This is a genomic window from Blautia sp. AF19-1, from assembly GCF_003479155.1.
Classification (GTDB): domain Bacteria; phylum Bacillota; class Clostridia; order Lachnospirales; family Lachnospiraceae; genus Fusicatenibacter; species Fusicatenibacter saccharivorans.
In genome coordinates this window covers 1-55521 of the sequence record NZ_QUGQ01000021.1, presented here as the reverse complement: position 1 = coordinate 55521, position 55521 = coordinate 1, and the positions used below count along the sequence as shown (strand labels likewise).

At 48.6% G+C, this 55521-nt stretch carries 63 protein-coding genes and 5 pseudogenes (1 of these 68 only partly in view); 54 read left to right on the top strand and 14 right to left on the bottom strand.

Annotated elements, in window-relative coordinates; translation table 11 throughout:
- The 4 genes from DWX26_RS13540 to rpsI form a co-directional block, all read left to right on the top strand.
- Nucleotides 1-628, top strand: the 3' portion of a protein-coding gene (locus DWX26_RS13540) for an energy-coupling factor transporter transmembrane component T family protein (protein WP_118594635.1). The gene continues 173 nt to the left of window position 1, outside the view; 628 of the gene's 801 nt are visible here — the last part of the coding sequence; its start codon lies off the left edge, out of view; it ends in the stop codon at nucleotides 626-628.
- A 24-nt stretch (nucleotides 629-652) separates the two neighbouring features.
- A complete protein-coding gene (truA, locus tag DWX26_RS13535) occupies nucleotides 653-1405 on the top strand; it encodes a tRNA pseudouridine(38-40) synthase TruA (protein WP_055265739.1) in 753 nt (250 codons plus the stop codon).
- A 214-nt stretch (nucleotides 1406-1619) separates the two neighbouring features.
- Nucleotides 1620-2048 (top strand): 50S ribosomal protein L13, encoded by a 429-nt coding sequence (gene rplM, locus DWX26_RS13530; protein ID WP_055219851.1) that lies wholly within the window; start codon nucleotides 1620-1622, stop codon nucleotides 2046-2048.
- A 17-nt stretch (nucleotides 2049-2065) separates the two neighbouring features.
- Nucleotides 2066-2458 carry a 30S ribosomal protein S9 gene (rpsI, locus tag DWX26_RS13525; RefSeq protein ID WP_117509622.1) on the top strand — a complete coding sequence of 131 codons (393 nt, stop codon included), beginning with the start codon at nucleotides 2066-2068 and terminating at the stop codon, nucleotides 2456-2458.
- Between the two features lie 103 nt (nucleotides 2459-2561).
- Here rpsI and DWX26_RS13520 read toward each other — a convergent pair whose 3' ends face one another.
- The 6 genes from DWX26_RS13520 to DWX26_RS13490 all read right to left on the bottom strand — a co-directional run bounded on the left by DWX26_RS13520 (nucleotide 2562) and on the right by DWX26_RS13490 (nucleotide 8830).
- Nucleotides 2562-4208 carry a recombinase family protein gene (locus tag DWX26_RS13520; RefSeq protein WP_199572093.1) on the bottom strand — a complete coding sequence of 549 codons (1647 nt, stop codon included), beginning with the start codon at nucleotides 4206-4208 and terminating at the stop codon, nucleotides 2562-2564.
- An 80-nt stretch (nucleotides 4209-4288) separates the two neighbouring features.
- A complete protein-coding gene (locus DWX26_RS13515) occupies nucleotides 4289-4591 on the bottom strand; it encodes a hypothetical protein (RefSeq protein WP_033121834.1) in 303 nt (100 codons plus the stop codon).
- An 18-nt stretch (nucleotides 4592-4609) separates the two neighbouring features.
- The gene (locus tag DWX26_RS13510; protein ID WP_033121833.1) at nucleotides 4610-5899 is read right to left on the bottom strand and encodes a plasmid recombination protein; all 1290 of its coding nucleotides are present in this window, start codon (nucleotides 5897-5899) and stop codon (nucleotides 4610-4612) included.
- A 346-nt stretch (nucleotides 5900-6245) separates the two neighbouring features.
- The gene (locus DWX26_RS13505; RefSeq protein WP_055228675.1) at nucleotides 6246-6461 is read right to left on the bottom strand and encodes a hypothetical protein; all 216 of its coding nucleotides are present in this window, start codon (nucleotides 6459-6461) and stop codon (nucleotides 6246-6248) included.
- Nucleotides 6462-6861: 400 nt separating this feature from the next.
- Complete coding sequence (locus DWX26_RS13495; RefSeq protein WP_117347204.1) at nucleotides 6862-8208, bottom strand: DNA primase family protein; 1347 nt, start codon at nucleotides 8206-8208, stop codon at nucleotides 6862-6864.
- 1 nt (nucleotide 8209) lies between these two features.
- Nucleotides 8210-8830 (bottom strand): CHC2 zinc finger domain-containing protein, encoded by a 621-nt coding sequence (locus DWX26_RS13490; protein ID WP_033121509.1) that lies wholly within the window; start codon nucleotides 8828-8830, stop codon nucleotides 8210-8212.
- Between the two features lie 222 nt (nucleotides 8831-9052).
- Between DWX26_RS13490 and DWX26_RS13485 the strand changes: the two genes are divergently transcribed.
- The 7 genes from DWX26_RS13485 to DWX26_RS13455 all read left to right on the top strand — a co-directional run bounded on the left by DWX26_RS13485 (nucleotide 9053) and on the right by DWX26_RS13455 (nucleotide 17004).
- Nucleotides 9053-10156 carry a DUF6076 domain-containing protein gene (locus DWX26_RS13485; protein WP_118601615.1) on the top strand — a complete coding sequence of 368 codons (1104 nt, stop codon included), beginning with the start codon at nucleotides 9053-9055 and terminating at the stop codon, nucleotides 10154-10156.
- Between the two features lie 25 nt (nucleotides 10157-10181).
- Complete coding sequence (locus tag DWX26_RS13480) at nucleotides 10182-11126, top strand: DUF3658 domain-containing protein (protein WP_118601614.1); 945 nt, start codon at nucleotides 10182-10184, stop codon at nucleotides 11124-11126.
- 64 nt (nucleotides 11127-11190) lie between these two features.
- Nucleotides 11191-12378, top strand: a complete 1188-nt coding sequence (locus tag DWX26_RS13475; protein ID WP_118601613.1) for a hypothetical protein — start codon at nucleotides 11191-11193, stop codon at nucleotides 12376-12378.
- Nucleotides 12379-12455: 77 nt separating this feature from the next.
- Nucleotides 12456-13223, top strand: a complete 768-nt coding sequence (locus tag DWX26_RS13470; protein WP_033121505.1) for an ABC transporter ATP-binding protein — start codon at nucleotides 12456-12458, stop codon at nucleotides 13221-13223.
- Nucleotides 13213-15285 carry an ABC transporter permease gene (locus DWX26_RS13465; protein ID WP_055228677.1) on the top strand — a complete coding sequence of 691 codons (2073 nt, stop codon included), beginning with the start codon at nucleotides 13213-13215 and terminating at the stop codon, nucleotides 15283-15285. The genes DWX26_RS13470 and DWX26_RS13465 overlap by 11 nt, the downstream gene beginning before the upstream one ends.
- A 19-nt stretch (nucleotides 15286-15304) precedes the next feature.
- Nucleotides 15305-15982 (top strand): response regulator transcription factor, encoded by a 678-nt coding sequence (locus DWX26_RS13460; protein WP_055228678.1) that lies wholly within the window; start codon nucleotides 15305-15307, stop codon nucleotides 15980-15982.
- Entirely contained in the window at nucleotides 15979-17004 is a 1026-nt protein-coding gene (locus DWX26_RS13455) for a sensor histidine kinase (protein WP_055228679.1), read from the top strand. Before DWX26_RS13460 ends, DWX26_RS13455 begins: the two co-directional genes overlap by 4 nt.
- Before the next feature lie 49 nt (nucleotides 17005-17053).
- Here DWX26_RS13455 and DWX26_RS13450 read toward each other — a convergent pair whose 3' ends face one another.
- Nucleotides 17054-17302 (bottom strand): DUF6061 family protein, encoded by a 249-nt coding sequence (locus tag DWX26_RS13450; RefSeq protein WP_033121501.1) that lies wholly within the window; start codon nucleotides 17300-17302, stop codon nucleotides 17054-17056.
- A gap of 489 nt (nucleotides 17303-17791) precedes the next feature.
- Here DWX26_RS13450 and DWX26_RS13445 point away from each other — a divergent pair.
- From DWX26_RS13445 to mobQ (DWX26_RS13390), 12 genes and pseudogenes are all read left to right on the top strand, one after another.
- A pseudogene (locus DWX26_RS13445) lies at nucleotides 17792-18070 on the top strand (ParB/RepB/Spo0J family partition protein); the annotation flags it as partial.
- Nucleotides 18071-18082: 12 nt separating this feature from the next.
- Nucleotides 18083-18373 (top strand): annotated as a pseudogene (locus tag DWX26_RS13440) (DUF5720 family protein).
- A 66-nt stretch (nucleotides 18374-18439) separates the two neighbouring features.
- Entirely contained in the window at nucleotides 18440-19300 is an 861-nt protein-coding gene (locus DWX26_RS13435) for a DUF6017 domain-containing protein (RefSeq protein ID WP_118601612.1), read from the top strand.
- An 80-nt stretch (nucleotides 19301-19380) separates the two neighbouring features.
- Nucleotides 19381-19662 (top strand): DUF5720 family protein, encoded by a 282-nt coding sequence (locus DWX26_RS13430; RefSeq protein ID WP_243030680.1) that lies wholly within the window; start codon nucleotides 19381-19383, stop codon nucleotides 19660-19662.
- Nucleotides 19663-19760: 98 nt separating this feature from the next.
- Nucleotides 19761-20261, top strand: coding sequence for a PcfB family protein (locus DWX26_RS13425; RefSeq protein WP_118601611.1), 501 nt, complete (start codon nucleotides 19761-19763; stop codon nucleotides 20259-20261).
- Nucleotides 20258-20560, top strand: a pseudogene (locus DWX26_RS13420) (recombinase); the annotation flags it as partial. The gene DWX26_RS13425 and the pseudogene DWX26_RS13420, both read left to right, overlap by 4 nt.
- A gap of 56 nt (nucleotides 20561-20616) precedes the next feature.
- Nucleotides 20617-22467, top strand: a complete 1851-nt coding sequence (locus DWX26_RS13415) for a recombinase family protein (protein ID WP_330410145.1) — start codon at nucleotides 20617-20619, stop codon at nucleotides 22465-22467.
- A gap of 79 nt (nucleotides 22468-22546) precedes the next feature.
- Complete coding sequence (locus DWX26_RS13410; RefSeq protein ID WP_006060444.1) at nucleotides 22547-22738, top strand: transposon-encoded TnpW family protein; 192 nt, start codon at nucleotides 22547-22549, stop codon at nucleotides 22736-22738.
- A 133-nt stretch (nucleotides 22739-22871) separates the two neighbouring features.
- Complete coding sequence (locus DWX26_RS13405) at nucleotides 22872-23168, top strand: hypothetical protein (protein ID WP_008982217.1); 297 nt, start codon at nucleotides 22872-22874, stop codon at nucleotides 23166-23168.
- 79 nt (nucleotides 23169-23247) lie between these two features.
- A complete protein-coding gene (locus DWX26_RS13400) occupies nucleotides 23248-24186 on the top strand; it encodes a serine hydrolase (RefSeq protein ID WP_008982218.1) in 939 nt (312 codons plus the stop codon).
- A 150-nt stretch (nucleotides 24187-24336) separates the two neighbouring features.
- Nucleotides 24337-24630: a DUF3847 domain-containing protein gene (locus tag DWX26_RS13395; RefSeq protein ID WP_008982219.1), complete on the top strand. Its 294-nt coding sequence runs from the start codon at nucleotides 24337-24339 to the stop codon at nucleotides 24628-24630.
- Between the two features lie 233 nt (nucleotides 24631-24863).
- Nucleotides 24864-26372: a MobQ family relaxase gene (gene mobQ, locus DWX26_RS13390; protein ID WP_008982220.1), complete on the top strand. Its 1509-nt coding sequence runs from the start codon at nucleotides 24864-24866 to the stop codon at nucleotides 26370-26372.
- A 65-nt stretch (nucleotides 26373-26437) separates the two neighbouring features.
- Here the strand turns inward: mobQ (DWX26_RS13390) and DWX26_RS13385 are convergent, their stop codons facing one another.
- A complete protein-coding gene (locus DWX26_RS13385; protein ID WP_020989420.1) occupies nucleotides 26438-26839 on the bottom strand; it encodes a hypothetical protein in 402 nt (133 codons plus the stop codon).
- Nucleotides 26840-26931: 92 nt separating this feature from the next.
- On the opposite strand from DWX26_RS13385, the gene DWX26_RS13380 reads away from it, so the two are divergent.
- The 5 genes and pseudogenes from DWX26_RS13380 to DWX26_RS13360 all read left to right on the top strand — a co-directional run bounded on the left by DWX26_RS13380 (nucleotide 26932) and on the right by DWX26_RS13360 (nucleotide 32314).
- On the top strand, nucleotides 26932-28833 hold the full coding sequence (locus DWX26_RS13380) for an AAA family ATPase (protein WP_008982222.1): 1902 nt from the start codon (nucleotides 26932-26934) through the stop codon (nucleotides 28831-28833).
- 85 nt (nucleotides 28834-28918) lie between these two features.
- A pseudogene (locus DWX26_RS17280) lies at nucleotides 28919-29647 on the top strand (type IV secretory system conjugative DNA transfer family protein); the annotation flags it as partial.
- A 90-nt stretch (nucleotides 29648-29737) separates the two neighbouring features.
- Nucleotides 29738-31618 (top strand): recombinase family protein, encoded by a 1881-nt coding sequence (locus DWX26_RS13370; RefSeq protein WP_112091025.1) that lies wholly within the window; start codon nucleotides 29738-29740, stop codon nucleotides 31616-31618.
- A gap of 26 nt (nucleotides 31619-31644) precedes the next feature.
- Complete coding sequence (locus tag DWX26_RS13365; protein ID WP_112091024.1) at nucleotides 31645-31998, top strand: TnpV protein; 354 nt, start codon at nucleotides 31645-31647, stop codon at nucleotides 31996-31998.
- Nucleotides 31999-32014: 16 nt separating this feature from the next.
- Entirely contained in the window at nucleotides 32015-32314 is a 300-nt protein-coding gene (locus tag DWX26_RS13360) for a hypothetical protein (protein WP_112091023.1), read from the top strand.
- Between the two features lie 27 nt (nucleotides 32315-32341).
- On the opposite strand, the gene DWX26_RS13355 is transcribed toward DWX26_RS13360, so the two are convergent.
- Nucleotides 32342-32710, bottom strand: a complete 369-nt coding sequence (locus DWX26_RS13355) for a helix-turn-helix transcriptional regulator (RefSeq protein ID WP_118601609.1) — start codon at nucleotides 32708-32710, stop codon at nucleotides 32342-32344.
- A 235-nt stretch (nucleotides 32711-32945) separates the two neighbouring features.
- On the opposite strand from DWX26_RS13355, the gene DWX26_RS13345 reads away from it, so the two are divergent.
- The 10 genes from DWX26_RS13345 to mobQ (DWX26_RS13300) all read left to right on the top strand — a co-directional run bounded on the left by DWX26_RS13345 (nucleotide 32946) and on the right by mobQ (DWX26_RS13300) (nucleotide 40322).
- Nucleotides 32946-33494, top strand: a complete 549-nt coding sequence (locus DWX26_RS13345; protein WP_118601608.1) for an RNA polymerase sigma factor — start codon at nucleotides 32946-32948, stop codon at nucleotides 33492-33494.
- Nucleotides 33491-34264: a hypothetical protein gene (locus DWX26_RS13340; RefSeq protein ID WP_112091019.1), complete on the top strand. Its 774-nt coding sequence runs from the start codon at nucleotides 33491-33493 to the stop codon at nucleotides 34262-34264. The genes DWX26_RS13345 and DWX26_RS13340 overlap by 4 nt, the downstream gene beginning before the upstream one ends.
- A complete protein-coding gene (locus tag DWX26_RS13335) occupies nucleotides 34249-35124 on the top strand; it encodes an ABC transporter ATP-binding protein (protein ID WP_118601607.1) in 876 nt (291 codons plus the stop codon). Before DWX26_RS13340 ends, DWX26_RS13335 begins: the two co-directional genes overlap by 16 nt.
- Nucleotides 35117-36223, top strand: coding sequence for a hypothetical protein (locus DWX26_RS13330; RefSeq protein WP_118601606.1), 1107 nt, complete (start codon nucleotides 35117-35119; stop codon nucleotides 36221-36223). Before DWX26_RS13335 ends, DWX26_RS13330 begins: the two co-directional genes overlap by 8 nt.
- A gap of 5 nt (nucleotides 36224-36228) precedes the next feature.
- Nucleotides 36229-36402, top strand: coding sequence for a cysteine-rich KTR domain-containing protein (locus tag DWX26_RS13325; protein ID WP_081026450.1), 174 nt, complete (start codon nucleotides 36229-36231; stop codon nucleotides 36400-36402).
- 526 nt (nucleotides 36403-36928) lie between these two features.
- The gene (locus DWX26_RS13320; protein ID WP_112091016.1) at nucleotides 36929-37342 is read left to right on the top strand and encodes an RNA polymerase sigma factor; all 414 of its coding nucleotides are present in this window, start codon (nucleotides 36929-36931) and stop codon (nucleotides 37340-37342) included.
- Nucleotides 37343-37445: 103 nt separating this feature from the next.
- On the top strand, nucleotides 37446-37898 hold the full coding sequence (locus tag DWX26_RS13315) for an RNA polymerase subunit sigma-24 (RefSeq protein WP_112091015.1): 453 nt from the start codon (nucleotides 37446-37448) through the stop codon (nucleotides 37896-37898).
- A 10-nt stretch (nucleotides 37899-37908) separates the two neighbouring features.
- Entirely contained in the window at nucleotides 37909-38370 is a 462-nt protein-coding gene (locus DWX26_RS13310; RefSeq protein WP_009296689.1) for an RNA polymerase sigma factor, read from the top strand.
- 28 nt (nucleotides 38371-38398) lie between these two features.
- A complete protein-coding gene (locus DWX26_RS13305; RefSeq protein WP_112091014.1) occupies nucleotides 38399-38689 on the top strand; it encodes a DUF3847 domain-containing protein in 291 nt (96 codons plus the stop codon).
- A 187-nt stretch (nucleotides 38690-38876) separates the two neighbouring features.
- Nucleotides 38877-40322, top strand: a complete 1446-nt coding sequence (gene mobQ, locus DWX26_RS13300; RefSeq protein ID WP_118601605.1) for a MobQ family relaxase — start codon at nucleotides 38877-38879, stop codon at nucleotides 40320-40322.
- A gap of 77 nt (nucleotides 40323-40399) precedes the next feature.
- On the opposite strand, the gene DWX26_RS13295 is transcribed toward mobQ (DWX26_RS13300), so the two are convergent.
- On the bottom strand, nucleotides 40400-40690 hold the full coding sequence (locus DWX26_RS13295) for a type II toxin-antitoxin system YafQ family toxin (protein ID WP_002596328.1): 291 nt from the start codon (nucleotides 40688-40690) through the stop codon (nucleotides 40400-40402).
- A complete protein-coding gene (locus DWX26_RS13290) occupies nucleotides 40687-40965 on the bottom strand; it encodes a type II toxin-antitoxin system RelB/DinJ family antitoxin (protein WP_005924829.1) in 279 nt (92 codons plus the stop codon). Before DWX26_RS13290 ends, DWX26_RS13295 begins: the two co-directional genes overlap by 4 nt.
- 126 nt (nucleotides 40966-41091) lie before the next feature.
- Here DWX26_RS13290 and DWX26_RS13285 point away from each other — a divergent pair, with 126 nt between their 5' ends.
- The 9 genes and pseudogenes from DWX26_RS13285 to DWX26_RS17275 all read left to right on the top strand — a co-directional run bounded on the left by DWX26_RS13285 (nucleotide 41092) and on the right by DWX26_RS17275 (nucleotide 45532).
- A complete protein-coding gene (locus tag DWX26_RS13285) occupies nucleotides 41092-41490 on the top strand; it encodes a cysteine-rich VLP domain-containing protein (RefSeq protein ID WP_118601604.1) in 399 nt (132 codons plus the stop codon).
- A gap of 113 nt (nucleotides 41491-41603) precedes the next feature.
- A complete protein-coding gene (locus DWX26_RS13280; RefSeq protein WP_118601603.1) occupies nucleotides 41604-42338 on the top strand; it encodes a phage replisome organizer N-terminal domain-containing protein in 735 nt (244 codons plus the stop codon).
- Complete coding sequence (locus tag DWX26_RS13275) at nucleotides 42335-43198, top strand: ATP-binding protein (protein ID WP_118601602.1); 864 nt, start codon at nucleotides 42335-42337, stop codon at nucleotides 43196-43198. The genes DWX26_RS13280 and DWX26_RS13275 overlap by 4 nt, the downstream gene beginning before the upstream one ends.
- Nucleotides 43199-43262: 64 nt before the next feature.
- Complete coding sequence (locus DWX26_RS13270) at nucleotides 43263-43436, top strand: transposon-encoded TnpW family protein (RefSeq protein ID WP_425459037.1); 174 nt, start codon at nucleotides 43263-43265, stop codon at nucleotides 43434-43436.
- A gap of 35 nt (nucleotides 43437-43471) precedes the next feature.
- On the top strand, nucleotides 43472-43879 hold the full coding sequence (locus DWX26_RS13265) for a hypothetical protein (protein ID WP_442857769.1): 408 nt from the start codon (nucleotides 43472-43474) through the stop codon (nucleotides 43877-43879).
- Nucleotides 43880-43954: 75 nt separating this feature from the next.
- Nucleotides 43955-44545, top strand: a pseudogene (locus DWX26_RS13260) (VirD4-like conjugal transfer protein, CD1115 family); the annotation flags it as partial.
- Between the two features lie 97 nt (nucleotides 44546-44642).
- Nucleotides 44643-45020, top strand: a complete 378-nt coding sequence (locus DWX26_RS13255) for a TnpV protein (RefSeq protein WP_055219871.1) — start codon at nucleotides 44643-44645, stop codon at nucleotides 45018-45020.
- 14 nt (nucleotides 45021-45034) lie between these two features.
- Nucleotides 45035-45217 (top strand): hypothetical protein, encoded by a 183-nt coding sequence (locus tag DWX26_RS13250; protein WP_055219873.1) that lies wholly within the window; start codon nucleotides 45035-45037, stop codon nucleotides 45215-45217.
- Between the two features lie 12 nt (nucleotides 45218-45229).
- Nucleotides 45230-45532, top strand: coding sequence for a hypothetical protein (locus DWX26_RS17275; protein WP_055219875.1), 303 nt, complete (start codon nucleotides 45230-45232; stop codon nucleotides 45530-45532).
- Nucleotides 45533-45612: 80 nt separating this feature from the next.
- On the opposite strand, the gene DWX26_RS13240 is transcribed toward DWX26_RS17275, so the two are convergent.
- Nucleotides 45613-46461, bottom strand: a complete 849-nt coding sequence (locus DWX26_RS13240; RefSeq protein ID WP_055266762.1) for a helix-turn-helix domain-containing protein — start codon at nucleotides 46459-46461, stop codon at nucleotides 45613-45615.
- A gap of 175 nt (nucleotides 46462-46636) precedes the next feature.
- On the opposite strand from DWX26_RS13240, the gene DWX26_RS17270 reads away from it, so the two are divergent.
- The 7 genes from DWX26_RS17270 (at nucleotide 46637) to DWX26_RS13205 (ending at nucleotide 53291) form a co-directional block, all read left to right on the top strand.
- A complete protein-coding gene (locus DWX26_RS17270; RefSeq protein ID WP_226906287.1) occupies nucleotides 46637-47116 on the top strand; it encodes a hypothetical protein in 480 nt (159 codons plus the stop codon).
- Nucleotides 47100-47405, top strand: coding sequence for a hypothetical protein (locus DWX26_RS13230; RefSeq protein WP_055222220.1), 306 nt, complete (start codon nucleotides 47100-47102; stop codon nucleotides 47403-47405). The genes DWX26_RS17270 and DWX26_RS13230 overlap by 17 nt, the downstream gene beginning before the upstream one ends.
- A 474-nt stretch (nucleotides 47406-47879) precedes the next feature.
- Nucleotides 47880-49124, top strand: a complete 1245-nt coding sequence (locus tag DWX26_RS13225) for a hypothetical protein (RefSeq protein ID WP_055266764.1) — start codon at nucleotides 47880-47882, stop codon at nucleotides 49122-49124.
- Complete coding sequence (locus DWX26_RS13220) at nucleotides 49121-49825, top strand: CHC2 zinc finger domain-containing protein (protein ID WP_055266766.1); 705 nt, start codon at nucleotides 49121-49123, stop codon at nucleotides 49823-49825. The genes DWX26_RS13225 and DWX26_RS13220 overlap by 4 nt, the downstream gene beginning before the upstream one ends.
- Nucleotides 49785-51143: a virulence-associated E family protein gene (locus tag DWX26_RS13215; RefSeq protein WP_055221981.1), complete on the top strand. Its 1359-nt coding sequence runs from the start codon at nucleotides 49785-49787 to the stop codon at nucleotides 51141-51143. The genes DWX26_RS13220 and DWX26_RS13215 overlap by 41 nt, the downstream gene beginning before the upstream one ends.
- Nucleotides 51144-51410: 267 nt before the next feature.
- Entirely contained in the window at nucleotides 51411-51578 is a 168-nt protein-coding gene (locus tag DWX26_RS16930) for a hypothetical protein (protein ID WP_164468434.1), read from the top strand.
- A gap of 72 nt (nucleotides 51579-51650) precedes the next feature.
- Entirely contained in the window at nucleotides 51651-53291 is a 1641-nt protein-coding gene (locus DWX26_RS13205) for a recombinase family protein (RefSeq protein ID WP_055221983.1), read from the top strand.
- A 198-nt stretch (nucleotides 53292-53489) separates the two neighbouring features.
- Here DWX26_RS13205 and DWX26_RS13200 read toward each other — a convergent pair whose 3' ends face one another.
- Together DWX26_RS13200 and DWX26_RS17745 are read right to left on the bottom strand one after the other, a co-directional pair.
- Entirely contained in the window at nucleotides 53490-54512 is a 1023-nt protein-coding gene (locus tag DWX26_RS13200) for a hypothetical protein (protein WP_055221986.1), read from the bottom strand.
- 17 nt (nucleotides 54513-54529) lie between these two features.
- Nucleotides 54530-54736 (bottom strand): DUF6199 family natural product biosynthesis protein, encoded by a 207-nt coding sequence (locus DWX26_RS17745; protein WP_334291862.1) that lies wholly within the window; start codon nucleotides 54734-54736, stop codon nucleotides 54530-54532.
- Nucleotides 54737-55521: the final 785 nt, after the last annotated feature.

Genomic DNA, 55521 nt, shown 5'->3' with positions numbered 1-55521 from the left:
GAAGGTACCGTTCAAATTTATCACGAAGGGTCTGAAATCAATTTTTGTGCTGCTCGCGATTACGATGGTATTTAACATCTTATTCACGCCGGGTGAGGTGCTCGTCCGTATCTGGAAAATTACGATCACCCACGAGGGTGTGGCCATGGCATGCCGTATGTCGGTGCGTCTGATTTTCCTGATGATCGGCTCTTCGCTGATGACGCTGACGACAACACCGAACCAGCTGACGGATGCACTCGAAAGCCTGCTCGGACCATTGAAAAAAATCCATGTGCCGGTGCATGAGATTTCCATGATGATGTCAATCGCGCTCCGTTTTATCCCGATTCTTCTGGAAGAGACAGACAAGATTATGAAAGCGCAGATGGCGCGCGGCGCGGATTTTGAGAGCGGAAATATTATCCAGAGAGTAAAGAACATGGTGCCGCTTCTGGTGCCGCTGTTTATTTCAGCCTTCCGCCGTGCAAATGATCTGGCGCTGGCAATGGAAGCACGCTGCTACCACGGAGGAGAGGGAAGAACACAGATGAAGCCGCTTCGGTATCAGACGCGCGATTATGCGGCGTATGGCGTCCTTATGGCATACCTTGTGTGCAGTATTGGCCTTCGCGTGTGTGGACTCTGATTTTGGCGAAAACGGAGGAGAAGAATGCGCAGAATTAAGCTGATTGTAGCGTATGACGGCACAAATTACTGTGGATGGCAGGTGCAGCCAAACGGCATTACAGTACAGGAAGTATTAAATCAGGCTCTTTCCGATCTTTTTGCGAAGAAAACGGCCTGCATCGGCGCAAGCCGGACCGACGCCGGGGTACATGCTCTCGGCAATGTTGCGGTATTTGATACGGATGCGAGAATGCCGGCGGACCGTATCGCATTTGCACTCAACACACGGCTTCCGGCAGATATCCGTATTCAGGGATCATCCGAAGTGCCGCCGGACTTTCACCCGCGTTTTACCGCAACAGTTAAAACGTATGAATATCGGATTTTGAACCGCACCTTTGCAGATCCGACGCGGAGACTGAATTCCTATTTCTGGTACGGCCCGCTGGATGTGGATGCGATGCGGCAGGCAGCATCGTATCTGGTTGGCATGCATGATTTTAAAAGCTTTGCAACAGCAAAACCGGAGGTGACCGACACGGTCCGTACCATCTATGAAACGAGTTTGGAAAAAGAAGACGATCTGATCCGCTTCCGGATCACCGGAAACGGTTTTCTCTACAATATGGTACGGATTATCACCGGAACACTGCTTGAGGTGGGAAAGGGCGATTATCCGCCGGAAAAAGTAAAAGAAATCCTTGCGGCGAAGGATCGAAAAATGGCGGGAGCAACGGCAAGGCCGGAGGGTCTGACACTGGTACAGATTCGGTATCCCGAATGGGATTTCGAGTAAAGACATAAGTGGTCTGTATTTCCCGCAAAATGGGACTCGCAGTTTACGAAAAAATGCAAAATATGGGTAAAAAACAGTTGACATTCCAAAATCCGTATAATATAATTACTAAATGTGTGACGTAGTTTGAAAACGCCGATGCCATAAGCCCCGGTAAGGCGGTTTCCTATATACATGAAACAGTAAATTGAATTTTTCACAGGAGGTTATATCCATGAACACCTTTATGGCAAATCCAGATAAGATTGAAAGAAAATGGTATGTTGTTGATGCAGAAGGATGTACATTAGGACGTCTGGCATCTGAAGTAGCAAAAGTATTACGTGGAAAAAACAAACCGGAGTACACTCCGCACGTAGATACTGGTGATTACGTAATCGTAATCAACGCTGATAAAGTAGCAGTAACCGGTAAAAAACTGGATCAGAAGATCTATTACAGCCACTCCGATTATGTAGGCGGAATGAAAGAAGCTACTCTTCGTGAGATGATGGCTAAGAAACCGGAGAAGGTTGTTGAACTTGCAGTGAAAGGCATGCTTCCAAAAGGACCTCTTGGAAGACAGATGTTCACAAAACTTCACGTATACGCTGGTGCAGAGCACGCTCATGCAGCTCAGAAACCAGAAGTATTAACATTTTAATAGGGAGGTAAAGAACATTGGCTAGCGCAAAATATTACGGAACCGGAAGAAGAAAAAAATCTATCGCAAGAGTATATCTTGTACCGGGAACTGGTAAAGTTACCATCAATAAAAGAGACATCGATGAGTATTTTGGTCTGGAGACCCTGAAAGTTATCGTTCGTCAGCCTCTGGCAGCTACAGAGACATCCGATAAATTCGACGTGATCGTAAACGTTCACGGCGGCGGATACACAGGACAGGCAGGAGCAATCCGTCACGGTGTTGCACGTGCCCTTCTGACTGTAGATAACGACTACAGACCAGTTCTGAAAAAAGCAGGATTCCTGACTCGTGATCCTAGAATGAAAGAGCGTAAGAAGTACGGTCTCAAGGCTGCACGTCGTGCACCTCAGTTCAGCAAGAGATAATCTGCTGTTCAGACCGTATCAAAATGGTTCAAAAAGCCCGGAAAATCAAGGCTTAATAGTGACAAGTAACTATTTTGTCGCAGAGAACGGTGTGACCCGAAGGTCACGCCGTTTTTCTGTGTTCATAGGTTGTTTGCGTGATGATAGGCTCGGAAATAACGGGAATATCTACATCGTCCACGAAGTTGAAGAAAATCTTCACTTTCTGCTTGCGCTTGCCGCTGGATTTGTCCGGGGCATAGACGATGATTTTCTTGATATACTCGTTCACGATGGTCTGTGTCAGCTCCTCCACATCCACATATTTCTGTGTCAGGGCGATAAAGGCATCCAGACCGTCGTTCATTTCTTCCCGCTGTTCCACCCATTCTTCGATAACTTCAATTTCGAGCTTTAACCGTTCCTGCTCCGCTTCATAGTCCGCAGACATCTTTCTGTATCTGTCCTGATTGAGATTTCCAAGAACATAGTCCTCGTACAGCCGGGCGATGATGACATCCAGATCGGCAAGGCGTTTCTTTGCCTGTTCCAGCTTCTTTTTGTCATCCCGGATGCTGCGCTCCTGGTCAGTCCTGCGGCATTGCAGCCATTCCTCCTGAAAACCGTCCACATCGCTTCGGATATACTCATTGACTGCCCGGATGCGTTCCAGAACGATTTCACGAAGCACATCTTCCCGGATATAGTGGGCAGTACAAGTACCACGGTTGCTCTTGTAGTTGTTGCAGACGTAGTGATCCTGCTTGCCCTCAAAGCTTTTGCTTGTGGCAAAGTGGAGCTTGCCGCCGCAATCGGCACAAAACAGAAGCCCGGAGAACAATCCCTGCCGTTCCGCTTTTGCGGGGCGGCGTTTGTTTTTCCTCAGTTCCTGCACCCTGTCAAACTGTGCCTGAGATACAATCGCTTCCTGTGTGTCCGGCAGATAAAACATATTCTCCGGCTCATTGGGAATCCGCTTTTTCAGCTTGTAGGACTTGGAATAAGTCTTGAAGTTGCAGGTACAGCCTGTGTACTCCTGCCGTTCCAAAATCCCTGCAATGGACTGGTTGCCCCAGTGGTACGGTCTTTCCGGCATCGGCTTTTTCTTTCGCTTGGCATAGAGTGCCTTTGCGGTCATAATCTGCTTTTCTTCCAGAATCCTTGCAATCTGCTCCGGGCCTTTGCCGTCAATGCAAAGGTCGAAGATGAGCTTGACTACCGGAGCCGCTTCTTCATCCAGAATCCAGTGATCCTTGTCCTCCGGGTCACAGCGGTATCCGTAGGGCGGTTTGCCCATGTGCTTCCCACTGGTTCCTCTCTGCCGCAAACTGACACGGACTTTCTTGCTGGTATCACGGGGATACCACTCGTTGAACAGATTACGGATTGCGGCGAAGCCCTCGCTGTCTCCCCGGTTGCTGTCTACGCCATCATTTATAGCGATAAAGCGGACATCATAACTCGGAAAGATAATATCCGTATATTGTCCAACAGTCAGATAGTCACGACCAAAGCGGCTGAGGTCTTTGACCAGCCAGCAGCCCACAAGCCCCTGCTTGACAAGCTCAAAGCCTTCCTGCACACCGGGACGATTGAAGTTCGTCCCCGTATAGCCGTCATCCACCAGAATTTTCAGGTTTGTATACCCGTGGTCACGGGCATATCGGGTTAAATACTCTCTCTGATTTGCGATACTGTTACTCTCGCCTTCCTGGGCATCCTCGTTGCTCAGACGGCAATAGAGAATGGTAATTTTCTGCTGATCCAACATAATATCCTCCTTCGGTGGTTGGTCAGCCGACAGTACCGTTGTGCATATTGGAATTATATCATGCTTTTGTGTCGCAGTCATTAACAAATCACCCCCTTGTCAGAAAAAATGAGCCGTTTTACCTTGTCGGTAAGTGGCTCATTTCCATCACACTCCGTTTCAATCACATACCATGTGTTTCCGATCTTGCACTCAATGGTTTTGCAGAAAGAGGACTGTGCCGCTTCCCAACGCTTGCGGCATTCTTCCAGAAAATCAATAGGCGGCTCAAAAATCGGATCGAAGCAGGAGCAAATATCAATATAGCCGATGGCATCGTTGATTTCTTCCATCGGGGCATCTTCCATAATCATCTTGTTAATTTCATCTACGGTTTTCTTCATAGGCAAATAGTTCCTTTCTTAAATTTCCATGTCCTGTCCACGATTGCGGGCAGGGTGTTTGTGTTCATACAGTTCCTTTCCCCTGGCGAGGATGGCATTGATAAAAGCCCAGACCTTTTCAGATGCAATCTCAATCGCATCCAGGAAAGGCTGGGCTTTTTGTTTCAGCTCCTCATAGTCTTTGTTCAGTTTTTCAAAACGGTCTTTCCATATCTTTGCGTTTTTATCTGCCTGCTCGAATTTCTGCTTGTATTTCAGCTTCTCAGACTTTTCCGCAAAGCTGCTGACCGCATAATCCTTTAGCGTGCGGCACTCATCCGCCGTCATGGTAACATTTCCCGTAATGGGATTTTTCTTGCCCATCGACTCAATCTCATGTGCAGTCATAGCAACAGACTTAGCAGCCTGAGTTTCCTTTTTCAGAGCTTCCAGTTTCTTTTTCTGCTTCTCCGTGGCAGCTTTGGCATCCGCTAAGCTCTGCTCGGCCTGTGCCACCTGTCCGGTCACAGCTTCCAAACGCTGCTGTTCGGCCTGTACCTTGAACTGTGTCACCGTCAGATGTTCTTCGGTGCTGCCACATTCTCCACGCTCTACATCGGTATAACCAGCGTTTCGCATGAAATTGAAAAAGTCATCCTGCAGCACACTGTAGGACGACTTCAAAATCTTTTTCCCTTTTGCGTTCAACATAGGATTTCCGTTTTCATCAAGAACGGGTTTGGATTCCCACTTCTTACTGCGGCTGACCTGTGTGATCGTTTCCTTTACCGTTCCCCGGAGGGATTCATCCTTGCATCGCTTCGACCACAGGATTTGTTTCTCCACCACCGGGATATAAACCACATGAAGGTGATAGTGGTACACATCCTCACCCAGAGCTTCCGACATTGCCCGGTTGCGCTCGTCGGCATGCATTACAGCGGAGAGGATATACTGCTCACCGCCCACGATCTCCACGGCGGCTTTATAGGCATCGGCATAAAACTGTTTTGCAAACTCATAGCCGCCGTGGTTGTAGAAATAAGCGGAGTTCACATCGAAAACCAACTCGCCATATTTGACGGCATCCGGTTTCAGCCCTCTGGTGGAGATGATCTTGTCCTGCTCCATCTGCTCAAACATTTTTACATAATCGTCAGTGGGAGACTTGAAGTGAACATTCAGCGCAGTACGTTCCGGCACGATGTCCACATTGGAATAACGGTCTTTTTCACGCTCATTGTGTTCCTGTACTTTTGTCACATCATCCGGAGTTTCCAAGTCCTGATTTCTGGCTAAGGTACGATCAATTCCATCATTTCTTGCCATAGATTTTTGTCCTTTCTTTAAGATTTGCAGACAGCGGAGGGCTGAGGAACGGCACTTTTTCAAAGTGTAATAACCCACTATTACACTTTCATCCATGCTGGCTACAAAGTGCCGTGGGCTCTCCGAGGGCTCTCCCGAGGGGGAATGCGGTCACTGCGGTGACCTCTGCTGACCAAGGCAAAATGTCTGCGCCTTTTACCTTGGTCAGCCCGTCTGCATGAAGCTGTTCTGCGGAACATTTCTTGCAGACGATGGCAGCGAAAACCGTATCTTTCACTGCCTGTCCATGGGCAGCACTGCGGTGCGCCTATGGGGACGGGAGATGCGGAGGGCTGTTGCCGGGGTATCACTTCTCCCGTCTTTTCTGCCATACGATGTCGTAACCAAGCACAGCGGCAAGCTCCAATACTTCCTTGTATCGTATACTTTCCCGCTGTAATTTTGCGGACAGGTTGGAAACGCTGTCGCTCCATCCGTACTCGTCCGAGAGCAGGTCAACAACTTCCTGCATGGTCATCCCGGCACGGATGATCTGTGCCTTTATTTCGTTGCGTATATTCATATTGATAAAATCCTCCATAATTCAGTTCATGTGTCGGTGCAACCTCTGCGCTCCAAGGTGGAGTGGATGCACCGAACAGTGAAAAATCTGCAATCTCCGAAATCCGTTCAGAATTTCGCTTGTGATGTCCTGTCCATATATGACCATATCCCACTTTGCCGTTTTGTGTGGTTTGGTCTGGAACAGTGAAAACACCCATTGTTCCGTGAACAGGGTACACGGTTCAGAGAAGCACGATTTCGTGAAATAGTTTCGTCCTGCGGTCAAAAACTTTGCTGTTTCCATTACCATTGATTTTTAATGCCCGAAAACAGGTCAGCTTTGAAAGCTGCTGTTTCCTATAACGGAAGAAAACAGGGGTAAATGCTGCGTACATACGTACAGAGCATGACTGGCAAAATCAATCCCGCCAGTCCTCCGGTACGTACGTACACGGCGAAACATCGTAAAATCCATTTATATGAGGTCTTGCCACAGCTTCCACGCCCATAAAGCCCCACACCCGCCGTCCGGCAGAGTTGGTGATGTTGTTGCAATGCTCCAGATTGAATCTCCCGGCATTGGCAATCATGGCATCGCTGAAGCTACGGGCTTTCAGCGGTGCAAGGGAGTTTTCCTCACACCACATCCGGTAGATTTCATAGAAATCCTTAGAGCTGATGGAAGCATCCGCTTTCAATCGGATGTATCCCTCCGACTCCATGAAATCAAAGATATTGTTGTTGTCACGCTTGACCGCTTCCCGGTTTTTCCGGATACGGTCACTCTCCGTAAACTTAAAGTTGTTGGCAACAAGCCGCTGTAAGCCTTCAAATGCCCACAGGAAGATACCCTCGGCTTCAGCTTTCATCTTCTCTGCAAGGTCAGGATCATCGGCTCTGTCCATGGGCTTTTCTTTGGTGGTCAGCACAAGCTGTCTGCGGTAAAAACCATCGCTGCGATCATATAGGGCTTGCAGATCACCATTGCTGAATGCCAGCAACCGGGCAAACATCCAGCCCTGATAACTCTGCTTGCCCTTGCGTTCCAAGTCCATTTTGCCCTGTGCAGTCACGATGGATTTTACATAGTTGGTCTGACGCAGAGCTTCCATCCGCATATCATCATCCACGCACAGCAGGATGTGTTCCAGATCGGCACGGGCAAAACGGTTTTCAGAAATCTTCCCGATGCTGCCGTCTTTCATATTCGTGCCGAAGATGGTGGACAGCACCGCACCGATTTGAGATTTACCCTCGCCACCGTTGCCTTTAATCACCATCATGCGCTGCCCCTTGTTGGAGGGAATCAGGCAATAGCCGATAAACTCCTGCAAAGTTGGAATGTCCTCGGCGTAAAGCAACCCATCCAGAAAGTTCAGCCAGATCACCGGTGCAGGAGCATCGGGATTATAGCCGACAGGCAGACGGCTTCGCACGATAGCCGGTCTGCCTTCGGTGAAAGTGCCGTTCAAGAGCAGCGTACCGTTGGCAACATGGATGCGATCCTGCTCCGGAGGGAAGTCAGACACCTGCGCTTCCAGTTTCAGCACTTCCAGAATGTTGGTGATCTTCCGTGGGATGTTGTTCACGGCACAAAATTTCAGCTTGTCGTAAATCTCCCCACGCAGAGGAAGGTCATCCGTCACTCGACCATCGGGCGTGAAAAAAGCTCCGTTTGCGAAGATGATTCTGCGCTCATGCAGAAATTCTTCACAAAACAGAGCTTCGTTGATGTTCTGCCCGTCAAACCAGACAGGAAAATTCATATTAGGCGTTTTCCGGTTCTTCGCCACGGTGCGCCACCTCCTTTTTCTTTCGTGCGGTATACTCTTGCAGAAAAGCAATTTTGTCGTCCTGCATCAGCTTGTCCACCAATGCCACCCGTTCTTCCAGATCACCCACCGTCAGCACATCTGCCATATATTCGATATAGCAGTGCATCTGGCAGGCTTCCACAAAACGGTCATCCAGAGCATCTTCCGGTGTCTTGGGTGCGTATCGTATTTTCCAATCTTCCAGCAGATGCAGATAATCCGTCAGCACCCGGAAACACAGCATTTCATTCTCCCGGAACTGACGGATATAGGGACGCTTTGGCTTGACCATAGCTGCGGCAGTGGGCGGTTTCGGGTCAAGCCCGAAGTCCGCAGCCAGCTTTTGCGCTGCTTCATAACTGCTCAGATCGAACAGTCTTGCCACAAGGTCGATTACATCCCCCTTGGCTCCGCAGCCGAAGCAGAAGAAATAATCCTCGTTCAGCTTCAAGCTCGGATGCCTGTCGTTGTGGAACGGGCAGCAAGCCATACCATTGCGGTTGACATTCAGCCCGTAGTGTTTTGCGGCTTGCTTTACGCTGATTGCCGCCTTGATGATTTCATAGATTGTCATAGAAAAACCTCCGTTCATAGTATTTAGAAAGCACGAAACACCCGCCGTGATTGGCAGGGGTTTGGCTCCTTCTACTATGGTTATGCCGGATTTTTCAAAAAACAGGCTAATCGGAGGACAACCCCGTTTCAAAAAACAGGACAACTTATGGATAGATGTAGATTTCTTTACATTAGCATGATAGAATTAAGAAAATGAAAAAACAGGACAGGAGGGGCAAGCATGAACCAAGAACTGATGACATTGGATTTTTGGCAGGATACGGTCATATATGAGGGAAAAACACTTCCTGTCGGCGCTCTTGCCTGTGATGCGCTGAATGTCCCTGCGGATACCATCGCAAAGATGAACGAGCAATGCGAGAAAATCAATCTGCTGCTTGGAATATTAAACGCCGGACAGGATGCTTCTGCACTCTGTCCTATTGCAACGGAAGCTGCTCTGACGATGCTTGATATTCTCAGTCAAACACCGCCGTTCTCCTATATGAATATCTCAAAGCACAGAGAACGGATTGAAAAAGTCTTTACTGTGGACAATGCGCTGAAATATGTGGAGTTTGCCATAAAAGCCGCAACCAATTCTTTGCAATTTGAAGAAATCCAGAACTTTGCCGATGCGATGATGCTCCAACGCTATACCGCAGTTTTCGGGCATCTGGCATACTCCCTTGGGGAATACCAAACGGCCATGCTTGATTTTGCAGAAAAATCAGACGGCAACGAAGCTGACCGCACCGCAGAGGGCTTTGCCAGAATGTTCGGCAATTATTTCCCGCCGGAGTTTTCCATCACGGAGGGCAATGCCTGGATGTCTACCCTGAACAATTCCGTTCAGTATGTATCCGTCATCCGTCCCGGCGAAAAAGTTGCGAAGCTGGTCAAGCGGATGCACTATGTATCCTTTGTGGGGATGTTCCGGTCTGATCTCTTTGAGGGCCTGTGTGTTGGCCATGCACCGAAAAAATGCAAAATCTGCGGCAAATGGTTTCTGACCACCAATGCAAGGCACACCAAATACTGCGGCGGCTACGCTCCGGGGGACAAGCTGCACCGCACCTGCCGGCAGATCGGTAACCTGAAAGGCAGAGAACAGCGGGAACTTGCGGACGATCATCCGCTGAAACAGATTTATGAGAAGCGACTGAATACCATAAACCGCTATGTGAAGCGTGGCGCTCTGGACGCTGATCTTGCAGAGGTTATGAAAAAACTGGCGAAAGATAAGATGCTTCGGGCGCTGGGCAATGTCGCTTACGCCAAGGGTGATTATGAAAAAGAAATGGGACAGGCTGCGTTGAAGAAAGAAGCAATAAAAAGAATTTGAATTTAGCTAAGAGGTGAGCAACGTTATGTTAGAAGTAGTATTTAGCGACAGTGCCGCAGGGACTATGGCGGTTGCGATTGGACATAAGGGTTTTTTAGGCGGAGCAACCAGTGTAATTATCTCTGATGGGACAGTTTCAAAAGAAGAAATAGAAAAGTTCCAGCATCAAGCAGAAGAACGGGAGCGTTCTGGTTGGGAGAATGCTATACCGTTGGAAGGAAATCGTAAGGACATAGTTAATCTTCCGCTGGCATTGTCTGTGGGCAACATCTCCGAAGCAGGAATTTGTTTGGAGCGTGAGTCGGCATTATCTTTGCTACTAAGCATACTGCCCGATATGGCATCTGAAATCGTAACTGAACTTCTCAATACATCCCGAAAGAACTATGCTACACTACTGGAAAAAGCACAAAACGGAGAGCCGATTCGTGTTTGGGTCGGACGAGACCCAGATGATGTGTGCGGATTGTATTGGCTTCTGGAACAACTACGACCAATCGGCTTTGAAAAATTGGATATTACCATTGTGGAGCTTCCAATGTGGGAAACAAGACCAGATGGATGCATTGTCCAGTATAACGGTTGGGGAGAAGTTGAACCTTATCACTTGGGACGGATGGCATCTCTTGGGAAGAAGTTGCCAACAAATTACCTTCGTAGTTTGGCTAACCGCTGGAGAGAACTCCAACAGGAAAATTCTCCTCTTCGTGCTGTTATAAACGGCAAACTGGTCAGCGTATCAGAAACTCTGTATGATACATTTATTCTTCGAGAATTGGATACACTGGACGACGAGTTTAGGGAAAGCGTGCTTGTTGGACAGGTTCTTGGAAAGAATCAATTAGGGATCGGTGATGGGTGGATTGCTTTGCGTGTGGAACAATTTATCAAAGGGGGACTTCTGCTCCCAATCACAACTCCTGCACCAAATGCACCTATTTATCACCGTATGTTAAAGAAAATAAAGTAATAAATAACCCATTAGTTGATCACGGGATATTTATGAGTATTACTAAACTGGAAGGAGGTGCGCTATGCTGAATGATTTTTCATGGAATATGACCGGATACATACCGAAACACGCTGTCAATCCATCCGATGATGGCATCCCACCCTATGTTGCAGAGCGCATCTTCCAGCTGGAACCGGAACCGCCTGCAGTAGACAATCCGAACGAATATATCCTGTCTGCCCTACGGGAAAAAGACTTGAAATATTTCTCATTCTTTCTCCACCACTACGAGCTGCAACTTAACAAGCGCATCAAAACCTTTCTCGGTGTGGATGGCGGCAATCGATACGACACAGACCGTTTTCTGGATATAAAACTGTCCTGCCGGGAGCAAATGCTCCAAAAGCTGATGGACTATGCTCCTGCCAAAGGTGCGGAGTATGCAACATACATTTTTCCGTTCATTCGGGATGCTATGCTCCGTTTCCGCATGGGCGAAGAAAAATGGTCGGTATCCTCTCTGACCAATTACAAAATGGTGCGGTCAATGGCGTGGCTGTACCATAACACCAAGGATGCGGTCAGTGAATTTGCAAAGAAATACAACTGCGACCTTGCCCTTGCGGAAGGATACCTGAAAGTAGTCCGTGGCATCCGCAATCAGCAGCCATTCTATGTAACGGACGAGGATGGCGAGGAAACAGGTGAAGATGTTGCCCTTGATGATACATGGAACTATACCGACATCCTCTGGAACGGCATACAGGCTGAAAAGGTGCAGCGGGCATTTGAGAAACTGAATTACCGGGAGCAAACCTTGCTTGAAAAGCGGCTGGCGATCTGTATGACCTGTGGGCGTGTCGGCTCATGGAAGAACCGCCCCACCTTTGAAGAACTGGCGGTTATGTTTGAGGGCAGCACAGCCAGCGGTGCAGAGCGAGCCTACCGGAAAGCAGTGGACAAGCTGACGGAGTTTTTGGTTGCCGAGGGTGCTATCCATGCAGTCCGGCTGAAACAGAAATCCAAAACCAAGCGCAAAAAGAAAATCACCGCCGCAATCTACGAATACCAGGCAGACTGCGACGGCGAATGGGGCGAAATGTCAGTTGATTTTGAGAACGGCACAGCAGAAATCATTCGGCTTGCTGATTGGGATACAATTAAAACGAACTGGTTTGCCAAGGAGGCGATCCGGTATATTTTATCATTGTCGCCTGATGCTCTTACAAAATATATGCTCGTCCCCCTTGAGCCGCCACTTATATCTTGAATCCTTACAACCACTGTAAGTGGTATTTGCTGTGTTCCCATGCTATCATTTTATTACAAATGATAGGAGGTATTCACATGAAACCCATTTTGAATATTGAAAATTTAACAAAAATCTATGGCAATGTGCCAAGTCAAACAAAGGCACTGAATGGGATCACCTTCCAGGTGATGCCGGGAGAGTTTCTCGGCATTATGGGAAGCAGCGGTTCCGGTAAATCCACACTGCTCAATTGTATTGCGACTGTGATTCAACCCACAGGTGGAAGCATTCAGGTGGAAGGCGATACTCTGCAATCCCTCAAGGGAAAGGCTCTTGCAGAGTACCGTGGCAAAAAAGTTGGTTATCTATTCCAGAACTTTGAATTGCTGGACAACCTGACTGGCAGGGAAAACATCCTGCTCCCGACTTCCTTGCATGGGGTATCCGAAGCAGAAAGCAGCCAGCGGCTGAAGCAGTTGGCTGACTATCTGGAAATCACTGATGTTCTGGATAAGTTTCCGTCCAAGATGTCCGGCGGCCAGCGTCAGCGTGTTGCGGCAGCAAGGGCTCTGATCTTACATCCCCAAATGATCCTTGCCGATGAACCGACGGGTGCGCTGGATTCTAAGAACGCAAGAAGTCTTATGGAGAAGCTGTCCGGCCTGAATCGTGACGAACAAGCTACGATCCTGATGGTAACCCATGATTCCAATGCCGCCAGCTTTTGCAAGCGCATTCTGTTCATCCAGGACGGCGTGATCTTTCATGAGCTTCGGCGTGGAGACGAAAGCCAGCAGGAGTTCTACGGGCGCATCCTGAAGGTGATGGCGCAACTGGGAGGGGGCAGCGCAAATGTTCTCTAATCTCATTCTTCGGAACAGCCACCGCAGCCGAAAGGAAAACGGTCTGTTTTTCAGCTCCCTGGTGATTTCTATTGTTGCCTTTTACATGATTCTTTCCATCTCCACTCAAGATGTGATGCTCTTTTTGCAGAAAATGGAGAGTGACGCAGTTGACAAACTCCTGCTTCTGATTCCTGCGTTTTATGGGATGACCCTCGGTATTCTGTTCTTTTTGATCTATTTTGCCTGCAAGTATCAGTTCGAGCGCAGACGGCATGAGTTTGGTGTTTATCTAATGTTGGGGATGCGTAGAAGTAAACTGTTTGGTATGCTTCTGGCGGAAGATTTCCTGACCAGTATTCTTGCCATGCTCATAGGCTTACCTGTGGCTGTGGTGCTTTCAGAAATTGTCAGTCTTGTCACCGCCAAGCTGGTAGGCATGGGGATCATCGGTCATCAGTTTTCTTTATCCTGGTCTGCAATTGAATGGACGCTGGCAGGATTTCTGGCAATTAAGCTGACGGCACTTCTGATTTTGAGTGGACGAATCAGCCGCCAGGAGATCGGTACTTTGCTATCCCAGCCAACGAACCGCCCCAAAAAGCAAATGCCATCTGTTATCTATGGACTGGCTGCTATATGCGGAAGTGTGATGTTGGCAGTGGCTTACTACATGGCGATTCAGGGAATTGCATGGACAAAGGTAAGTATGATGGGACTGACTTTGCTGTTGGGCATAGTTGGTACGATGCTGCTTTTCTATGGGATGCGTGCGCTGATTGCTTTGATTGTTAAGAAAGGAAAAGGAAATAAGCAGCTTCATGTATTTACCTTCCGGCAGATTCAGGAGAATGTTATTCATCAGTCAACCTCCATGGCCATCAGCTCCCTGCTGATTCTGGCGGCGCTGTGTTGTTTTGGTGCGGGCGTAGGAATTGCAGGAACGAATAGCCTGTCTTCTGGCCATGTAATCGACTATACTTTTGAAGATCATACTGCAGAAGATTCATCGCAGGTTCTTCCGAATATAAAGGCAGCCCTGAAAGAAAACGGTTTGGAAAATCAATTTTCAGAGCTTTTTGAAATGAGGGTTGGGCGTATTCGCACCACAGAAGATTATGATAATGCCTACAGCATGGACGCTGTTATGGACTCTCTTCGGAGCCTGCCCCAGTCGGAAGACCGGGATGTCCTTCTGAACAATCTTGGTTATGCCACATACCCATATTTGATTTGTTTATCGGACTATAATCGTTTGTTGGAATTGTCCGGCAAACCGGCTCTCCAATTAGGCGAAAAGGAGGCCGCTGTCTATATTGATACAGAGTTTACTACGGTAAGTCGTACCGCAATGCTGAACCAAGTATTGGCCGGACAGCCCAAGGTGGAACTGGATGGTAGTCCGATTCATCTTACAGGAGAGGTTCAGTCTGTGAATTTGGTCACGGACCGTTCTATAACCTTGTCCTTTGCATTGATTCTTCCGGATGAAGCATTCCTATATTATAGCCAGGGAATGTATGATACCTATGTCAATGCGGTGCTCAGTGAGCAGGCTCTGGATGGAAATAGCCTTATGACTGCATATTTGGATTTGAACGAGAAGCTGGACGAAACTGGCATTGAATATGAAAGCTATCTTCAGAATATAGGTCGTCAGCTTTTCTACACCATAGCATCCAGTTATATTACCCTCTATCTTGCGATTGTTTTCCTGGTAGTTGCCAACACCATCGTGGGTGTTCAGTTCCTGATGAGTCAGCAGAAAACCGGGCGCAGATACCAGACCCTGATCCGCCTGGGAGCTACTTACGAAACCCTTTGCCAGTCTGCTGGAAAGCAAATTACCTGGTTTATGGGACTTCCTGTATTGGTTGCGGCTGTCAGCAGTCTGTTTGGAGTCAGGGCGTTATTTACAGGGATACTCTCGTCCCGAACCCGTGGGACAGTGTCTGAAATGCTGCTTGTATCTGCTGCTATGATTTTACTACTTTGCGTGATAGAATATATTTATATGAGAGTGGTCAAGCGCTCCAGTGATCGGTATTTGCTGACACTGATGCAGCCGCAGAGAGAAGAATAATTTGGAAGGAGGTGCTGTCATGAAAAGAATTGCTGTTGTGGAAGATGAAGTCTATATGCGGGAAGAACTCTGCGATATGCTCCAAAAGGACGGCTATCTTGTGGAGGCAATTACCGAGTTTGAAGATGCCGCTCGGCTCTTGGCAGCCCTCCGCCCTGACCTTGTGATCTTAGACCTGAACTTGCCGGAGATCAGTGGCTTTCAAATCTGCCAGGAGCTAAAGAATAAAACTGCTATCCCCGTCCTGGTGCTGACTTCCAGAGATCAGGTAAAGGATGAACTGCAAGCGTTCCAGTTGGGTGCCGATGAATATTTGACGAAGCCGTGCAGAAAAGATCGACTTCTTGCCAGGGTATCCAATATTCTCAAAAGGTATGAAGGCCGTACCAATCTCATAGAGGGACCAGATTTCCTGTTAGACCAGCAGACCTACACGCTTTATATTCATAATACCTCTGTGGTGCTTCCAAAAAATCAGGGAAAACTGTTGGTCGCTCTTTTGTCCGGCGGCGATGCTCTGGTCACGACGGAGCAGCTTTGCATGGCACTATGGGGAACCACGGAATACATAGATGAAAATGCCTTGCAGGTTAACCTAACCCGGCTGAAAAAAACGATGTCCGCCCTTGAAATGAAGCAGCGAATCGTTGCAGTTCGAGGAATGGGCTACCGTTTGGAAGCGGAGGTGTCTCTATGAAGCAGCTTTGGCACATGATAGAACGGTACTACCCCTGGCTTCTGTTGCTGCTGGGCGTGGATTGCTTTTGCGCTGTCATTCTTTGGATTTCTGACATTCAGGTATTTCAAACCTTGATCGGGTTAGTAGTTCTGACGAGCATCCTTTTGTTTTCAGCGATTCTGTTTGTACTAAACAAGAGGGAGAACACCCACATGGAACTGTTCCGAGATTTCCTCAGTGATCCTACCATCTGCAATGAAGAACGGCTGCTCAGTGCCATTAGTCAGAAAGAAGGAGAATCTGTCCGATTTTTGGCTTCGGTTTTACGGGAATACAAAAACGAGAGTAACAATATGGCGGATGCCCTACGGGACTATGAAGAATACGTGGAGGGCTGGGCACATGAAGCGAAAACGCCCCTATCGTTGCTGACCATGCTCTTGGATAACCGGAACGATGAAATCTCTCCTTCCCTGCAAGCAAAGCTGGATTATGTCCGCAGTCAGCTTCAGGAGGATGTCACGCAGATGCTGTACTATGCCCGGTTGAAGAGCAGTACAAAGGATTACCGATTTGAGGATGTCAATTTGAATGACTGCTTGGGTGAAGTTCTGGAGGACTATGCCCCACTTCTTGAAGAGAAGCATTTTGTCATTCTCAACAAACTGCAATCTGAAACAGTCTATACAGACCGTAGAGGACTTCAGTTTATGTTGGGACAAATCGTTAGCAATGCCATCAAATATAGCAGCGATAGTCCCATGCTTACAATTTCCGTGATACATTCGGAGACTGCAGATATCCTTTCTGTTGAAGATAACGGCATTGGCGTAAAAAAATATAATCTGCCGTACATTTTTCAAAAGGGCTTTACCGGGGATTCTACTGACAGCAGAAAGAAGGCTACCGGTATGGGACTTTACCTGGTTAAGAAGATGGCCGACGATCTAAATCTTCATCTGGAAGCAGCTTCCCAGTGGGGAAAGAGCTTCAAGATTGTCATCTTCTTTCCTAAATTGAGATCCAACGGAGGGAAATAATATAAACAGAAAAACGCCCGCAGGATTTTCTCCTGCGGGCAGCGTGTTGTCAGCTATCCCAAGGCTTGTATTCTGTTACAGTTTTCAAATAGGTTTCGGGATCGCCGTTCAAGATAAGGTCTGCATACTCCAAAGGAGCGTTGTAGATCAAATAATCCAGCTCTGACCGCTGATACATATTGTCAGCAATCTCGTTCTCAACGACGATAGTGTCAATCGCAATCATACTGCCGTCGCTGAATTTCACTTCCACACAGCAATTATCCATATTGTAGGCACAAGATATTAAGGTTTTCATGGTATGTCCTCCATAATTCGTAATATAAAGCGAAAATCCCGTCTGACTTTCTGTTAGAAATCAGACGGGATTTGTCCGTATGCACCCCGGAAACCGTCAGCTAACAGTTGATAAGTAAATTAGTTCCTTATCACTGTTAAGCCAAGGTTTTCCGGGGTTTTACTATATCTAAACGGGCTGATATAGTTTGACCAAATTTGGAAAAACGAGAACCGTTTTCACCCGATTTTTAGTGGTTAAATATAGGACAGTCGGCAAAAATGGGGTCAAAAAACGGTCTTAGTGGTTAAAAAATAGGACAACCAGAGAACAATTTCGGGGGTATTTTTGAGGGTGATTTGGCACTCTCAGACACCGGATTTTTCGCTGGAGGGTTTGGCATAATCTGACCAAATCTGAACAATTAAATACGATTCTAATGCAGGCACTCAGTAACAAATAACTGGGTGCTTTTTGTCATGGCGAGGAGGAAAGTGACTATCGTGCTTGCATCAGGGAGAGCGAGTGGATTTAACTTCGTCCCAAGTTGGGACGAAGTTGCGGGCTGACGAAATTTTGGCACAACAGGCGGGGTCAAGTAGAAATCAGGTTCAAAGATTTATTCGACTGACAGAACTGATTCCCGAACTGCTGGATAGGGTTACTTTTACTTCTGACACTCTGCGGAAGTATTTTCCCAGAAGCTACACACCAGCCAGGATGCAGGAGACCATTATCAAGCTATTGGAACAATGGCAGCGTAAACGTCAGAGAGACCAGGAGCGATGAAAGGAGCCGCCTATGAAAGATATTTTAGCAAGGGAGCTGAAAGGACATAACATTCTTGCTGTGGAACGCTTTAAGGACAGCACCCGATGGATGATTGAATTTGTTGTTCTCCATCCGTGCAGTGCTTACGGGAGCAGAGGTGATGAAATGCGTCTGTTTCTTGCAGAGGACAGCTATTAGAACGCTCTCCAAGATCATCAGCGCCGGAAAATCAAAATCAAGCGGTATGCCCGTGTTGTTGAGGGACACATCCTCGACTTTAAGCCGGGAAAGAAATGCACAAGAAAATATAGAGAAAGTTGAACGCCACAATTCTTTGATTTAGGATTGTGGTTTTTTTGTACCCAAAATTTGGAAGGAGTGAGGTCGATGGCCGTTTTTCGCATTGAACGGACCCGTGATTATACCGTGATGAGCAATCATCATTTACGAAATGCAAACCTGTCGTTAAAAGCCAATGGACTGCTTTCCATGATGTTATCTTTGCCAGAGGACTGGAATTACACCACCCGTGGTCTTGCAAAGATCTGTAAGGAGGGCGTGGATGCCATAGGCGTTGCGTTGCGGGAATTGGAGGCTGCCGGTTACATTGTGCGGCACAAGCTGCGTGACCGGCAGGGACGCATCAGCGATACAGAGTATGTCATATACGAGCAGCCACAGCTTAGAAAACCGGATACGGATTCACCAGATACGGAAAACCCGTATATGGATAAACCGGATACGGAAAAGCCCGCAGAATTAAATATAGAGAAATCAAATACTCAAAAACAAAATATTTATGGATCAAGTACCGATTCCATTCCCTTCCGGGATTGCGCGGCAGATTGTCTGCCGGAACGGAAAGGAAGGGATGCGATGTCACTCACAGAGATAGAGAGTTATCGGGAATTGATTCAGGAGAATATCGGGTATGAATACCTGTGTCAGCAGTATGAAACTTATCGGGAGGATTTGGATGAGATTGTGGAGCTAATCGTGGAAACGGTCTGTGCAAAGCGAAAGACCACCCGTATTGCAGGAAGTGATTTTCCGCATGAAATCGTTCGTTCCAGGTTCTTGAAGCTGGATAACTCGCACATTGAGTTTGTCATGGACTGTTTACAGAAGAACACCACGGAAATTCGCAACATGAAGCAGTATCTTCTGACCGTTCTGTTCAATGCACCGACCACGATAAGCAATCGTTACACCTCACAAGTAAATCACGATCTGTATGGCGGCTGGTAAATGGTCGCTTTTTTATTGCCCGGAACTGCCGGGAGAAAGGAGCAAGCATGATGTCTGAGGGAAAGACCATAGGGTAGCTGATGGAAGAAATGCGGGCAAAGGCAGGAGCGCAGAATTATCACGGTCATGGATATATGGACCTCCAGCGTTTTGCGGAGGACACCCGGCACATGATTATTTTTGATGTGCTGACGAACGATTCCCCTGTTGGCTGGAAAGGCGAACGAACCCGCCTGTTCCTGTCGGATACCGGTTATGAAAAAGCACTGGATAGTCAGGAAAAGGGGCAGATTAAGATTTTGAGCCACGCAAAGGTACGCCAGGGCAATCTGCACTATGACCATTCTGACCAGTTACGCTAAGGAGGGCGGTATGAAGCGTTATCTTCTGCGGCGGCTGGTGGTTCCGCCTTAGCAAAAAAAGAGATTCCCTGCAAACTTCGTGGAAAGGAGGCGAGAAAATGCAGGAAGAAGTGGAAAACAGAACTTTGACGCTGGTTGTCAGTGGAACAAAGTTTACCGGCAGAATGTTTAAGGCTGCCATAAGCAAGTACATGGCACATCGGAAGGAAAAGAAGCTGGAAAAGCAGAGAAGCCGTGATGCGCCGGTTGTTCCGCATGGAAAACAGACTGTGAAGCAGCTTGTCGGGCAGAATCAGGGAATATCCAACATTGAGATCACAGACCCCTCTATCAAGGAGTTTGAGAAAATCGCCCGGAAATATGGTGTGGATTATGCGGTGAAAAAGGACCGCAGCAGTTCTCCGCCAAAGTACCTGATTTTTTTCAAAGGCCGTGATGCAGATGCTCTGACAGCAGCTTTTACAGAGTACACCAACAAAAAGGTCAAAAAGGCAACGAAAACAGAGCGCCCGTCCGTACTGACAAAACTTAACCAGTTCAAAGAGATGGTTAAAAATGCTGTAGTGGACCGCACTAAGCGAAAGGAGCTGGAACGATGAAAAAGACATTGGACATCAAAAAGCTCGTTTTGCTGAATATGCCGTATATCCTGCTTGGGCTGTTTGCTACCAATTTGGGAGAGGCATGGCGAATGGCACAAGGGGCAGATGCTTCAGAAAAGTTTCTTTCGCTGGTTGCAGTTCTGCCTGGGGCGTTGCAAAGTTTCTGGCCAAGCCTGCATCCATTGGATTTGTTGGTAGGGCTGTGCTGCGGTGTTGGTCTGAGGCTGGCGGTGTATCTTAAAAGCAAGAACGCCAAGAAATATCGACATGGTTTGGAATATGGTTCGGCCCGCTGGAGTGCATAATTTTAAGTGTAAATGACACATACATGGACGCACAGGAGGTTATGCACATGACTGATTATAGCAAAATTACAGCCCTTTACTCCCGCCTTTCCGTAGGCGACGAGGACAGGGACGGCGGCGAAAGCAACAGCATACAGAACCAAAAAATATTTTTGGAGAACTATGCCAGAGGGCAGCACCTAACCAATATCCGGCACTACATCGACGATGACGAAAGCGGCAGGTTTTTTGACCGTTCCGCCTACTCCCGCATGATGGACGATGTGGAAAACGGGAAAATCGGTGTCTGCATTATGAAAGACCTTACCCGCTGGGGGCGCGACTATCTCCAAGTAGGCAACGCGATGGAGATATTCAGACGGAACAATGTGCGTTTTATCGCGGTCAACAACGGGATAGACAGCGAGAAGCCCGACACATTGGAGTTTGCGCCCTTTATCAATATCATGTCGGAGTGGTACGCAAAGGACATCAGCAAGAAAGTGAAAACGGGCATTAAGACCAAAGGCATGAGTGGAAAGCCGATTGTCACCGAAGCCCCTTACGGCTATGTCAAAGACCCGGACAACAAGGATTTTTGGATAATCGACGAGGAAGCCGCCGAGGTTGTCCGTTTGATTTTCCGTCTGTTTATCGGCGGGAAAAACCGCAACCAAATCGCCGTGCATCTGACACAGGAGCAAATCCCAACCCCCACTTTCTACATGAAAGACCGAGGGAGGGGAACTTGTAAAAATAAGACGCTCAATGAGGATAACCGCTGCAAGTGGAACAAAGCCACCTTGACCCATATCCTCACACGGCAGGAGTATTGCGGCGATGTAGTCAACTTCAAGACTACAAAGCATTTCCGGGATAAACATAACCACTATGTAGACCGGAGCCAGTGGCACATCACAGAAAATGTGCATGAGCCGATTATCAGCCGCAGCGATTTTGAAACTGTACAGCGGATTTTGGAAAACGCACCCGTCAGACGCCCCAACGGGGACGGGGAAATCCACCCTCTGTCCGGCTTGCTTTTCTGTAAGGACTGCGGCGCAAAAATGCACATTCGTATAGATTACCGGAACGGCGGCAAGCGGCATGTTGCTTTTTGCAGCGAGTACCACAAGGGAAAAGCCAAGAACCCCAAATGCCATTCCCCGCACATCATGGACGCGGACTTGCTCATGCAGACCATCGCGGAAGTGCTGAAGAAAATCGAGGACTATTCTATCAGCAATCGGGCGGAGTTTGAAGCCTTAGTGAAAAAGAACCTTGCCATGCAGCAGACCAACCAGACCAAGAAACAGCAGAAGCGTATCCCGCAAATCACGACGCGCCTTGAACAGATTGACAAGGTGCTGAACAAGCTCTATGAGGACAACGCCCTCGGCGCGATCTCACAAGACCGCTATGAGCAGATGTCGCAGAAGTATTCAGAAGAATACTACACGCTGAAAGCGGAGCTTGCCACGCTCCAAGAGCAGCTATCCGCTTATGAGAACGCGGGAGGACGGGCGCAGAAGTTTTTGAAGCTGACGGAACGCCATGCTGCCTTTACCGAGCTTACCCCCGCCATTCTCAACGAGTTTATCAGCCGGATTGAAGTGCATGAGCGCGACCAGAAAAGGGCGAGATACGCAATCCAGCACATCAGCATATATTTCAATTATATCGGCAAGTTTGAGAACGAAGTGACACAGCTTGCAGAGCCGACCGAGCAGGAAATCCAGCAAATGCGGGGGGAAATCGAAGAAGCCAAAAAGGAAAAGAGCCGCGCCTACCACCGGCAGTATTCAAGGGAGTACCGGGCGAGAAACCTTGAAAAGCAGCGGGAGTATGACCGCATGAAAGCGCGGGAATACCGGGCAAAGAGAAAGGCGCAGGCAGCCGCCGCACAGCCCGCACAGTAAAACAGAATAACCGTCAACCAAGAGGGATTTTCCGAACTACGGGAAATCCCTCTTTTGCGCCCAAAGAAAGGAGCCGCCTATGGCAGAACAGACCCCCGACAGCATCATCACGACCCAGAGGAACGGGCAGACCATTGTTGCGGAGTTGTTTTTCAATCACAGCAGCACAGAAACATTCCGCGACAAGCTGCTCAAACTGGTGCTTGCCGACAGCTCGCGTTTATCCGCGTCTGACGGTCAAGAGCCGGAAAAAACAGAAATCTTGCGATAACAGCCGCCCTGACGAACCATTCCCTGTCCGGGCGGTTTCTATTTGAAAATCCTCATTTTCCCCAAGTCAAGAGCCGGGAAAAACACCCGAAAAATGCCCCTACTGCGTAACAGGGGCGCAGAAAGGAGAGTTTATGAGAACAGGGCTTACGAAGCAGGAAAAGACCACCGATATTTGGTTTGACGAGAAAGACCCGCTAATCCATATCCGCACCCACAACACCGACTTGAAGAAACGGCTTGCCGCCTACGCCAGACAGCACCCCGACCAGTGCCGCCAGACCGACGCAGACCCCGAAACGGGCTGCATGGAGTTTGAAATCCGCAAGGGGCGCTTCTCTTTCCGTCTGACCGCCCCATACAGCGAGGAACGACGGGAAGCAACGCGGCGATATGCCAGAGAAAACAGCACTACAAACTTGTTGAAATAATGTGGATTTGTTCATATTCTTGTGCTATACTTTTCTCAAAGGCACAGAATGGCAGATATAAATTCGTGGGAGAAAAAATATGAAGAAGCATAGAAAATGTAAAAAGATAATAGCTTTTGTAACAGTGTTGTTTATAGCATTTGTTGCAGTAATTGGGCTACACAAAACAGGGATTTATCGTTTTGATTTCTTAAAGGACATCTATAAAAAAATTGATTTTCAACTAAGTACGAACGAGCTTAACATTCCGCAGGACGCTCTTTCATTTTCTGTTTATGATATTGAACAGGAGGAATATTTATTTTACGAGGGCGATAGCCAACTTCCCACAGTAGCAAGTTTGGCAAAACTATTTGCCATTGATTATGCTTTGGGAAAAGTAGATTTGGAAGATATTGTTGAAGTAAATCAAGAGGTATTAGAACTTGTTCCGGTGGGTTCATCTTTAGCAAATCTGTATGCTGGGGAATACACAGTTAAACAAATCATGGAGGCTATGCTTGTTCCTTCCGGAAATGACGCAGCCTATGCGTTGGCATATCATATCGCTAAAAACGAATTAGGCGAAGGTTATACAGCAACGGAATATATAGATTATTTCATGACAGAACTTAGTGAGTATTTAATCGAAGCAGGCTATTCCAAAACAAATTTATATAATGACCCAAGTGGCGCGTCTATGCAAGCTGACTCTCATTTAGATGACATTAACCGCGTAGCGTTGAAGCTCCTTAACTACGATTTTGTTAAAGAATGTATTGGAAAAAGCGAATTTTCAATTCAAACTCCGCAAGGTGAATTTACATGGAAAAATACAAATGAATTTTTAGATGAAAATTCACCGTACTATAATGCAAATGTTAAAGGAATGAAAACAGGAACAATGGCATCTTCCTATAACATTGTTGTTCTGTATGAAAAAGATGGAAAAGCATATTTAATTACCTGTTTAGCGGCACACTCAAATGAGGGGAGATATAAAGCGGTACAGTCTGCTATCAACACGATTATTGAATAATGATGATGAAATATCCCGTTTAAGTAAAGTGTCAAAACAATAAGGGTAAGATAAAACAGCACACAATAAAACTTAATACCCATCCAAAAGGGCAGCCGAGAAATCGACTGTCCTTTTTCTACGCCGACAGGCAGAAAGGAGCGACCAACTATGACAAAACCGAGAGAGAAAACCCGTGAGGAGCTGCAAGCCGAGATTGAGGACGGAAAGAAGAAAATCCGGCAGTTTGAGAACCGGGAAAAGATGTTGCGTCAGAAGCTATCCAAAGAAGAACGCAGAACGCGCAGCCACCGCCTTATCGTCCGGGGCGCAGTCTTTGAAAGCATTGTGCCGGAAGCAAAGAACATGACTGACGAGGAAGCCGCCGCGCTTCTCCGGCTTGCCTTGACGAGTGAACCAGCGCGGGAATATCTGAAAAAACGAGCAGAGGGAGCGACAAGCTGAAAATCCCTTAGGAACTAAGGGCGCACTTATACACCCTTACGGGCGTGTGCGCTCTGCCGAGGGCTTGTCTCCGCACAGGGATTTTATCCCGCGCTCCGATATGGCGGCTTTGCCGCAACAAGGGGCTGCACCCCTTGCGCCGCTTCGCGGCTATCCCTGCACACCCACAAAAACAGTACACCCGCCGTTGGCGTCTGTACCATTTTTGCGGGTTTTATTATCCTATCCGGGAGGTGATACCCATAGCCATTTACCATTGGAACATCGGTATTGTGAGCCGAGGAAAAGGCAAATCAGCCGTTGCCGCAGCCGCCTACCGAAGCGGCGAAAAGCTGACAAACGAATGGGACGGAATGACCCATGACTACACTCGCAAAGGCGGCGTTGTCCATACAGAAATCATGTTGCCGCCCCACGCACCGCCCTCGTTCGCTGACCGTTCAACCTTGTGGAACAGCGTGGAGCTTTACGAGAAAGCCGGGAACGCCCAGCTTGCCAGAGAGATTGACGCGGCGCTCCCCACAGAATTATCCAGAGAGGAACAGATCCGGCTTGTCCGGGAATACTGTTCCTCTCAATTTGTTTCCAGAGGAATGTGCGTCGATTACGCCATTCACGACACCGACAGCGGCAATCCCCATTGTCATATCATGCTGACTATGCGCCCCCTTGACGAGCGCGGAGCATGGGCGGCGAAATCCAAAAAGGAATATGACCTTGACGAAAACGGCGAGCGTATCCACTTGCCAAGCGGCAGATATAAGACGCACAAGGTTGACCTCACAGGCTGGAACGACAAAGACAACACCCTCTTGTGGCGCAAGGCATGGGCTGACTTTACCAACGACTTTTTGGAGAGGAACGGAAGCCCGGAGCGTATCGACCACCGCAGCAACGCCGAGCGCGGCATTGACGAGATACCCACCGTCCACATGGGCGTGGCGGCTTGCCAGATGGAGAAGAAAGGTATCGCCACCGAGAAAGGCGAACTGAACCGCAGTATTCAAAAGACAAACCGCCTTATCCGGGAAATCCGGGCGCAGATTAGCAAGCTCAAGGAATGGATTGCCGACCTGTTCAAAGCGCGGGAAACCGCCCCGGAACAGCCGCCGCAATCTCCCAACCTTGCAAATCTGTTGATGAAGTATTTGAGCGTTCAGAGAGAAAAGAGCCGGAAGTATTCGCAGCGTTGGCAACAACAGCACACAGCCGACGAACTGAAAACCATAGCGGCAGCGGTCAACTATCTTTCCGAGCATGGTATCTCTAATCTTGATGAACTGGACGCTTCTCTTTCCTCTGTCAGTGATAAAGCCTATTCAATCCGGGAGGGAATGAAAACCGCAGAGCAGCGCATGAAAGAACTGCAAAAACTCATGGAGTACGGCAGAAATTATCAGACCTACAAGCCCATACAGGACGAGTATCGGCAAATCCGCTGGAAAGGAAAACAGGAGAAGTTTGCGGAAGCCCGCCGCGCCGAGCTTACCCTATGGGACGCGGCAAACCGCTATCTCCATGCCCATTTGCCGGAGGGCGTGAAAACCCTGCCGATCTCCGCGTGGGAGAAAGAATATACTGCCCTCAAAGCACAGCGGGAAGCGGAATATGACACGCTGAAAGAGACCCGCGCCGAGGTTGCCGAGCTTCAAAAAATCCGCAGGTGTGTGGATATTGCACTCCGCGCCGACCAGCCGGAGCAGACGCAGAACCGCACCAAGCGGCATGAACAGGAGCGATAAGAAAAAGGACGGGCAAGCGGTTTTGCCTGTCCGTCCTAAACACTTTCCGATAAACTGGAATTGGGTTAGTTAATCGGTGGAGCAGAAGGATTGCTTACCTTGTAGTAGCTCCCACCAATGATAATATATGCTTCGCTACCTCTATCTTCGTAGGTAAAAGCACTTTCACCTTTCACATAGAATTCATAACTTTCCAAGCCTTCTACTGCTTCTGGCTCATCGCAAGCAGTCAGCTTCAAATCATAGAACCAGTTAATAACAGGGGTTGTAGATAAATCATTGGAGTCATATTCCTCTGAACCAATTTCAAATGCAGTTTCTTCTCCTTGTGAGTAGAAAGACACTGTAATCATTGTTGTAGGTTCGGGGAAAGAATACACTTCTGAAGCACTAACAGCCTTTTGATTGCAACCGACCAAACCTAACACACAAACTAATGCTAAGACAAGTGTTATCAACTTCTTCATACAATCACACTCCTTTGTCAAATTCAAGTTTGTTGACTTTATTTTACTTCAAAACTATGAACAATTCAACCACAGAAAGAGAGGTATTAACCATGTATTACACCCAAGAACAGATAGACCGCGCCAACCAAGCCGACCTTGTTTCTTTTCTGCAAGGACGGGGCGAGCAGCTTACCCGCGCCGGACAGGAATACCGTTGGAAACGGCACGACAGTTTGACCGTCCGGGGAAACAAATGGTACAGGCACAGCCAGAGTAAGGGCGGCGCACCCATTGATTTTGTCATGGAGTTTTACGGAAAGAGCTTTACCGAAGCCGTTGAACTGCTGACAGGAGAAAAAGGTGCAGCCCCGCCGCCGGACAGACCAACCCCCGCGTCCTTTTCTGACTTCCGACTGCCGCCCCGCAGCCCCGACAACCGAACAGCGAGGAACTACCTCACAGCCGCCCGCCGCATTGATGAAGATGTGACGGGCTTTTTCTTTGCCACCGGGGATATTTACGAGGAAGCCGCCCACCACAACGCCGTATTCGTAGGGCGGGACGAGGACGGAGTACCACGCTACGCCCACCAGCGCGGCACAGCCGGGAGCTTCCGGCTTGATGTGAAAGGCAGCGACAAAGCCTTTAACTTCTGCTACCGGGGCGAGGGCGAAAGATTGTTTGTTTTTGAAGCCCCGCTAGACCTGTTATCTTTCCTCTGCCTGTTCAAAAAGGAATGGCAGAAACAAAGCTACCTTGCACTGGGCGGCGTGGGAGAAAAAGCCCTGCTCCGCTTTCTCTCTGACCGTCCGAACATCAAGACCGTTTACCTCTGCCTTGACAGCGACCAAGCCGGAAGCGACGCTTGCAGCCGCCTTGTGGAGCTTATGCCGGAGGGCTTGACCGTCCACCGTCTTATTCCCCTTTTCAAAGATTGGAACGAGGTGCAGACGCGCCGGGGAGAAATCGCGGACGGGAAGTATATCCGGGAAGCGATTTACGGCTTGAAAGAGCCGCCGCAGGAAGAAACCGTTGAGATTATCCGCATGAGCGAGGTTGACACGCAGACCGTTGAATGGCTATGGGAGCCGTATATCCCCTTTGGGAAAGTAACCATTGTGCAAGGCAATCCCGGCGAGGGAAAGACCACCTTTGCCCTACGCCTTGCCGCCGCCTGCACCACCGGGGGAACGCTGCCGGGAATGAAGCCCTTGCCGCCATTCCAAGTAATTTACCAGACCGCCGAGGACGGGCTGGGCGATACCGTCAAGCCACGCTTGATAGAAGCCGCCGCAGACCTTGACCGGGTGCTTGTGATTGATGAAGCCAAGCGGGAGCTTACCCTCTCCGATGAGCGCATAGAAAAGGCAATCACGCAGAACGGGGCGCGGCTGATTATCCTTGACCCCATACAGGCGTACATGGGCGAAAAAACCGACATGAACCGGGCAAACGAAGTGCGCCCCATGTTCCGCCGCCTTGCCGATGTTGCCGAGCGTACCGGGTGCGCCGTTATCCTTATCGGACATCTCAACAAAGCTGCCGGAGGGCAGAGCGCATACCGGGGCTTAGGTTCTATCGACTTCCGCGCCGCAGCAAGGAGCGTCCTGCTGATCGGGCGCGTGAAGCGAGAACCGAATGTGCGCGTTATCGTCCATGACAAATCTTCCCTTGCGCCGGAGGGCAAGCCCGTTGCCTTTTGCCTTGACCCGGAAACGGGCTTTTCGTGGATAGGCGAATATGATATAACCGCCGACGAGCTGCTGTCCGGCGCGGGCGGCAACACCGCCACCAAGACCGAGCAAGCCGAAAGGCTGATACTTGACCTGCTTGCAGACGGGAAAGAGCTTGCCAGCGAGGACATTGTAAAAGCCGCAGCCGAAGCCGGAATATCCGAAAGGACGGTACAGAACGCCAAGCGCAACATGGGCGGCATTTTAGGCGCAAGGCGTGTCGGCGGTCAATGGTACAACTTCATCAAGAGGAAGCAGCCACCCGAACCCGCAAGCTGAAAGTGCAAAACGCAGACCCTTTGCACTTTGCACTTTCGCACTTTCACGATAATTTGCGTCAATAACTCAAAAAAGCACTTGACAAAACGCTTCATGGGGAACCCGTGAGGATATTGCACCTTACGTTGATCCTGTATTTCAGAACAATGTGATTCTGACGAAAACGGAGAGCCTGACCATGAACAGCCGCCCCAAGGACCCCAAGACTGCCAGAAACAAAAATGTACTGGTGATTGGCGGCTCCGGTTCCGGTAAGACCCGATTCTGGCTGAAACCCAACCTGATGCAGATGCACAGCTCCTATGTTGTGACGGACCCGAAGGGAACAATTCTGGTGGAGTGCGGAAAAATGCTCCAAAGGGGTGCGCCCAAGCTGGGGAAGGACGGAAAGCCCATGAAGGATAAGCACGGCAAGGTCATTTATGAGCCGTACCGAATCAAGGTCCTAAATACCATCAACTTCAAGAAGTCCATGCACTATAACCCTTTCGCCTATATCCATAGCGAAAAGGACATCTTGAAGCTGGTAACAACGCTGATCGCCAATACCAAAGGCGAAGGCAAGGCCGGAGACGATTTCTGGGTCAAGGCGGAAACATTGCTGTATTGCGCGTTGATTGGATATATCCACTATGAAGCTCCGGTGGAGGAGCAAAACTTCTCCACCCTCATCGAGTTCATCAACGCCATGGAAGTCCGGGAGGATGACGAGGAGTTCAAAAATCCTGTAGACCTGATGTTTGATGCACTGGAATCGGAAAAGCCAAACCACTTCGCTGTGCGGCAGTACAAGAAATACAAGCTGGCGGCGGGTGATATATGCTCTAAGTGACTTCTTAATCATGATTTTGTCATGGTTAGTGAAGCAATCACTTAGAGCATTTTTGTTTCAGGAGGTACAGCTATGAGAAACGAAAAAATCACCCCACTGTACGAGCGCCTGAGCCGGGACGATGAGTTACAGGGCGAGAGCAATTCCATATCCAACCAAAAACAGATGTTGGAGGATTTTGCTCGCCGGAACGGGCTGCCAAATCCTACGCATTTTACAGATGACGGTATCTCAGGCACCCGGTTTGACCGCCCCGGATTTTTGGCGATGATGGAGGAAGTGGAGGCAGGGCGTGTAGAGGCAATCGTCATCAAGGACATGAGCCGGTTAGGACGCGACTATCTGAAGGTCGGTCAGGTTATGGAGGTTTTGCGGCAGCGTGGTGTTCGTCTGATTGCCATCAACGACGGTGTAGACAGTCTGAAAGGTGATGACGATTTTACCCCGTTCCGCAACATCATGAATGAATTTTACGCCCGTGATACCAGCCGGAAAATCCGCTCTGTGTTTAAGTCAAAAGGCATGAGTGGTAAGCACCTGACAGGCACCGTGATTTACGGCTACTTATGGGACGAAAAGCGGGAGCATTGGCTGGTAGATGAAGAAGCCGCCGAAGTGGTACGCCGTATCTTTTCCCTCACGCTGGAGGGATATGGGCCTTATCAGATTGCTTGCAAACTATCCACAGACCGGATTGAAATTCCTGTCGTACACCTTGCCCGCTTCAACGAGGGTGTGAACCGTTCAAAGCCGGTCAAAGACCCCTATGGATGGGGATCATCTACCATCGTGAACATTTTGAAAAAACGAGAGTATTTAGGGCATACCATCAATTTCAAGACCCGCAAACACTTTAAGGACAAGAAAAGCCACTATGTTTCTGAGGACGAATGGACGATCTTTGAGAATACCCATGAAGCCATTATCGACCAGCAGACCTTTGATATGGTGCAGAAAATCCGCAGCAATGTACGGCGTTATCCAAACGGCTGGGGCGAAGCGGCTCCCCTCACAGGTTTGCTCTATTGTGCCGATTGTGGCGGCAAGATGTATGTCCACCGCACCAACAATGGCAAGCGGATTTCTCAATATACCTGTTCCAATTATACCAAAGTTCCGTGTGGGACACTATGCCCTACACAACACCGTATCAATGAGAGTGCTATCCTGACATTGGTTTCTGACACGCTCCGGGCTATCGCTGAATATTCCAAAAATGACCGGACGGAATTTATTCACGCCGTTCAGGAAACGCAGGTTGCCCAACAGAGTGCCGATATAGCGAAAAAGCGCAGGCGTCTGGCCGCTGCTCAAAAGAGATCCGGAGAACTGGAAAAACTGATTTGCAAAATCTATGAGGACAACGCCCTCGGCAAGCTGCCGGATGCACGATATAGGGCACTTGATGCACAGTATGCCAAAGAGCAGGACGCACTTGAGATTGAAATTGCGGAGCTGGAAAAGGCTGTTACCGGCTACGAGCAAAGCCAGAAATCAGCGGAGAAATTTATAGCCTTGATTGATAAGTACGAGAATTTTGACACTCTGACAAACACCATGCTCAACGAGTTTGTAGAGAAAATCCTTGTCCACGAACGCGCCCGAAAAGGCACCCAGGACACCACGCAGGAAATTGAAATCCACTTCAATTTTTTAGGACGCTATATCCCGCCATCCTTACAGCCGGTTCCTTTAACTCCAGAGGAACAGGAAGAATTGCGGAAAAAAGAAGAACGCAAGGACAGGCTCCATCAGAACTATTTGAAGCGGAAAGCCAGCGGTGCACAGAAACGGTATGAGGACAAAATCAAGGCGAAGAAAAAAGCGGAAATGGACGCTAAGAAAGCCCTGATCCGGGCTGAGGATATGAAAAAAGGTGTTTTTTCTACTATCGGTCAGCTACCAAAAGAAGAACCGCGCAAAGGCAGCATAGCAGCCAGCGCAGCAGTCTAATCATCACGAAGCAAAGGAGAATGAATATGAGTAAGTTGACTTACATTCGTTGTGGAGATTATGATATACCCAACCTAAAACTTTCTGAACAGCCGGAAACTTCTATCGGCAAGTACGGCAGAATGCGAAAATCCTACCTAAAGGAACATCGCCCCATTCTCTACAACCATCTGCTGATGAGCGAGAAGCTGTATCCACACCTGTTAGAGATTGAGCGGACAGCACAGGGGCGTGTGGAAACCATGTTGCCTCACATGATGGAGACTGCGGGTGTCACGGAAGAACTGAAAGCCTGTGACCCTATGCGTTGGGTGGGGTTGATGAACACATTAACGGCACAGATTGAGGAAATTTTAATCAGGGAACTGATTTGCAGCTGAATGGGAGGTGCGGGAAATGCTGACCTTTGAAAAGATTTTGAAAGTGTTTCAGGCATATCTGGATGATGATCCACTGTATGAGGTGGTTCAGACCAGCCACGGTTATACATTGATGGCATGGGAACCCCACCGGAATGACTGGTACAGCGCTGAAATACAGAAAACCCCGGAGGATTTACGGAACGCTTTGTTGGGTACATACGCCAACTTTCTGGAAGATAAGATTACTGGAAATGACCGTGACCTAACTGTGACAGAAACTGGAGAAATTCAGCAGAGATGCCGGGAACTTTTGGAAAAATGCTGGGAAACTTGATATAGAAACGCCAGAAGGAGGCCGCGATTATGCGTCCTCCTTCTGCTTCGCAGTCTGTTCCATTTTGAGCGCCCCGTCTATGGCACCTTCAATAATCGTCAGGTATTGTTCAGGACAGAGCTTCAGCTTGTGGCTGACCCGCTGCCGCTGATCGCTTTCTTCCCGCATGATCTCCGGGTTAAAATATCGCTCTACGGGAAGTCCGCAGACCTTAATCAACTGGATCATCACAGGCAAGCTCGGAATCGCACCTTGATTCTCAATGTTGGCAAGATACCGCCATTCAATCCCAACCATTTCTGCCAATGTTTTTCGTGCAAGACGCTTTGCCTCTCGTGCGGCTTTGGCATCTGCACCAAAGGTTTCAAAACCGGGACAATCTTCAACTTTCGCCATATAACATCACCCAGTTACATTGTATAATTCATACTTTGCCCGTGGAATGTTGCTATATGCAGGTTGGTTGAAGTTTATAATTCATATATTACATCTTATATTTTTCAAGAACAGGAATTACAATAGAATGGAAATAAAAAAAGTAAAAGAAATAATTCTAAAGTTAAATCCTTTTGGGTTATTCAGTTGTATATTAAGTGTAAGGCGTTTTACACATGGAAGGCGGTGACAAGGTATCGAAGATTTCATACTAATAAAAAAAATCCAGTCGGGTGACACAGATGCATTTGAGATAATTGTCCGAAAATATTATCAGTCAATTTATCTATTTTGTTGTCGGCGATTGAACGGCGATCCAGATACCGCCGTAGATATTACACAAGATGTTTTCTTGAAATTGTTGGAGAAGATTCAATCAGTACGAAAGATAGGGAAATTTCAAAACTACCTGCTAACGATTGCTGTTAATACCTGTAACAATTATACTAAGAAAGCAAAACCCCTGTATATGGATTTAGAAACTCTTGAAGATATAGAAGATACTGATAATGCCTTTGAAAAAATTGAGCTTAACGAACTTAAAGCGCAAGTTCAATATGCAATCAACACATTACCGGACTATCAAAAAGAGGTCATCATTTTACGATTTTATTATGATTTGAAAATCCGAGAGATTGCAACCATTACAAAAGCGAGTGTTTCTACTGTAAAATCTAGGCTCCAACAGGGGATTAAAAAACTGGAACGATATTTGGCTGATTTTAGAGGAGGCGATAATGTATGACCCAAAAACAAAATGGTGTATTAGAATGGTTGCAGAGTTGTGAAACGCCTGCTCCATCTGAACCTAAAATTGAAGCAGTAATCGTAGCTGGAAAAAGTTACATGAATAGTTCTGAATTCAATAAAAATTCAATGCGAGATATTATATTGAACCAACTTCAATTTCTGCCGCTTTCTTTCTGGATTATTCAAATAATACTCACTATATGTGCAGTATTATTAGCATGTATCCTGGGCCAATGGAGGGTTCCATTTTATTATCCATTGACAATCCTTGCAGTTATGGTTCCATTCCTTGCGTTATTAGGTGCAATAGAAATATCTAAAAGCAACATCTATGGTATGTGGGAAATTGAACAGTCTAGTAGAACAACGCTGGTAAAAATTATAGCAGGTCGTATGCTGATTATTGGAGTAATCAACCTTTTCCTAATAACAGTCATTTTAATTTCAATGGCATATATTTACCAGAAATCAATGATTGAAATGGTGTTGTATGGTTTGATTCCGTTTAATATTTCTTGCACTTGTTATCTTTTTATATGTGCGAAAAGCAGGACAAACGATAGCTTGTATCATTTAATTGCTTGTATGATTTTTCTTTCTGGAACATTTTCTCTTGTACTTCATCAGCGATTTATTTTTGAAGCGTCTATGTTCTGGGGATGGATTGGATTTTATGTGTTATCCATTATCCTATTAGGGAAAACACTTCAACTGTACTTGAAAAAAGAAAAAATGATTGGAGAATTGATATGGAACTTACAATAAATGATCTTTCAAAAGAATATGGAAGAAAAAAAGCTGTAAATCATTTCAGCGCAAAATTAACAAATGGTGTTTATGGTCTACTCGGGGCAAATGGTGCGGGCAAGACAACTTTGATGCGAATGATTTGCGATGTCCAAACTGAAACGAAAGGAGCAATTTTTTTTAACGGGAAAAACATTCATGATTTGGGCGAGAAATATCGTAATATCTTAGGCTACCTGCCACAAAATTTTGGCTATTATCCTAACTTTACAGCGTATAAATTTTTGATGTATATCTCTGCAATAAAGGGGATGCCGCCTAAAAAAGCCCATAATCGCACAATGGAGCTGTTGCAGGTTGTTGATCTGCTCACACAGAAAAACGAAAAAATCAAAACTTTTTCCGGCGGTATGAAACAACGCTTGGGAATTGCTCAAGCATTACTAAACGATCCCCGTATTTTGATTTTGGATGAACCTACAGCTGGACTTGACCCGAAAGAGCGGGTGCGGTTTAGGAATCTGATTAGTTCTTTGGCAGAAAATAAAATTGTAATTTTGTCCACTCACATTGTTTCTGATGTTGAATATATCGCAAATGAGATTCTGATTATGAAAAATGGCGAGTTAATTCAACATGGTTCTCCAGAAGAAATTTTGAAGCCGATTGAAAAATGTGTTTGGGAATGTGATGTATCTCGAAAAGAGGCCGAAGAATTAGAATTGAACTATGTAACAGCAAATCTGAAACATAATAATGGTGCAGAACGGCTGAGGATTATTTCTCAAGAAGCACCATGCAGAACCGCTTGGAATGTTGATCCAACATTGGAAGATTTGTATTTATACTATTTTGCGGAGGTATCCGAGCATGAATGAAATGATAAAAGCAGAACGAAATAAAATATGTTCGAGAAAGCAAACACGAATGTTGTTTTTAGCTGGTGTGGTTCTTATCGTTGCCTATTTTTTCTTTTTTCAATTTAATTATCAAAATGTTTTCTATGATTATGACCTTGAAAAAATGGCATTAGCAAGCGGTTTTACAGCCATTGAACAACGGAAGGAAGTAGCAGAAATATTTGAAGGAAAACTCTCTCAAAATACATTACTTACTATGCAAGAAAAAATCGACCAAGCAAAACAAGCAACTGTTGGACAAGATGAAAATTCTGCTTTTTCTGCTGTTCATGTTTATCGTGACCAAGCGGCGATTCTGGAATATTTGACAAATTCTGATGGTAGTTTTAAGTCACTCGAAACAGCATATCCAAATAGTCCAACTGTGACTTTAGGATATTGCGATGGCTGGGATAAGCTATTATCTGGAATGGGGAGCATCTTGTCCATAATGATATGTTTAATTGTTGTAATCACTCTATCTCCTGTTTTCTCAGAAGAGTATGCACTTCATACAGATAGCATTATTTATTCGGCTCGGTATGGCCGAACCAAACTCACAACTTCAAAAATTATAGCGGCCTTGGAAGTTGTAATTGGCACATACCTCTTGTATTTACTGCTAAATTTAGTTCTGTATGGCTGTACCTATGGGTTACAGGGGTGGAATGTAAGCATTCAATCTTCATTATATTATGCTTCTTCAATATATAATTTGACCTTTTTGCAAATGTTCTTTATCTCTGTAATATTGAATATTTTGGGGATTGTAGCCTTGACAACTATTACATTGTTTTTAAGTGCTCAAATGAGTTCTCCTGTTACAGCGCTTATTACTTCTTGCGTCATCTGCTTCTTGCCAGTTGTGTTTGATTTTAATGATAGCCTTCCTGTTTTACAAAAAATGCAGGAAATTTGCCCGATTTTTATGCTTCATGCAAACGGTATATTTTCTGATATGAAAACATATTTCGGTATGAGCCAGCCGGTCTTTATGATCATCCTTAATGTTGGATTGATATTCGTATTTTATAGACTAACAAAAAATATATCAAAGAAACATCAAGTTACGGGGTAATTTTGATGAAAGAGACAAGTTGGGTTAGTTGTCCTATATGCCATAATAAAACCCGAATAAAAATACGAATTGACACGGAATTAAGGAATTTCCCCTTGTTCTGTCCAAAATGTAAACAGGAAACGCTCATTCATGTAAAGCAACTGAATATATCCGTTATTAGAGAGCCAGACGCATAGACGCAGAGCCGATAACACGCAGGCTAACATGACTGCTGTTATCGGCTTTTCATATTCTTTTAAACCTGCCCCGCCTAATGGGGAAAGAAAAAAACCGTAGCTGGGCAGGTTGATTTTGTGCGCTTACTCTAGATACCCTGGCGGCGGTTTTGAGAAATCAGAGCCGCCGTTTCTTTTCGTCTACCCTAAACCAACGACGACCTAACACCGTGTAAATCCACGGCGGCACATAGGAGGATTGCCGCCGTGTCTATTTTTGCCTTTTTTCACAGTCCCCATGACCTGCACCAGCTAAAAAAAGCCTGTTCCCAGCAGCGGAGCAATGCGGTCAGAAGTATGCACTATACCATGTAACTAAACAGCAAAATATACTCTATTACGCTCGTATGGCTTTATGCCGTCCGGGCGCTTTTTTGTCCCTGTGGAGCCGTAACATCGGGCCAGCATGGCCCGAACTTTATCCCCGGTGCCGCTCCCCGCCGCCTCATTCAGATTTACCAAAAAAATCTGAATGGAGGAAAGGCAGATGGAAGTTACCATCAATTATAACGGACAAGCTGTGGCCGTGGAGGTCACGCTGGAAGTCTATGAATTTCTTGACCGGGCCGATCACAAAACGGAGAACCTGTTCCATGAACAGCGGCGGCATTGGGATGGCCGGGAGTTTGACGAGTACATCATTACCACCGAAGGCGTAGGAGCCTACGGAGAAACGCCGGAAGAATATCTTTGCCACATGGAAACGCTGCATGAGCTGATGGCTGTTCTGGACACCTGTACTGAGGCCCAGCGCCGCCGGTTCCTGCTCTATGCGCTTGAGGGACTGAGCCTTGCAGAGATTGGTGTGCTGTGCGGCTGCTCCAAAGTGGCTGTGTATCAAAGTGTGGAGGCGGTCAGAAAAAAATTTATAAATTTCTTTGAGAACAGGCTTAACGAATGACCTGTTTTCTGGCTACCAAGTGAAAGGGATCATTTCCCTTATCTCAGCGAGGGGCGGACAGCGGACGAGCTGTCATCCTCTCCGATTTTCAGGAGGTAAGCCTATGAAAACAATCAATCTGCGGTGGATGTATCCCCACTACCGGCATGACGAGTTTGTGGATGTTACAGACGAGGTATGGGCAGCGATGTATCAGGCCAAGCGGGAGATGGAGAACTATGAGCGTCGGAAAGTCTACCACCGCGCCTACTACTCTCTGGACGCATACAGCTGGCTGGAAAATTACGCGCTGGAACACAGCAGATCGCCGGAAGATATTTTGCTGGAACGAGAAGAAATGACCACCCGCCTGCACCTGATTGCAGCTCTGCCGGTGGCTCTGGCTCATGCCACTCCGACACAGGCCCGCCGTGTTCACGCCTACTACATTGCCGGTATCAAGCAGCCGGAAATCTCCCGGAGAGAGGGCGTCCACAGCAGCAAGGTCAGCGTTGCCATCCGCCGGGGGCTGCGGAATATGCGCCGCTGCTATGATGACCTTTTTCAAACAGAGTGAGGGCGTGCCTATGCAGACCATCAATCTCAAACAATATTATCCATTTTGCAAAGAGGACATTTTTGTGGAGGTGTCCGATGAGATCGTCGAAGCGTTTCTTCTGGACAAGAGAGCCGAGGCCGCCAGAGATCGCAAGATGTTCCGGTATAAGGCGTTTTATTCCCTCGATTGTAACGATGGAATCGAAAATGCCGCCATCGGCTGGGCGCAGCCATCGCCGGAGGACTACCTGATAGAAAAAGAAGAATTAGCCGAATACGAAGAATTGATACGGCGATTGTACGAAGCCATTTCTTCCCTGCCGCCTATGCAGGCTCGCCGTGTCCATGCCCGCTATATGCTGGGTATGAAAGTGAAAGATATTGCCGCAATGGAGGGTATCACGCCATCACAGGCGGGAAAATCCATCCATGCCGCACTGCGGAGGCTGCGCCGGTACTTTGCTCGACAGAAATGGACGGTCAATCTATGAGTATTTCCAAAGAAAAGAGGTGCCTGACATGAACGAAAAAATTACAGCCCACCATCAAAAAGAAGAACGGGAGAAAGTCCTGAAGGAGATTCGGCAGCTTGAAAACCGAAAGAAGATTTTGGAGAACAAGCAGTGGAACGAAGAACGCAGGGTTCGCACCCGCCGCCTGATTGAGCGCGGAGCCGTTTTGGAGGGGATTTTCCCGTTGGCTCCTGACCTTTCCGGCGCAGAGGTCAAAGCATTTCTGATTACCCTGTCCCATCTTCCGGGGGCTGCGGAATTGACTGCAAACCTGCCAAAATCCGGGGACACGCCATAAGTCCCTTGTTTACAAGGGCGCACTTATACACCGTTGCCGGTGTCGTGCGCCCTGCCGGGGGCTGTTGCGCTCTCCGAGCGCGATGGGGCGCTACACTCCCCAAACCCCTTGTGCGCTCTGCGCAGCCAGACACCCACTTTGCGTTTGTCCGGCTCCACAGAGCCTGTTATCCCCCCACTGAAAGGAGGTGTTCCCCATAGATTTCTGTCATATCCCCATCAGTATCATCAAGCGCAGCGCAGGCCGTTCTGCTGTTGCCGCAGCTGCTTACCGCAGCGGAACCAAGCTGACAAATGAATGGGACGGCATGACCCACGACTACACCCGGAAAGGCGGCATTGTTCATGCGGAGATCATGCTGCCTGCCTACGCCCCGCCGGAATTTGCAGACCGTTCTATCCTCTGGAACAGCGTGGAGCAAATTGAGAAAGCAAGGGACAGCCAGCTTGCCCGCGAGATCGAGGCAGCCCTGCCCCGTGAACTGTCCGGCGAACAACAGCTTGCCCTTGTGCGTGCCTATGTGAAGGACAACTTTGTAGACAAAGGAATGTGCGCCGACTTTGCTATCCATGACAAGGGAACCGGCAACCCTCATGTCCATATCATGCTGACGCTCCGGCCTCTGAAAGAAAATGGACAGTGGGGCGCAAAGTGCCGCAAGGCATACGATCTGGACGAGAATGGACAGCGTATCCCGGATGGGAAAGGCGGCTGGAAAAATCATCGTGAGGATACAACCGATTGGAACGATAAAGGAAATGTGGAGATTTGGCGGGCAGCGTGGGCAGCCTACACCAACCGGGCGCTGGAATCTGCCGGTAGACCGGAGCGCATTGACCACCGCAGCTACAAGCGGCAGGGCATTGATAAAATCCCATCTGTCCATCTGGGGCCAGCCGCCAGCCAAATGGAAAAGCGCGGTATCCGCACCGACAAGGGAGAAGTAAACCGGCAGATCGCCGCCGACAACAAGCTGCTCAAGGAAATCAAGGCTCGCATTACCCGCCTTTACAACTGGTCTAAGGCCGAAGCCGAAAAGCCGGTGGGACAGCAGCCCAGCATGATTGACTTGTGGGAGGCCCAGCAGCAGCTCAAGCGGCCTGACACCCGCACCGGCAAAATCCGGGCTTTGCAAGAAAGCGCTGCACTATTCAGCTTTTTACAGGCAAACGGCATCCAGTCTATGCAGCAGCTTCATGAAAAAATCGCTGATATGAACAGCTGTTACTATGACCTGCGCGGAAAGATCGTCAAGGCCGAGCGCCGGATCACTATCCTTACCGAGCGCGGGGAGATGTGGGCGCAGTACAACCAGTACAAGACTGTCCATAAGCAGTTTGCCAAGGTGAAGCCGGAGAAGCGGGAACTGTTCGAGCAGCGCCACAGCCGGGAACTGATTCTGTATGACGCAGCGGCCCGGTATCTGAAAGAACTGAAAGACAGCGGCGAGGCAATCACCCCGAAGGCATGGCAGCGGGAAATTGACCAGCTGGCCGCTGGAAAGCAGGCGGACACGCTTGCCATGAAATCCATGCGGGAGGATTTGAAAGCAGTGGAACGGCTCCGCAAAACCGCCGAGCAGCTGTCCAGACAGGAACGGGACAAGTCTCACGACCGGGAGCCGGAGCGGTAAGGGCTACCACGTTTCACGACATACTTTTGCACACAGAAAAACCGCCGTACAGGTTTCCCCATACGGCGGCAGACTGTTTATTTGCCGAACAAGTCGCTGTGTGTGCCGGTGCGGGCCAGCGTCAGCACCAGAACATCATCTTCTATGCGGTAGACAAGCAGCCAGTCCGGGAGAATGTGACATTCCCGATGGCCTGCCCAATCGCCGGACAGGTCATGGTCACGGTTCTTATCCGGCAGCGGTTCGCCCATCGCCAGCAACGCTACGACCTGCTCCAGCAGTTCGATCTTCAAGCCACGCTTGATGGCTCGTTTGTAGTCTTTTTTGAAACTGGTCGTGTACTTGACGGTATATTTGGTTTCTTTCATCTTTTCAGGTCAGCAAATAACTCGTCAAGGTCATTGTAGCCCTTTACAGACGGGTCTTTTGCAATCCTTTCCGCTTCCAGCATGGCAGCAACCGTTTCTTTGTTCGGCTGTTCCAGCCTTACTTCAAAGGGAATGCCGCCTTCACGAAGCGACTGGCGCACAAAGATGTTAAACGCCGTAGTCAGGTTCATGCCAAGTTCAGTAAACAGTGCGTCCGCCTGTGCTTTCAAATCTGCGTCCATGCGGATACTGATGTTTGTGGTATTTCCAGCCATACGATCAACCCCTTTCTGCTGGCAATTATAGTATATGCCATTTGCACGAAGAAAACAATACTTTGCACGAATATTTAATAATAAATTCATTCAAGGAGGTTGCCGACTTTATGAAAGAAATCATTTATGAAGAACAACAAGACTGAACCTATCCCCGTCATGGATTACCGCCAGTATCGCAGAGTGCGGAGGCTGGTGCATGAGTGCTGTAACTACATCGACGGAAACTGTATCGCCCTGGACGATGGGGAGGAATGTGTCTGTGTCCAGTCTATTTCCTACTCCCTGTTGTGCAGGTGGTTTCGGGCGGCGGTATTGCCGCAGGATAAGGAACTGGAAACGGCGCTGTTCCACCGGATGAATGCGAAGAGGTGCGCCGTATGTAGGGCGCTGTTTACCCCCGGTTCCAACCGGGCCAAATACTGCCCGGAATGTGCCGCACGCATGAAGCGGATCAATGCCGCAAAGCGCAAGCGGAAACAACGGGAGAAATGTCACGCTTTAGGGGCTGAAAACCCCTTGTAAATCAAGGCTTTTTTCGAGGGTGTCAAAGGCAGGCTGATAGATTTATCCTCTGACCCCTAAAACGGCCTTAAAATGCGTACAGAATCCCAAGAGAAACCCCAAGGAGGAAACCTATGTCAGATAATCGAAAATATTATTACCTGAAACTCAAAGAAAACTATTTTGACGATGATTCCATCGTGCTGCTGGAAAGTATGCAGGATGGTGTGCTGTATTCCAACATTCTGCTCAAGCTGTATCTGAAATCGCTGAAACATGGTGGACGGCTTCAACTTGACGAGGACATTCCTTACACGGCGCAGATGATCGCCACCATCACCCGCCAGCAGATCGGCACTGTGGAGAGAGCCTTGCAGATCTTTTTGAAGCTGGGTCTTGTGGAGGTGCTGGACAGCGGCACATTCTACATGAGCAACATCGAACTTTTAATCGGCCAGTCCTCTACCGAGGCTGAGCGAAAGCGGGCTGCGAGGCTCCAAAATAAGGCTCTTTCTGCGCCCCGGACAAACGGCGGACATTTGTCCGACATTCGTCCACCAGAGATAGAGATAGAGTTAGAGAAAGAGATAGAGATAAAGAGAGAGATAGAGAAGGGACACCCCGCCCCCGCCTATGGCCGTTACCAGAATGTTTTCCTGACGGACGGGGAACTGGCAGACTTGCAGGCCAGCTTTCCTGCTGTATGGGAACAGTACATCGAAAAACTGTCCGAGTACATGGCTTCTACCGGCAAGCGTTATCAGAGCCATGCAGCGACCATCCGGCGCTGGGCCGGTGAGGACGCGAAGAAAGCAGCCCCGCCCACCCGCAACCGGGATTACAGCGTAAAGGAGGATGAAACTGTATGATTGAGATTACCGCAGAAATCCGGGCATTCATCGACAAGGCAGCTGCCGGTGTGGAATTGGCTGAGGACGAGTATATAGACCCGTCAGACGGGCTCATTCACTGTAAGAAATGCGGCAGCCAGAGGCAGACCGTTGTGCCATGCTTTGGGAAATCCGGCTACTTTATGCCGCGCTGCATCTGCCAGTGCCAGCGGGAAGCTGAGGAGCAGCGCAAGGCTGCTGAAGAACGGCAGCGCCGTATGGAGCGTATCAAACGCCGAAAGGCACAGGGCCTGCAAGACCGCTATCTCTATGACTACACCTTTGCCAACGACAACGGCCAAAACCCATTGATGGACAAGGCCCGCGCCTATGTGGAGAACTGGAAGGAGGCATATAAAAACAACACCGGCCTGCTGTTGTTCGGGGATGTGGGAACCGGCAAGTCTTTTTTCGCCGGTTGCATCGCCAACGCCCTGCTTGACCGGGATGTGCCGGTGCTGATGACGAACTTTCCCACCATTCTGAACCGCCTGACCGGGATGTTCTCTGAGGACAGGGCCGACTTTATCGCCAGCTTTGATGAGTACGACCTGCTTATCATTGACGATCTGGGTGTAGAGCGCAGTACCGAATATGCTATGGAGCAGATGTTTTTCGTCATCGACAGCCGCTACCGCAGCCGCAGGCCCATGATTATCACAACAAACTTGAAACTGTCCGAGCTGAAAAACCCGCCTGATCTGGCCCACGCCCGTATCTATGACCGTATTTTGGAACGGTGTGCGCCGATTCTTTTTGACGGGAAGAATTTCCGGGAAGAAAATGCCGGTGCTACCCGACAGACAGCAAAAGACATTGTAAACAGTAAGCAAGACTGATTTTTTACCGGGCGGCACAGACCCGTTCGGAGAAAGGAGCGCCATGAACAGAGAACCCCGTACTATGCAGGTGGCAGACGCCGCTACTGCGTCCAGAGCGCCGAAAAACACGCCAGCGATGGTAAAGAAAATCGGCAAGACAACCTACAAGGTTCATGTCCATTTCAGCAATACCAGCACAGAAACCATGAGCGATAAAATCAAGCGTATGCTCAAAAATGAAATTCAGCAGATGTGACAGACTGATAAACGAAGCCGCCTTGTGCTAAACTGATAATGGTACGCACCAAAATTTTTGTCAAGGAGGATACGAAAATGCTTTACACAGAAAAAGAAAAACATGAAATTGATCGGGTAAAGGAGGTCTTTGCGGAACATCTGCGGCAAAGCCCTGATTTTGAACTGCTCTGGTCGGACAAGGTAGGCTATGTCTGGCTGACGATTGGCGTAAATCCTGTCTATGTGGATACCGGCATCAGGATAGAATCAGCCGCCGATCTCTGCGGCAGGTGTTTGGACGATGTTGCTATGGATGTTTTGTATATGACGGGCAACGATCATGCACTGGAAGCAGCCGACCCGCTGGAATTAGCCGAAATCAAGCGGCGCTGGGAGCCATATATCAACCAGCTGCCAGACTATGCGTATCTCTGCAAAGACCTGCTGAACGGAAAAATGTAATCTATCAAACGAGGTGTCAGGAGCCATACGGTGCTTCTGGCACCTTTTTTGTGAATTTGATTAAAAAGTCCTTGACAATTCGTCTCTGGCAAAACCGCTAAGTCGATTTTGATTTCCTGCGGTGCGCGCCTTGCCGTATTTGATATTGCAGAGTTGCGCGAGGTCACAGCTTATGACGAGCTGGAACTGGATACTCTGGGAGACCAGAAAACTGCTCTGTTCCTCATTATGAGTGATACAGATGATAGCTTTAACTTCCTGATCTCCATGTGTTATACCCAGCTGTTTAACCTGCTCTGCGAAAAAGCCGACGATGTGTATGGCGGCAGGCTCCCAGTCCATGTGCGCTGTCTCATTGACGAGTGCGCCAACATCGGGCAGATTCCGAAGCTGGAAAAGTTGGTGGCCACGATCCGAAGCCGTGAGATCTCAGCCTGTCTGGTGTTGCAGGCACAGAGCCAGCTCAAGGCAATTTACAAAGATAATGCCGATACCATCATCGGCAATATGGATACTTCCATCTTCCTGGGTGGCAAAGAGCCAACAACGCTGAAAGAGCTGGCGGCTGTTCTGGGAAAGGAGACCATAGACACTTACAACACCGGAGAGAGCCGGGGACGGGAGACCTCCCACTCGCTCAACTATCAGAAATTGGGAAAAGATATGCCATACTTGTTCGTGAAGAGTTCAGTTGCCTTGAATTTATCATGAACAGGGACACGATCAACTGGATTCTGAAATAACTGAATACAGGAGGTCGAACATGGAGCATTTACCAAAGAAAATCCATCAAAACGGAATCAGCTACACGCTGGTGGGAGACTACTACATCCCCGATCTGGAGCTACCGGAGGAAAGCCGCCCCATTGGGCGGTGGGGCCGGATGCACAAAGCGTTTCTGCAAGAACACCGGCCCGGCCAGTACAATGCCCTGCTTCTGTCGGGAAAACTCTGGACATATCTTGCTGACCTGAACGAACAGGCCGCTGACCGGCTGGCGTGTATCGTCTCGCAGATGCAGGAGGCGGAGGGTGTCACCGAGGAACTGAAAGCCCGTGACCAGCTTGCGTGGGTCGGGGGCATGAACAGCATTCGCAGCCGAGCAGAGGAAATCATCCTCTCTGAGATGATTTTTGTTTAAGGAGGTGCCTGTCTATGAGATACCGTATCGAATACGCCGATGGGCGTTATTGTAACTTTGCCAACGGCAGGGCTGAGCTGCTGAAATGGCTGAAACTGCTGAAGCAAGAGGAAATCTCCGACATCCGCAAAGTATATAAAAGCGGTGTGTCAGATTCCGTCCTGGAAACATACCGGAATTATATCCGCCCAGCATAAGGAGGGGCGCTTATGGGTACAGATATAGAAAAATTGGTTGATTTGATGATTCAGGAGCGGATGCAGAGCCAGTTTGCTAAGTGGCGGGAGGCAGAAACCGGCACGGAGAAAAAAGAGGACTGCCTTCGCTTGGAAAACGAGTATGAAAAAGCAATCAGCGCATTGTCTGAGGAACAGAAGGACGCTGTAAGACACTACTGTGATTCTATTTTCGATTCTGGTGCAGAAAGCGAGTGCTTCTTTTACCGGCTGGGCCTCAAAGATGGCATCCGTCTCTGGAAGTTTATGAAAAAGCTGATGAAAACGGTCAGCTAACGGATGTATAACCACATATTTTATTCCGCCCACAAACGGGTCGAAAGCCGTCCAACGGTACAGATTGGGCGGCTTTCCTGTTATCTGCGTTTCTTCCGCTTGGGCGCATAGTACGGCTGCGGCTTGGCCTTTCCTCTCATGTTGTTGGGATTTTTGAGCATTTTGGACAGGCTCAGTATCCGCAAAAATGCAGAGAAGTCCTCTGAGGAAATCTTCTCGAAGGGTATCTGCATTCTGTCGCAAAATTCGTGGATTACCACTTCCTCTTGGCTGCCCTGTTCGAGCGCCTGTTCAAACTTTTCCTTGACGTCATCCAGCGTGGGCTGCGGGTCGGCGGTGGTCTTGTCCTTGCGGTGTGCTTCCCGGATGTCCCGGACGATGCTGTCCAGATCATCGTGCATGACATGGCTGTAAAAATCGCTTTCCTGCACCTGCCCCAGTTCCAGCGTCCGCATATAGAGGTCATCCTCTCCGGGCGCATACTTGCTCATGACGGTCTGCCGGGTGGCCTCCAACACCAGATTCATCTGCTCCACCCGCATATTGGCGATCTGGTCGATGCAGATTTCCATATCTATCATCAGCCGCCGGAAATTCGGGTGGGCAGCCAGTTCGCAGAGAAGCCGGTTGTTGATTTTGCCGCTGCTCAAAAGTTCCACCATATCATCACTCAGATGCAGAGATTGAAGTTCTGTGTTTGGGTGATTTTTATTTTCCGTCAGCCCCATCAGATAGTCGGTGGACACGCCGTAAAAGTCCGCCAGCGTTGCAATCGCAAACGGGCTGATGTCCTTGTAGTCATCGGTTTCGTATTTTCCCAGCGCGGATTTAGACAGGCCGGTCTGCTCCGCCAGTTGTTCCAGCGTCAGGTGCTTGTCCACCACCCGCAGGTCTTTGAGCCGCTCCGGGATTGTCAGCTTTGCGTACATCCAAAGCCCCCTCTCTCGTTATCTTTTTCAGTGATTACACCCATTATAGCACGATTCCATAAGCGTGGAAATATGCGGATTTCGAGCGTTTTTCCGACGTTTTGGATATACGGGAAAGGGCCTCTTTTTTCGGTAAACTGGTTCTTGCAGACAGGCACAGAACCTTGAAAATCGAATGACCGGCTGCAAGGGGTATGGCCTCCGGGGAAGTGACGCCAGGACAGAAATCGAGCACACCAAAGAGGCCGATACGCCGGGAGAAATTCCGGGCAGGAGCGGCTTGCAGGCAGACCGGCGGACAGGAAACAAGTTTATCATGCGGGGCGCATGGCTCCGCAGCAAAGAAATGGAGGAAATCATTATGACACTGAGTATGAAAGAAAAGAAGATTCTCTACGCTTACGGCTGTCTCAGCCACCACAATACGGTGACACGGCTGAAATGGCTGACGGCTCTGACGGTTGACCCGGAGGCCAAACGCCGGATGCTGGGGCTGGCCCGGAAGGTGGAGACGGAGATGAACGAAAGCTGGTACGAGGATTTTTATCACCATCTGCGCATGGAGATGGACGAGTACCGCCGTCTCAAGCGCAACCTGCGTGTGCTGAAATCTTACACCGATTATGAGGAGGATCTGTATGAAGAAGCTGTCTAAGTATGAGAAAGAAACCATCATCAACTGGAACGAGGCGGAGAACCTTGCCAGCGTCTACACCTTCAACGCCAGCTTGAAGCGCAGGCTGGCTGATTTCAGCCGGAAGTACCCACTGTTGTGCCGGTTGGAGCGCAGCACGCCGGAGGGCAGCGTGACCTATGTGCTGGACAAGTCCCGGCTGTCGATCCGGCTGGTGCCTCCGTACAGCGAAGAACGGAAAGCCGCCGCAAGGGAGTACGCAAAGGAGCATGGCTTTCAGGTGGTGGTAACGGAAGAAAAAATCGCCTAAAATCGGGGTGTTTACGGGAAAAATGACGGGTCTGCACCCGATGTTTTGACCGGCAATCCCCGCAGGCGTATTCCGTATCCACTCCCCGCCTATGGGCGCAAATGTGTGGATACGGAGCCGGTGAAACTGGCAAACACCGTTCCTGCGGTGGAAGCCAGCTTCGCCGGTGCGGAAGTACAGAGGGCGGCCAGCCCTTTGTGGCGGGGTGCAGGGGCGGCAGCGCACTGCTGGGGTCAAGGGGCAACGCCCATTGGCAGGTTAAGGGCGGCAGCCATTATCGGGTCAAGGACGAAGTGCCTTGGCAGGTTGAGGGCAGCCGCCCCATCGGGTCAAGGGTGAAACGCCTTGCCCAGGGAAAGTTGATGCCTGCGTCAACTTGTATTGGGTATTACCTGACGCAAAATTCGCAGGATTTGCGGCTTCGTCGCCCCTTCCCCGGCCCCAGAACATCTTCGCAGGAAGGAGGAAATCTGTTTGAAACTGACACGACACAATGGACGCTCCGGCAAGCATGGCACCTATAATCCCCGCCACAATGACCGCCGGTTCGATGTGGAGAACAGCGAACACATTGACGCAGAACGGGCAAGGCAAAATGTCTACTGGGACTGCTACCGGGGCTTTACCACCCATGAGTTCCGGGAGAACCCGGAGCAGCCGGATTTCAGCTTTGAGGAAATCGAGCGGATGTATTACTACGAGCATTACGGCGGCTATGTGGAAGCTCAGAACGCCCGGAATGAGAAAACCCGGCACACCGAGCGCAACCGCACTGTGGAGGACTTGCTGAAAAACAACAAGACCTGCCCGGAGGAAAGTATCTACCAGATCGGCACGATGGGAGAATCCGTCTCGCCGGATACGCTCTTTTCCATCGTCAATGAGTTTTATCAGGAATTTGAGCGCCGCTTCGGTTCCCATATCCACATCCTGGACTGGGCGCTCCATCTGGACGAGGGGACGCCCCACATCCATGAGCGGCACGTCTTTGACTGTGAGAACCGCTATGGGGAACTGTGCCCCCAGCAGGAAAAGGCGCTGGAAGAACTTGGCATCCCTCTCCCCAACCCGGAGAAGCCCAAAGGCCGGAACAACAACCGCAAGCAGACCTTTGATGCGGTCTGCCGGACGATCCTGTTTGACATCGCCAGACGGCATGGGCTGCATCTGGATCAGGAGCCATCCTACGGCGGGCGGGACTATCTGGAAAAACAGGATTATATCCTGATGAAGCAGAAGGAGCAGCTTGCGGCGCAGGAGCAGAAGCTGGAAGAACTGACGCTCAAAATCGAGGACGTGGAGACGCTGTTAGATGATGTTTCCGATGCGGCCTATGACAAGGCGGTGGAGGTGGTGACCGATACCGTCCGGCAGGAGACACACAAAGAAGATATTCGTCTGATCGAGGAAACGAAAAAGTGGGTGCTTTCGCCGGAGCGGAAGGCCCCGAAGAAGGAGCGTGACTACGCTGCCGCCCGTCTGGATGGAGTGATTACCAAAATCAAACGGGTCATGCAGAACGCCCTGGCAAAAATCCAGAAAACTCTCATGCAGCCGGAGGTCAAGAAGGCCGGTAAGGAGCAGATTAAGGAGAAGGCCAGAGAATCCATCCGGGAGAAGCTGGCGAAAGGCAGGCTGAACGCTGACCGAGATAACCGGGAACGCTGGGAACGTGAGGGGCGGATTGCTCCGAAAAAGAAACACGATATGGAGTTATGAGGCACCTGATTTTCTGCGGAAACGGGTGCTTTTTTCTCTGCCTGGAGGTGAGAAAATCGAATATATTTGAAGCGGTGAAGGAGTCTGTCACCACAAGGCAGGCTGCGGAATATTACGGGGTGCAGGTTGGCAGGAATGGCATGGCCTGCTGTCCCTTCCATGATGACAAACATCCTAGTATGAAGATTGACCATCGGTTCCACTGCTTTGGCTGTCAGGCAGATGGGGATGTGATTGATTTTACCGCCCGTCTGTTTAGTCTGAGCAGTAAGGAGGCGGCGCTGAAGCTGGCGGAGGATTTCTCTGTCCACTATGACGCCAAAGGCCATGACCCGCCCCGCAGGAGGCCGGTCAAGCGAAAAATCAGCGAGGAACTGCGTTACCGGCAGGCGGAGCAGAAATGTTTCCGGGTGCTGTGCAATTACCTGCATCTGCTGGAACGCTGGGAGAAGGAATACGCCCCGCAGACGCCGGATGAAGCGTGGAATCCGCTGTTCGTGGAGGCCCTGCAAAAGAAACCGTACACGGAATATCTGCTGGATATTCTCTTGTCCGGCAGCATGGAGGAACGTGCTTCCGTGGTCGCTGAGTATGGAAAAGAGGTGAGGAAGATTGAGCAGCGAATATCAGAGTTTACCGCTAGCCACCCGGCAGGCCGCCATGAGCGCAGCCGAAGCCTTAGCGCCGGAGCGGAGCGTTGATGAGGTGCGGGAAAGCCTGTCCGTCACCGAGAAGGGCCAGCCCGCCAACACCATCGGCAACTGCCGGACGGTGTTCTGCCATGACCCTCTCCTGCGTGGGGCGATCCGCCTGAACCTTTTGACTGACCGGGTGGACATTGTACAGGATTTAGGCTGGCGCAGGAATACCAGTGCCCTGACGGATACGGACGTGAAATATCTGCTTCTCTATTTTGAGCAGACCTATGGCCTGACCAGTGAGAAAAAGATGACGGCGGCGCTCTCCATCGTGGCGAATGAGAACTGCTACCATCCCATACAGGACGTGCTAAACGGCCTTGTCTGGGACGGGACGCCCCGCATCCGCTCCTGTCTCCATCATTTCTTAGGTGCGGACGAGAGCGACTATGTGGAGGAAATGCTGAAACACTTTTTGCTGGGGGCTATCCGGCGGGTATTCCGCCCCGGCTCCAAATATGAGGAAATGCTCTGTCTGGTGGGCGGTCAGGGGGCTGGCAAGTCCAGCTTCTTCCGCTTGCTGGCGATCCGGGACGAGTGGTTCAGTGACGACCTGAAAAAACTGGACGATGACAGGGTGTATCTGAAGCTGCAAGGACACTGGATTATCGAAATGTCGGAGATGCTGGCTACCAGCAGCGCCAAAAGCATTGAAGAAATCCGCTCCTTTATCAGCCGCCAGAAGGAAACCTACCGGACGCCCTACGAGGCCCAGCCCAAAGACCGGCTGCGGCAGTGTGTGTTCGGCGGTTCGTCCAACACACTGGACTTCCTGCCCCTTGACCGGGCCGGAAATCGGCGCTTTTTGCCGATCATGATTTACCCGGAGAATGCAGAGGTTCACATTTTGGAGGACGAGGACGCCTCCAGAGCCTATCTTTTACAGGTCTGGGCGGAGGCCATGACGATTTACCGCAGCGGCCACTACTCTATGAAGTTCAGCAAGTCCATCCAGCGCCAGCTGGTGGAGGTGCAGAAGGATTTCATGCCGGAGGACACCGAGGCCGGACAGATACAGGGCTTTCTGGAACACTACACCGGCAGCATGGTCTGCTCCAAACAGCTGTTCAAGGAGGCGCTGGGCCACACCTACGATGAGCCGAAGCGGTGGCAGCTGCACAATATCAACGAGATCATGAACACGGTGGTGACGGGCTGGAAACCATTCTCCAATCCCCGGATGTTCACCGGATATGGCAGGCAGAGGGGCTGGGAACGGGACGTTTCCGGCAACGAACTGCCCGGCAACGAAGATGGATTTGTGGAGCTGACCGAGGAAGAATGCTGCCAGCTGGAACTGCCGAAGGAGTGGATCGCATAAAATTAGCGGTCTGTTGCCGGGATGGTTGCCACTTGGTTGCCGGGTTTGTTGCCGGGGATTCTCCGGTCTGGATACGGAAAAAGCCTGTAAATAAGGTATTTTCTAATATCTATCTCTATCTCCGGCAACGAAAACAACGAGATTTTTCAAGAAAATTGATAAAGTAAGATTTGCAGGTCAGACGGTAGTTTACAGGTTTTCAGAGGTTCGTTGCCGGACTTCGTTGCCAGTGCTGCCGTCTGGCCTGCTACTCTATGGAGGTAGCCTATGGAAAAAAGCAAACAGCAGAAAAATAAAGTCCGTTTTGTGGTGGTGCGGGAGTTCTCCGGGGAGAAGTCCATGCGGGAAGCCTTTGAGCAGCTGATCGAGCGCCAGACCTGCGAACACTTCGAGGAATGGCTGGAACAGCGGGAAATGGCCGAAAACGCTGCGTAAAAACGGTTGATTCAGGGGCAGGGACATGGTACTATAATGGTATCGTGTCCCTGTTCATAGAAGGAGAACGCTATGAGCAGGAAAAAACAAGTCTATGAGAAAATCACCGCTCTCTACTGCCGCATCTCTCTGGATGACGGCGGCGACAACGAGAGTATGAGCATCAGCAACCAGAAAATCATGCTTCGGGACTTTGCTGAAAAGCATGGAATGTTCCAGTATGAATATTATGTGGATGACGGCTATACGGGCCGCAATTTCAACCGCCCTGCCTTCCAGCGCATGATCGCTGACATTGAGGCGGGGAAGATCGGCTGCGTCATCACCAAAGACCTATCCAGGCTTGGTAGGAACTATATTGAAGCTGGCAGCTATATCGAAATCTTTTTCCCCAAACACAATGTACGCTATATCGCCATCACGGACGGCGTGGACAGCCTGACCCGTCAGGAGATGGACATTACGCCCTTTAAGAATATCCTGAACGATATGTACAGCCGGGATATTTCTAAAAAGGTGCTGGCAGGCATCACCACCCGCTCCCGGCAGGGGAAGTTCTGCGGAGGGACGCCGCCCTTCGGCCTGATGCGTGACCCGGAGGACAAGGGGCATCTCATCATTGACCCTGAGACAGCGCCAATCATCCGCAAAATCTATGACTATGCCCTTGACGGGCTGGGCTGCATGAGGATTTCCAAACGTCTGATGGAAGAAAAAATCCCAATCACCCATGTCAAAGCCAACACGGAGTTTGACGCCAACTATTATTTCTGGGGCGGAGCCAGAATCAGTCACATCCTGAGAAATCCATTCTATAAGGGCGCACATTTGGTCTTTCGGACGCATCAGAAAGGCATCCGCTCCAACACCTATGACATTATTCCCCGTGACCAGTGGGAAGTGATCGAGGGCTGCCATGAGGCCATTGTGACGCCGGAGGAATGGGAACAGGTGCAGGAACTCATTGACCGCAGGCCGACCATTCAGGGGAATTCCTGCCCCTTTTATAATCTGTTCCACGGTCTGGTCTACTGCGCCACCTGCGGGAAGTCCATGCAGGTGCGGTATGAGAAAGTGGGCCGAACCGGGAAGAACCGCTTCACCGGCGAAATGCGGGAGCCGATTGACAAGGCGTACTATATCTGCCAGACCTACAACCGCATGGGCTGCAAGGTCTGTTCCAGCCACAAGATAGAGGCCAGGGATTTATACAATCTGGTGCTGAAAGACATTCAGGAACTGGCGGCGCAGGCTATGAAGGATGCCGATGCGTTCTACCAGCGGCTCAGCCGCCGGATGGAGCACCGGTATCTGGTGGACGCCTCCCAGACAGAAAAGGAACGCCTGCGGCTGGAAGCCCGAAATCAGGAAATTGACGGGATGTTCCTGAGCCTGTACACCGATAAGGCCAAAGGCATCCTGACCGAGCAGCGGTTTGTGAAGCTGACGGCGGCGCTGGAACAGGAGCAGGAATCCAACCAGAAACGCCTGCATGACCTGGCAATGATGCAAGGTCGTGCCGATGCGCAAGAAAGCGAAGTCCGCACTTTTATCAAGGAAATCCGGCGCTATGCCGCCATCGAGGAACTGGACGAGGCGGTGCTGAACCGGCTCATTAGCCGGATTCTGATTGGAGAAATCAAGAAGATTGATGGTCAGAGGACACAGGAGGTTAAGATTATTTACAATTTTGTTGGGGAAATGTCAAGGTAGAATTTAGACGCTAAATACTTTTAATTTATATCAAAAGTGATACAACAATTTTCTTTTAATGCTATCAGGCAATAAAGTTATTCCTTTGGCCAGAGTAAAAGGGATAACTTTATTTTGCTAAAGCATACTAAAAAGGGCGCGTTGCAGAAAATTATCCGCAACACGCCCTCTTCTATAAGTCCTTATGTCAAAATCAAATTATTGGTAATCTTGAATATTGGGATAAGCGGCACCGTTATTATGCGCGTAAGCTGCTTCAAAGTAGTCGAGGCTTTCAAAAGTAATGCCCTGATAGTTTCCGACATTCAACACATCAAAAGTTAGATTCAGAACATCACCAGCGGAATATTGGTCAAGAAGATTTCCTGCAAATTTCCATCCTATGTTTTCCTCATAAGTATCCTCGGTAAAATAAAATGTAGTCGCATCCTCAGTCGCATCATAACTAATGTCAATAATTATATCAGAGAAATGAACTTGATCTCCAGCATTAAAGTCTTTGAGATAATCTACAGTTTTTCCATCAGCAGGATTAATAAATTGAGCATTAAGTTGTGTCATATCAACAACCTCTGGAGGAAGAGAATTAAGTCTGTAAGATTCTGCAACAGAGAATTGATAAACTCTGTTATTATCCCCAAAGTAAAATCCATCTTCCGTCATAGGAACACTTGAACGAGCATTGGCATTGTAATAATGGGCATAATACAACTGCCATTTGTATGTCTCAGTTGAAACAAACTGTGCTTTCCATGTACCAGAACTGTCTCCTGCTTTCTTTGTATAAAACATATACTGATTTGTACCAGTAGTTGCTTGACTTACCGTATCACCAGAGGCATCTGACAAGATGAGTGCAATCTGTGTAAAAATATCGACAAAGATAATCCTATGTCCATGCATACGGATAGAACCAACGCTGTTATCTACTTCTGGACGAAAATAAACCTCAGGCCCCATATCACCCGTGTTATATTCTATGCTAGGTGAAACAAGATAGGCCCAACTACTATCCTTTTCACTCTGTCCATCGAGATCGATAAGCTTTTCCACATAATCTGAAAGGATAATCCAGCCAATCTTCCACCAATTCACTTTGCTTGCTTCAGCAGAAGAACTGATATTCTCGTTGTCGGCATAAGCAAAAGTAGTGTTAGAAAAACTTATGCACATAACCAAGGAAAGAGTAAGTGCAACAATCTTACGTGTTAGCTTTTTCATTAAAAGCCCCCCTTCTCTTATAAAACCAAAACAATAATGCAAATGATGGATGCAATAAAAAAGAATACTCCAGCAACCCGCATCAAACCAAGATATAAATCTGTAGGTTCACCGCCTTTTACAGAAAAGAAGTGTTCAATTTTCCATAAAAGTTCCGGCTTAAAAATCATAAAAAAACTTAATAGAAGCAAAAGGATAAGCCATATGTTATCTATGTATAACACTTCCTTTCTGCTAATACTGAAAATTCAAATAAAAAAGCGCATAAGTAGACAAATAATCATGCCTAACTTATGCGCAAATAGAAACAATTTTAATTCTAAGCCTCCAAAGCTGGCAGCGTCGGTAAAAATGCTCCATTATTAAGTTAGGCAACTTAACCTTAAAACAAATCATCGGTCTTACCTCCCAACAATATAAATTTCGACTTTTCACTTTTATTTTATCACCTAAAGCAGAACTTGTCAATGAATTTGTCTAAAATAAGTCGATTTTCTTTTTTGATTATGTGCATTTTTAACTAATAGAAAGAAAGTTGTATTGAGGGCGATTGGTGTTCCTTATTCCATATGTCGGAACTGTATGAAGTGAAAATAGTTTATCCGTTGAAGAGTCACTCCACAGGTTATGCTTGATTCTTTCAAAGTTATGTTTCTATAATATGCATCCGTACTGTCATATTATAATTCACATTATTGGATAATATAAATTGACAAGTATAAGATAAACAGACAAGGAGTCGCTGCCACCCGTAAAACGGGTGGCTCGGGACGCAGGCTTTAAGCCCACTCTACTTGGCCGCGCCTCAAGGCGCTAGCTTTCTCTTTTAGGCTATACTAAAGTTTTTATTTCCCTGGTACAACCGGGGATTTTTTTGCTTCAAGCCGCCAATTAGAACGGCAGCCACAAAGATTTTTCTTTGCGGCTGCCGTTTTCTTGAATTCATCACTTGACAATGTGGCAAAGAGCTGATGAGCCAGGACGAGCTGGCAGTTATGGATGGCGGCAA

Excerpts from the sequence above, each read along its gene's own strand:
- truA (WP_055265739.1), top strand. The coding sequence starts at position 653 with ATGCGCAGAATTAAGCTGATTGTAGCGTATGACGGCACAAATTACTGT.
- rplM (WP_055219851.1), top strand. The coding sequence starts at position 1,620 with ATGAACACCTTTATGGCAAATCCAGATAAGATTGAAAGAAAATGGTAT.
- DWX26_RS13520 (WP_199572093.1), bottom strand. The coding sequence starts at position 4,208 with ATGTTGGATCAGCAGAAAATTACCATTCTCTATTGCCGTCTGAGCAAC.
- DWX26_RS13515 (WP_033121834.1), bottom strand. The coding sequence starts at position 4,591 with ATGAAGAAAACCGTAGATGAAATTAACAAGATGATTATGGAAGATGCC.
- DWX26_RS13510 (WP_033121833.1), bottom strand. The coding sequence starts at position 5,899 with ATGGCAAGAAATGATGGAATTGATCGTACCTTAGCCAGAAATCAGGAC.
- DWX26_RS13505 (WP_055228675.1), bottom strand. The coding sequence starts at position 6,461 with ATGAATATACGCAACGAAATAAAGGCACAGATCATCCGTGCCGGGATG.
- DWX26_RS13495 (WP_117347204.1), bottom strand. The coding sequence starts at position 8,208 with ATGAATTTTCCTGTCTGGTTTGACGGGCAGAACATCAACGAAGCTCTG.
- DWX26_RS13490 (WP_033121509.1), bottom strand. The coding sequence starts at position 8,830 with ATGACAATCTATGAAATCATCAAGGCGGCAATCAGCGTAAAGCAAGCC.
- DWX26_RS13485 (WP_118601615.1), top strand. The coding sequence starts at position 9,053 with ATGAACCAAGAACTGATGACATTGGATTTTTGGCAGGATACGGTCATA.
- DWX26_RS13480 (WP_118601614.1), top strand. The coding sequence starts at position 10,182 with ATGTTAGAAGTAGTATTTAGCGACAGTGCCGCAGGGACTATGGCGGTT.
- DWX26_RS13475 (WP_118601613.1), top strand. The coding sequence starts at position 11,191 with ATGCTGAATGATTTTTCATGGAATATGACCGGATACATACCGAAACAC.
- DWX26_RS13470 (WP_033121505.1), top strand. The coding sequence starts at position 12,456 with ATGAAACCCATTTTGAATATTGAAAATTTAACAAAAATCTATGGCAAT.
- DWX26_RS13465 (WP_055228677.1), top strand. The coding sequence starts at position 13,213 with ATGTTCTCTAATCTCATTCTTCGGAACAGCCACCGCAGCCGAAAGGAA.
- DWX26_RS13460 (WP_055228678.1), top strand. The coding sequence starts at position 15,305 with ATGAAAAGAATTGCTGTTGTGGAAGATGAAGTCTATATGCGGGAAGAA.
- DWX26_RS13455 (WP_055228679.1), top strand. The coding sequence starts at position 15,979 with ATGAAGCAGCTTTGGCACATGATAGAACGGTACTACCCCTGGCTTCTG.
- DWX26_RS13450 (WP_033121501.1), bottom strand. The coding sequence starts at position 17,302 with ATGAAAACCTTAATATCTTGTGCCTACAATATGGATAATTGCTGTGTG.
- DWX26_RS13435 (WP_118601612.1), top strand. The coding sequence starts at position 18,440 with ATGGCCGTTTTTCGCATTGAACGGACCCGTGATTATACCGTGATGAGC.
- DWX26_RS13430 (WP_243030680.1), top strand. The coding sequence starts at position 19,381 with ATGGAAGAAATGCGGGCAAAGGCAGGAGCGCAGAATTATCACGGTCAT.
- DWX26_RS13425 (WP_118601611.1), top strand. The coding sequence starts at position 19,761 with ATGCAGGAAGAAGTGGAAAACAGAACTTTGACGCTGGTTGTCAGTGGA.
- DWX26_RS13415 (WP_330410145.1), top strand. The coding sequence starts at position 20,617 with ATGACTGATTATAGCAAAATTACAGCCCTTTACTCCCGCCTTTCCGTA.
- DWX26_RS13410 (WP_006060444.1), top strand. The coding sequence starts at position 22,547 with ATGGCAGAACAGACCCCCGACAGCATCATCACGACCCAGAGGAACGGG.
- DWX26_RS13405 (WP_008982217.1), top strand. The coding sequence starts at position 22,872 with ATGAGAACAGGGCTTACGAAGCAGGAAAAGACCACCGATATTTGGTTT.
- DWX26_RS13400 (WP_008982218.1), top strand. The coding sequence starts at position 23,248 with ATGAAGAAGCATAGAAAATGTAAAAAGATAATAGCTTTTGTAACAGTG.
- DWX26_RS13395 (WP_008982219.1), top strand. The coding sequence starts at position 24,337 with ATGACAAAACCGAGAGAGAAAACCCGTGAGGAGCTGCAAGCCGAGATT.
- DWX26_RS13385 (WP_020989420.1), bottom strand. The coding sequence starts at position 26,839 with ATGAAGAAGTTGATAACACTTGTCTTAGCATTAGTTTGTGTGTTAGGT.
- DWX26_RS13380 (WP_008982222.1), top strand. The coding sequence starts at position 26,932 with ATGTATTACACCCAAGAACAGATAGACCGCGCCAACCAAGCCGACCTT.
- DWX26_RS13370 (WP_112091025.1), top strand. The coding sequence starts at position 29,738 with ATGAGAAACGAAAAAATCACCCCACTGTACGAGCGCCTGAGCCGGGAC.
- DWX26_RS13365 (WP_112091024.1), top strand. The coding sequence starts at position 31,645 with ATGAGTAAGTTGACTTACATTCGTTGTGGAGATTATGATATACCCAAC.
- DWX26_RS13360 (WP_112091023.1), top strand. The coding sequence starts at position 32,015 with ATGCTGACCTTTGAAAAGATTTTGAAAGTGTTTCAGGCATATCTGGAT.
- DWX26_RS13355 (WP_118601609.1), bottom strand. The coding sequence starts at position 32,710 with ATGGCGAAAGTTGAAGATTGTCCCGGTTTTGAAACCTTTGGTGCAGAT.
- DWX26_RS13340 (WP_112091019.1), top strand. The coding sequence starts at position 33,491 with ATGACCCAAAAACAAAATGGTGTATTAGAATGGTTGCAGAGTTGTGAA.
- DWX26_RS13335 (WP_118601607.1), top strand. The coding sequence starts at position 34,249 with ATGGAACTTACAATAAATGATCTTTCAAAAGAATATGGAAGAAAAAAA.
- DWX26_RS13330 (WP_118601606.1), top strand. The coding sequence starts at position 35,117 with ATGAATGAAATGATAAAAGCAGAACGAAATAAAATATGTTCGAGAAAG.
- DWX26_RS13325 (WP_081026450.1), top strand. The coding sequence starts at position 36,229 with ATGAAAGAGACAAGTTGGGTTAGTTGTCCTATATGCCATAATAAAACC.
- DWX26_RS13320 (WP_112091016.1), top strand. The coding sequence starts at position 36,929 with ATGGAAGTTACCATCAATTATAACGGACAAGCTGTGGCCGTGGAGGTC.
- DWX26_RS13315 (WP_112091015.1), top strand. The coding sequence starts at position 37,446 with ATGAAAACAATCAATCTGCGGTGGATGTATCCCCACTACCGGCATGAC.
- DWX26_RS13310 (WP_009296689.1), top strand. The coding sequence starts at position 37,909 with ATGCAGACCATCAATCTCAAACAATATTATCCATTTTGCAAAGAGGAC.
- DWX26_RS13305 (WP_112091014.1), top strand. The coding sequence starts at position 38,399 with ATGAACGAAAAAATTACAGCCCACCATCAAAAAGAAGAACGGGAGAAA.
- DWX26_RS13295 (WP_002596328.1), bottom strand. The coding sequence starts at position 40,690 with ATGAAAGAAACCAAATATACCGTCAAGTACACGACCAGTTTCAAAAAA.
- DWX26_RS13290 (WP_005924829.1), bottom strand. The coding sequence starts at position 40,965 with ATGGCTGGAAATACCACAAACATCAGTATCCGCATGGACGCAGATTTG.
- DWX26_RS13285 (WP_118601604.1), top strand. The coding sequence starts at position 41,092 with ATGAAGAACAACAAGACTGAACCTATCCCCGTCATGGATTACCGCCAG.
- DWX26_RS13280 (WP_118601603.1), top strand. The coding sequence starts at position 41,604 with ATGTCAGATAATCGAAAATATTATTACCTGAAACTCAAAGAAAACTAT.
- DWX26_RS13275 (WP_118601602.1), top strand. The coding sequence starts at position 42,335 with ATGATTGAGATTACCGCAGAAATCCGGGCATTCATCGACAAGGCAGCT.
- DWX26_RS13270 (WP_425459037.1), top strand. The coding sequence starts at position 43,263 with ATGCAGGTGGCAGACGCCGCTACTGCGTCCAGAGCGCCGAAAAACACG.
- DWX26_RS13255 (WP_055219871.1), top strand. The coding sequence starts at position 44,643 with ATGGAGCATTTACCAAAGAAAATCCATCAAAACGGAATCAGCTACACG.
- DWX26_RS13250 (WP_055219873.1), top strand. The coding sequence starts at position 45,035 with ATGAGATACCGTATCGAATACGCCGATGGGCGTTATTGTAACTTTGCC.
- DWX26_RS17275 (WP_055219875.1), top strand. The coding sequence starts at position 45,230 with ATGGGTACAGATATAGAAAAATTGGTTGATTTGATGATTCAGGAGCGG.
- DWX26_RS13240 (WP_055266762.1), bottom strand. The coding sequence starts at position 46,461 with ATGTACGCAAAGCTGACAATCCCGGAGCGGCTCAAAGACCTGCGGGTG.
- DWX26_RS17270 (WP_226906287.1), top strand. The coding sequence starts at position 46,637 with ATGACCGGCTGCAAGGGGTATGGCCTCCGGGGAAGTGACGCCAGGACA.
- DWX26_RS13230 (WP_055222220.1), top strand. The coding sequence starts at position 47,100 with ATGAAGAAGCTGTCTAAGTATGAGAAAGAAACCATCATCAACTGGAAC.
- DWX26_RS13220 (WP_055266766.1), top strand. The coding sequence starts at position 49,121 with ATGAGGCACCTGATTTTCTGCGGAAACGGGTGCTTTTTTCTCTGCCTG.
- DWX26_RS13215 (WP_055221981.1), top strand. The coding sequence starts at position 49,785 with ATGAGCGCAGCCGAAGCCTTAGCGCCGGAGCGGAGCGTTGATGAGGTG.
- DWX26_RS16930 (WP_164468434.1), top strand. The coding sequence starts at position 51,411 with ATGGAAAAAAGCAAACAGCAGAAAAATAAAGTCCGTTTTGTGGTGGTG.
- DWX26_RS13205 (WP_055221983.1), top strand. The coding sequence starts at position 51,651 with ATGAGCAGGAAAAAACAAGTCTATGAGAAAATCACCGCTCTCTACTGC.
- DWX26_RS13200 (WP_055221986.1), bottom strand. The coding sequence starts at position 54,512 with ATGAAAAAGCTAACACGTAAGATTGTTGCACTTACTCTTTCCTTGGTT.